General features: G+C 62.0%; 41 protein-coding genes, 3 pseudogenes and 1 riboswitch. Of the genes and pseudogenes, 23 read left to right on the top strand and 21 right to left on the bottom strand.

What is annotated here, in order from left to right; all coding sequences use genetic code 11:
- Nucleotides 1–178: 178 nt before the first annotated feature.
- Complete coding sequence (yjgA, locus tag HGO40_RS21815) at nucleotides 179–703, bottom strand: ribosome biogenesis factor YjgA (RefSeq protein ID WP_250964704.1); 525 nt, start codon at nucleotides 701–703, stop codon at nucleotides 179–181.
- Nucleotides 704–811: 108 nt separating this feature from the next.
- Here yjgA and pmbA point away from each other — a divergent pair, with 108 nt between their 5' ends.
- The 6 genes from pmbA (at nucleotide 812) to HGO40_RS21845 (ending at nucleotide 6,188) form a co-directional block, all read left to right on the top strand.
- On the top strand, nucleotides 812–2,158 hold the full coding sequence (gene pmbA / locus HGO40_RS21820) for a metalloprotease PmbA (protein WP_250964705.1): 1,347 nt from the start codon (nucleotides 812–814) through the stop codon (nucleotides 2,156–2,158).
- A 260-nt stretch (nucleotides 2,159–2,418) separates the two neighbouring features.
- Entirely contained in the window at nucleotides 2,419–2,814 is a 396-nt protein-coding gene (locus HGO40_RS21825) for a hypothetical protein (RefSeq protein ID WP_053118468.1), read from the top strand.
- The gene (locus HGO40_RS21830; RefSeq protein WP_250964706.1) at nucleotides 2,807–4,183 is read left to right on the top strand and encodes a class II fumarate hydratase; all 1,377 of its coding nucleotides are present in this window, start codon (nucleotides 2,807–2,809) and stop codon (nucleotides 4,181–4,183) included. Before HGO40_RS21825 ends, HGO40_RS21830 begins: the two co-directional genes overlap by 8 nt.
- 28 nt (nucleotides 4,184–4,211) lie before the next feature.
- Entirely contained in the window at nucleotides 4,212–4,652 is a 441-nt protein-coding gene (locus tag HGO40_RS21835) for a DUF2753 family protein (protein ID WP_250964707.1), read from the top strand.
- Between the two features lie 2 nt (nucleotides 4,653–4,654).
- Complete coding sequence (locus HGO40_RS21840) at nucleotides 4,655–5,278, top strand: superoxide dismutase (protein ID WP_250964708.1); 624 nt, start codon at nucleotides 4,655–4,657, stop codon at nucleotides 5,276–5,278.
- Between the two features lie 19 nt (nucleotides 5,279–5,297).
- The gene (locus tag HGO40_RS21845) at nucleotides 5,298–6,188 is read left to right on the top strand and encodes a ZIP family metal transporter (protein WP_250964709.1); all 891 of its coding nucleotides are present in this window, start codon (nucleotides 5,298–5,300) and stop codon (nucleotides 6,186–6,188) included.
- Between the two features lie 167 nt (nucleotides 6,189–6,355).
- On the opposite strand, the gene HGO40_RS21850 is transcribed toward HGO40_RS21845, so the two are convergent.
- The 10 genes and pseudogenes from HGO40_RS21850 to HGO40_RS21895 all read right to left on the bottom strand — a co-directional run bounded on the left by HGO40_RS21850 (nucleotide 6,356) and on the right by HGO40_RS21895 (nucleotide 13,360).
- The gene (locus HGO40_RS21850) at nucleotides 6,356–6,631 is read right to left on the bottom strand and encodes an HPr family phosphocarrier protein (RefSeq protein WP_053118478.1); all 276 of its coding nucleotides are present in this window, start codon (nucleotides 6,629–6,631) and stop codon (nucleotides 6,356–6,358) included.
- Between the two features lie 15 nt (nucleotides 6,632–6,646).
- Nucleotides 6,647–7,504, bottom strand: coding sequence for an RNase adapter RapZ (rapZ, locus tag HGO40_RS21855; protein ID WP_250964710.1), 858 nt, complete (start codon nucleotides 7,502–7,504; stop codon nucleotides 6,647–6,649).
- A 2-nt stretch (nucleotides 7,505–7,506) separates the two neighbouring features.
- Nucleotides 7,507–7,971 carry a PTS IIA-like nitrogen regulatory protein PtsN gene (ptsN, locus tag HGO40_RS21860; protein WP_186708763.1) on the bottom strand — a complete coding sequence of 155 codons (465 nt, stop codon included), beginning with the start codon at nucleotides 7,969–7,971 and terminating at the stop codon, nucleotides 7,507–7,509.
- Nucleotides 7,972–7,983: 12 nt separating this feature from the next.
- Nucleotides 7,984–8,292 (bottom strand): ribosome hibernation-promoting factor, HPF/YfiA family, encoded by a 309-nt coding sequence (gene hpf, locus HGO40_RS21865; RefSeq protein WP_250964711.1) that lies wholly within the window; start codon nucleotides 8,290–8,292, stop codon nucleotides 7,984–7,986.
- A 77-nt stretch (nucleotides 8,293–8,369) separates the two neighbouring features.
- On the bottom strand, nucleotides 8,370–9,863 hold the full coding sequence (locus tag HGO40_RS21870) for an RNA polymerase factor sigma-54 (protein WP_250964712.1): 1,494 nt from the start codon (nucleotides 9,861–9,863) through the stop codon (nucleotides 8,370–8,372).
- 164 nt (nucleotides 9,864–10,027) lie between these two features.
- Nucleotides 10,028–10,753 carry an LPS export ABC transporter ATP-binding protein gene (gene lptB, locus HGO40_RS21875; protein WP_018614004.1) on the bottom strand — a complete coding sequence of 242 codons (726 nt, stop codon included), beginning with the start codon at nucleotides 10,751–10,753 and terminating at the stop codon, nucleotides 10,028–10,030.
- Nucleotides 10,753–11,298: a lipopolysaccharide transport periplasmic protein LptA gene (gene lptA / locus HGO40_RS21880; RefSeq protein ID WP_186708793.1), complete on the bottom strand. Its 546-nt coding sequence runs from the start codon at nucleotides 11,296–11,298 to the stop codon at nucleotides 10,753–10,755. Before lptA ends, lptB begins: the two co-directional genes overlap by 1 nt.
- Entirely contained in the window at nucleotides 11,285–11,854 is a 570-nt protein-coding gene (lptC, locus tag HGO40_RS21885; RefSeq protein ID WP_250964713.1) for an LPS export ABC transporter periplasmic protein LptC, read from the bottom strand. Before lptC ends, lptA begins: the two co-directional genes overlap by 14 nt.
- 7 nt (nucleotides 11,855–11,861) lie before the next feature.
- Nucleotides 11,862–12,385 (bottom strand): annotated as a pseudogene (locus HGO40_RS21890) (KdsC family phosphatase).
- Entirely contained in the window at nucleotides 12,386–13,360 is a 975-nt protein-coding gene (locus tag HGO40_RS21895; protein ID WP_186708801.1) for a KpsF/GutQ family sugar-phosphate isomerase, read from the bottom strand.
- Between the two features lie 273 nt (nucleotides 13,361–13,633).
- Between HGO40_RS21895 and HGO40_RS21900 the strand changes: the two genes are divergently transcribed.
- The 10 genes from HGO40_RS21900 (at nucleotide 13,634) to hisC (ending at nucleotide 21,608) form a co-directional block, all read left to right on the top strand.
- The gene (locus tag HGO40_RS21900) at nucleotides 13,634–14,443 is read left to right on the top strand and encodes an ATP-binding cassette domain-containing protein (RefSeq protein ID WP_092205009.1); all 810 of its coding nucleotides are present in this window, start codon (nucleotides 13,634–13,636) and stop codon (nucleotides 14,441–14,443) included.
- On the top strand, nucleotides 14,443–15,240 hold the full coding sequence (gene mlaE / locus HGO40_RS21905; protein ID WP_250964714.1) for a lipid asymmetry maintenance ABC transporter permease subunit MlaE: 798 nt from the start codon (nucleotides 14,443–14,445) through the stop codon (nucleotides 15,238–15,240). The genes HGO40_RS21900 and mlaE overlap by 1 nt, the downstream gene beginning before the upstream one ends.
- Nucleotides 15,240–15,707: an outer membrane lipid asymmetry maintenance protein MlaD gene (gene mlaD, locus HGO40_RS21910; RefSeq protein ID WP_003178020.1), complete on the top strand. Its 468-nt coding sequence runs from the start codon at nucleotides 15,240–15,242 to the stop codon at nucleotides 15,705–15,707. Before mlaE ends, mlaD begins: the two co-directional genes overlap by 1 nt.
- A gap of 11 nt (nucleotides 15,708–15,718) precedes the next feature.
- Nucleotides 15,719–16,372, top strand: a complete 654-nt coding sequence (locus HGO40_RS21915; protein WP_092333293.1) for an MlaC/ttg2D family ABC transporter substrate-binding protein — start codon at nucleotides 15,719–15,721, stop codon at nucleotides 16,370–16,372.
- Between the two features lie 8 nt (nucleotides 16,373–16,380).
- A complete protein-coding gene (locus HGO40_RS21920; protein ID WP_250964732.1) occupies nucleotides 16,381–16,686 on the top strand; it encodes an STAS domain-containing protein in 306 nt (101 codons plus the stop codon).
- A 114-nt stretch (nucleotides 16,687–16,800) separates the two neighbouring features.
- Nucleotides 16,801–17,040, top strand: coding sequence for a BolA family protein (locus HGO40_RS21925; RefSeq protein ID WP_007953556.1), 240 nt, complete (start codon nucleotides 16,801–16,803; stop codon nucleotides 17,038–17,040).
- 22 nt (nucleotides 17,041–17,062) lie between these two features.
- Entirely contained in the window at nucleotides 17,063–18,328 is a 1,266-nt protein-coding gene (murA, locus tag HGO40_RS21930; RefSeq protein ID WP_250964715.1) for a UDP-N-acetylglucosamine 1-carboxyvinyltransferase, read from the top strand.
- Nucleotides 18,329–18,457: 129 nt separating this feature from the next.
- Nucleotides 18,458–19,093, top strand: a complete 636-nt coding sequence (gene hisG / locus HGO40_RS21935; protein WP_250964716.1) for an ATP phosphoribosyltransferase — start codon at nucleotides 18,458–18,460, stop codon at nucleotides 19,091–19,093.
- Nucleotides 19,094–19,216: 123 nt separating this feature from the next.
- Nucleotides 19,217–20,554, top strand: a complete 1,338-nt coding sequence (gene hisD / locus HGO40_RS21940; protein ID WP_092445446.1) for a histidinol dehydrogenase — start codon at nucleotides 19,217–19,219, stop codon at nucleotides 20,552–20,554.
- Between the two features lies 1 nt (nucleotide 20,555).
- Nucleotides 20,556–21,608, top strand: a complete 1,053-nt coding sequence (gene hisC / locus HGO40_RS21945; protein WP_250964717.1) for a histidinol-phosphate transaminase — start codon at nucleotides 20,556–20,558, stop codon at nucleotides 21,606–21,608.
- 344 nt (nucleotides 21,609–21,952) lie between these two features.
- On the opposite strand, the gene HGO40_RS30935 is transcribed toward hisC, so the two are convergent.
- Both HGO40_RS30935 and HGO40_RS30940 read right to left on the bottom strand, forming a co-directional pair.
- On the bottom strand, nucleotides 21,953–22,795 hold the full coding sequence (locus HGO40_RS30935; protein ID WP_411387464.1) for a methyl-accepting chemotaxis protein: 843 nt from the start codon (nucleotides 22,793–22,795) through the stop codon (nucleotides 21,953–21,955).
- Between the two features lie 15 nt (nucleotides 22,796–22,810).
- A pseudogene (locus tag HGO40_RS30940) lies at nucleotides 22,811–24,091 on the bottom strand (methyl-accepting chemotaxis protein); the annotation flags it as partial.
- 218 nt (nucleotides 24,092–24,309) lie between these two features.
- On the opposite strand from HGO40_RS30940, the gene HGO40_RS21955 reads away from it, so the two are divergent.
- Entirely contained in the window at nucleotides 24,310–25,125 is an 816-nt protein-coding gene (locus HGO40_RS21955) for a M48 family metallopeptidase (RefSeq protein WP_250964719.1), read from the top strand.
- A gap of 140 nt (nucleotides 25,126–25,265) precedes the next feature.
- On the opposite strand, the gene HGO40_RS21960 is transcribed toward HGO40_RS21955, so the two are convergent.
- The 3 genes from HGO40_RS21960 to HGO40_RS21970 all read right to left on the bottom strand — a co-directional run bounded on the left by HGO40_RS21960 (nucleotide 25,266) and on the right by HGO40_RS21970 (nucleotide 28,111).
- A complete protein-coding gene (locus HGO40_RS21960) occupies nucleotides 25,266–25,850 on the bottom strand; it encodes a TMEM165/GDT1 family protein (protein WP_250964720.1) in 585 nt (194 codons plus the stop codon).
- Between the two features lie 90 nt (nucleotides 25,851–25,940).
- A riboswitch (yybP-ykoY riboswitch) is annotated at nucleotides 25,941–26,063 on the bottom strand.
- Nucleotides 26,064–26,113: 50 nt separating this feature from the next.
- Nucleotides 26,114–27,112, bottom strand: a complete 999-nt coding sequence (locus HGO40_RS21965) for a methyltransferase (protein ID WP_250964721.1) — start codon at nucleotides 27,110–27,112, stop codon at nucleotides 26,114–26,116.
- 33 nt (nucleotides 27,113–27,145) lie between these two features.
- Complete coding sequence (locus tag HGO40_RS21970; RefSeq protein ID WP_250964722.1) at nucleotides 27,146–28,111, bottom strand: 2-hydroxyacid dehydrogenase; 966 nt, start codon at nucleotides 28,109–28,111, stop codon at nucleotides 27,146–27,148.
- A gap of 296 nt (nucleotides 28,112–28,407) precedes the next feature.
- Here HGO40_RS21970 and HGO40_RS21975 point away from each other — a divergent pair, with 296 nt between their 5' ends.
- The 6 genes from HGO40_RS21975 to HGO40_RS22000 all read left to right on the top strand — a co-directional run bounded on the left by HGO40_RS21975 (nucleotide 28,408) and on the right by HGO40_RS22000 (nucleotide 38,311).
- Entirely contained in the window at nucleotides 28,408–29,037 is a 630-nt protein-coding gene (locus tag HGO40_RS21975; RefSeq protein WP_207963216.1) for a LysE family translocator, read from the top strand.
- A gap of 255 nt (nucleotides 29,038–29,292) precedes the next feature.
- Entirely contained in the window at nucleotides 29,293–30,975 is a 1,683-nt protein-coding gene (locus tag HGO40_RS21980; RefSeq protein WP_250964723.1) for a fatty acid--CoA ligase, read from the top strand.
- Nucleotides 30,976–31,306: 331 nt separating this feature from the next.
- Nucleotides 31,307–33,163 (top strand): DUF1302 domain-containing protein, encoded by a 1,857-nt coding sequence (locus tag HGO40_RS21985; protein WP_250964724.1) that lies wholly within the window; start codon nucleotides 31,307–31,309, stop codon nucleotides 33,161–33,163.
- A gap of 25 nt (nucleotides 33,164–33,188) precedes the next feature.
- The gene (locus HGO40_RS21990) at nucleotides 33,189–34,553 is read left to right on the top strand and encodes a DUF1329 domain-containing protein (protein WP_250964725.1); all 1,365 of its coding nucleotides are present in this window, start codon (nucleotides 33,189–33,191) and stop codon (nucleotides 34,551–34,553) included.
- Nucleotides 34,554–34,906: 353 nt separating this feature from the next.
- On the top strand, nucleotides 34,907–37,639 hold the full coding sequence (locus HGO40_RS21995; RefSeq protein ID WP_250964726.1) for a winged helix-turn-helix domain-containing protein: 2,733 nt from the start codon (nucleotides 34,907–34,909) through the stop codon (nucleotides 37,637–37,639).
- Between the two features lie 171 nt (nucleotides 37,640–37,810).
- Entirely contained in the window at nucleotides 37,811–38,311 is a 501-nt protein-coding gene (locus HGO40_RS22000; RefSeq protein WP_250964727.1) for a methylated-DNA--[protein]-cysteine S-methyltransferase, read from the top strand.
- 186 nt (nucleotides 38,312–38,497) lie between these two features.
- On the opposite strand, the gene HGO40_RS22005 is transcribed toward HGO40_RS22000, so the two are convergent.
- From HGO40_RS22005 to HGO40_RS22025, 5 genes and pseudogenes are all read right to left on the bottom strand, one after another.
- The gene (locus HGO40_RS22005) at nucleotides 38,498–40,405 is read right to left on the bottom strand and encodes an alkaline phosphatase D family protein (protein ID WP_250964728.1); all 1,908 of its coding nucleotides are present in this window, start codon (nucleotides 40,403–40,405) and stop codon (nucleotides 38,498–38,500) included.
- A 266-nt stretch (nucleotides 40,406–40,671) separates the two neighbouring features.
- A complete protein-coding gene (locus HGO40_RS22010; protein WP_250964729.1) occupies nucleotides 40,672–41,667 on the bottom strand; it encodes a TRAP transporter substrate-binding protein in 996 nt (331 codons plus the stop codon).
- Nucleotides 41,668–41,773: 106 nt separating this feature from the next.
- Nucleotides 41,774–43,057 carry a C4-dicarboxylate TRAP transporter large permease protein DctM gene (dctM, locus tag HGO40_RS22015; protein ID WP_250964730.1) on the bottom strand — a complete coding sequence of 428 codons (1,284 nt, stop codon included), beginning with the start codon at nucleotides 43,055–43,057 and terminating at the stop codon, nucleotides 41,774–41,776.
- Nucleotides 43,054–43,686 (bottom strand): TRAP transporter small permease, encoded by a 633-nt coding sequence (locus HGO40_RS22020; RefSeq protein WP_250964731.1) that lies wholly within the window; start codon nucleotides 43,684–43,686, stop codon nucleotides 43,054–43,056. Before HGO40_RS22020 ends, dctM begins: the two co-directional genes overlap by 4 nt.
- Before the next feature lie 65 nt (nucleotides 43,687–43,751).
- A pseudogene (locus tag HGO40_RS22025) lies at nucleotides 43,752–43,888 on the bottom strand (C4-dicarboxylate ABC transporter); the annotation flags it as partial.

Consider the following 43,888-nt stretch of genomic DNA (forward strand, 5'->3'; position numbering starts at 1 on the left):
TCCCGGGGGCGCCCGGGGCGCGCGAACACATCGGCGCACGGCCGGGAGGCGGGCCGCGGGAGCTGCCTCCCGCGGGGCTACGCAGTAGCCCAAATGCGGTTGCTACGCAACCGAGCGGGAGCAAGCTCCCTCGCCACGGTAACAGTCACCCCGTGGAGGGGCGTGAAGCGGGTGAAACTCAACGCAGGCCGCGTTGAGTCTCGTCCAGCTCACGGATGTACTTGAAGATTTTACGGCTCGAGGCCGGTGGCTTGTTCTGCGCCAGTTCGGGCTGGGCCTGACGGCTCAGGGAGCGCAATAGCTGGCGATCGGCCTCCGGGTAGTCGATGACGAACTTTTCCAGGGTGCCGGCGGCGCCTGCGATCAAGCGATCGCGCCAGCGTTCCAGGTTGTGGAAGCGTTCGTTGTACTGCCGGGTGGAGGCATCGAGTTGATCGAGCAGCACCAGGATGGCGTCAGTGTCCTGGTCGCGCATCAGTTTGCCGATGAATTGCAGGTGCCGTTTACGCGCGATATTCGCGGTGTGCTTGGGCGCATCGGCCAGGGCCCGGCGCAAGGCGTCGGTCAAAGGCAGTTTGGCCAGCAAGTCAGGCTTGAGTGTTGTCAGGCGCTCGCCGAGGTCAACCAGAGCATGCAGCTCGCGTTTGACCTGGGATTTGCTTTTTTCACCCTCGTAGAGGGAGTCGTCGTAAGAATCAACCATGGTGGCAGTCCGCAAAGAAACGCCGCCATGATAACCAGTCGGGGGCCGCTTGTCCGGCCCGGTCGCTCGATGGCCATCACCGAAAACAGAATTTGAGTGGAGAACACCATGAGTGCAGTTCAAAGCGTCGGCCCGCAAGCATTGCCGGCACTGCAGGAACAGGTCGAGCAGATCCTCGCCGAGGCCAAGCGCCAGGGTGCCAGTGCGTGCGAAGTGGCGGTGTCCCTGGAGCAGGGCCTGTCGACGTCGGTGCGCCAGCGCGAGGTGGAAACCGTCGAGTTCAATCGCGACCAGGGGTTTGGCATCACCTTGTACGTGGGCCAGCGCAAGGGCTCGGCCAGCACCTCGGCCAGCGGCCCGGACGCCATCCGCGAAACCGTCGCCGCCGCGCTGGCGATTGCCCAGCACACCTCCGAAGACGAAGCTTCGGGCCTGGCCGATGCTGCGCTGATGTGCAAGGAACTGAAGGATTTCGACCTGTTCCATGCCTGGGACATCACCCCAGAGCAGGCCATCGAGCAGGCACTGCGTTGCGACGCGGCGGCGTTCGAGACCGACAGCCGGATCAAGAACGCCGACGGCACGACGCTCAATACCCACCAGGGCTGCCGGGTCTACGGCAACAGCCACGGTTTCATCGGCGGTTATGCATCGACCCGCCACAGCCTCAGTTGCGTGATGATCGCCGAAGCCGACGGCCAGATGCAGCGCGACTACTGGTACGACGTGAGCCGCCAGGGCACCTTGCTGGCGGACCCGGTGAGCATCGGCCGCAAAGCCGCGCAACGGGCGGCCAGCCGCCTGGGCGCGCGGCCGGTGCCGACCTGCGAAGTGCCGGTGCTGTTTTCGGCCGAGTTGGCCGGTGGCCTGTTCGGCAGCTTCCTGTCGGCGGTGTCCGGCGGCAACTTGTACCGCAAGTCGTCGTTCCTCGAGGGCGCGCTGGGCCAGAAGCTGTTCCCGGAATGGATGACCATCGACGAGCGTCCGCACCTGATGCAGGCCATGGGTAGCTCGGCGTTCGATGGCGATGGCCTGGCCACCTATGCCAAGCCATTCGTGGAAAACGGCGAGCTGGTGTCCTATATCCTCGGCACCTATTCGGGCCGTAAGCTCGGCATGCCGAGCACCGCCAATGCCGGTGGCGTGCATAACCTGTTCGTGACCCATGGCGAAGAAGACCAGGCTGCCTTGCTGCGCCGCATGGGCCGGGGCCTGCTGGTGACGGAACTGATGGGCCACGGCCTGAACATGGTCACCGGGGATTATTCCCGTGGCGCGGCGGGTTTCTGGGTCGAGAACGGCGAGATCCAGTTCCCGGTCCAGGAAGTCACCATCGCCGGCAACATGCGCGACATGTTCAAACAGATCGTGGCCGTGGGCAACGACCTGGAATTGCGCAGCAACATTCGCACCGGCTCGGTGCTGATCGAGCGGATGATGGTGGCGGGGAGCTAACGCCTCACCGTGTAAAAAAGGCGCGTCATCCACAGGGGTGACGCGCCTTTTTTGTGCCCGAAGATCCTGTGGCGAGAGCGCTTTTGTGGCGAGGGAGCTTGCTCCCGCTGGACTGCGCAGCAGGCCCCAAGATCTTGCGGTCGCTACGCAACCGAGTGGGAGCAAGCTCCCTCGCCACATTGTTTTTTGTGTCGTTCGTGGTTGTGTTGCTTCTTATTATCATCTAATAATGAATCTCATTCGCCGAGTGAGCCCCGGTCATGAGTTCTGCCCTGCACGAACAACCCTACCTTGAAAGCTGGCGCTGGATGAGTCGCCAGATCCGTTGCGCGATGAACCCGGACGAGCCGCGGCTGATCGAGCACTACCTGGCCGAGGGCCGCTACCTGGCGTGTTGTACCGCCACCTCGCCGTGGATGATTTCCGAAACTGCCTTCCGTTTGCTGCTCGACACCGCCTCGGACGTCGCGCTGCCCTGGCATTGGCGCAGCCTCTGCCTCGACCAGGCCTGGCGACCATTGCGTGACCTCGAACGACAATCACTGTGCCGCTGCCGCCTCAAGCGTTGGCAGAGTCACGCCTGGGCGCTGGCCACCTGTGCCCTGGCGCCGTCGATTCCCCTTATTGAACTGGTGCAAGGATCTCCCGATGAGTAATACCCGTATCGAACGCGACAGCATGGGCGAGTTGCACGTCCCGGTGGACGCTCTCTATGGCGCCCAGACCCAGCGTGCCGTGGAAACCTTCCCGGTCAGCGGCCAGCGGATGCCGGCGCAATTCATCCGGGCCCTGATCCTGGCCAAGGCCGCGGCTGCACGGGCCAACGTAGAGCTGGAGCAGATCAGCGCGGCCCAGGGCAAGGCTATCGTCGATGCCGCCCTGGGACTGCTCGAAGGTCGTTACATGGACCATTTCCCGGTGGATATCTTCCAGACCGGCTCCGGCACCAGTTCCAACATGAACGCCAACGAAGTGATCGCCACCCTCGCCAGCGGCCTGCTGGGAGAGACGGTCAACCCGAACGACCACGTCAACTGCGGCCAGAGCAGCAACGACATCATTCCCACCAGCATTCATGTCAGCGCCGCGCTGGCCTTGCATGAGCAACTGCTACCGGCGCTGTCGCACCTGGTGCAGGTGATCGAGCGCAAGGCGAAAGAAGTCCATCCGTTCATCAAGACCGGCCGCACCCACCTGATGGACGCGATGCCGGTGCGCCTGAGCCAGGTGCTCGACGGTTGGGCCCAGCAACTCAAGGCCAATATCGGCCACTTGCAAGACCTGCTGCCGAGCCTGCAGTCCCTGGCCCAGGGGGGGACAGCGGTGGGCACTGGGGTCAATGCCCATCCGCGCTTCGCCGAGTTGTTCAGCCAGCAACTGACGCAATTGACCCAGGTGCAATTCACCCCAGGCAAGAACCTGTTCGCCCTGATCGGCTCCCAAGACACCGCCGTGGCGGTTTCCGGGCAGCTCAAGACCACGGCCGTGTCGCTGATGAAAATCGCCAATGACCTGCGCTGGATGAATTCCGGGCCGCTGGCAGGCCTGGGCGAGATAGAACTCGAGGGCTTGCAGCCGGGTTCCTCGATCATGCCCGGCAAGGTCAATCCGGTCATTCCTGAAGCCACCGCGATGGTGGCGGCCCAGGTGATCGGCAACGACACGGTGATCACCATCGCCGGTCAATCGGGCAATTTCGAATTGAACGTGATGCTGCCGATCATTGCCCAGAACCTGCTGAGCAGCATCACCCTGATGTCCAGCACCAGCCGCTTGCTGGCGGACAAGGCCATCGCCACGTTCAAGGTCAACGAAGCCAGGCTCAAGGAAGCGTTGTCGCGCAACCCGATCCTGGTGACCGCGCTGAACCCGATCATCGGTTACCAGAAGGCCGCTGAAATCGCCAAGAAGGCTTACCAGCAAGGCCGGCCGGTCATCGACGTCGCCCTAGAACACACCGACCTGACGCGCAGCGAACTCGAAGTCCTGCTGGACCCGGAGAAGCTCACCGCTGGCGGCGTGTAACCCCCGACACCTGTGTGGAGGACTCATCATGGAACACTGGAAACGTACGATCGAACGGGCCAATCGCTGTTTCATCCAAGGCGAGCTGGTGGATGCCCGCGAAGCCTACCTGCAAGCCCTGGCGCTGGCCCAAGTGTTGTTTGAGCGCTGGGCGGACGCCGACGAAGCCGTGGCCGCCTGCGTCGTCTCCCACCACAACCTGGCGGACCTTCACCTGCGCTTGAACCAGCCGGAGGAGAGCGCCGAATACTTGTGCGCGATCCACCAGCGGTTGTTGCAGACAATGCAGGACGAACGGCTGGCACCGGCTTTGCGCGCCGCTGCACAACGCCAGAGCCACAAGACCTATGTCGAACTGCTGAATTTCATCAGCGAGCACGGTGAGTACCCGCGCACCCAACGCCTGCTGCACTGCAATGCCACCACGCCCCGGCAGCGCTATGCCCCTCTTCATCATGGAGTTCATTGAACATGGCTTTTACCTTGCCTGCATTGCCTTACGCCTACGACGCCCTGGAACCGCACATCGATGCGCAAACCATGGAAATCCACTACACCAAGCACCACCAGACCTACATCAATAACCTCAACGCGGCGGTGGATGGCACCGAATACGCCGAATGGCCCGTCGAAAAACTGGTGGCCAGCGTGGAACAGTTGCCACAAAACCTGAAGGCTGCGGTGATCAACCAGGGCGGTGGCCACGCCAACCATTCGTTGTTCTGGGAGGTGATGACGCCCCAGGGCGGCGGCCAGCCCGAGGGCGCCCTGGCGGCGGCGATTGACGCGCAGCTGGGCGGCATCGAGCGTTTCAAGGAAGCTTTCACCAAAGCGGCGCTGACCCGTTTCGGCAGCGGCTGGGCCTGGGTGAGCGTGCCCCCGCAAAAGACCCTGGTGGTGGAAAGCAGCGGCAACCAGGTCAGCCCGTTGATGAATGGCAACGCGCCGATTCTTGGCCTGGACGTCTGGGAGCATGCCTATTACTTGCGTTACCAGAACCGTCGACCGGAATACATCACCGCCTTCTACAACGTGATCAATTGGCCTGAAGTTGCCCGACGCTATCAGGCAGCGCTGGCTTCGAGTCCTTCATGAACACAACCCAAGGCTGATCATGGACACTCAAACACTGGCGATTGGCGGCGGACGGATGTTCCGCTATGCCTTGGGGTCGCTGTTGCTGTTGGCCGGCATGACGTTGTTGGCGGCCCAGGGCCTGGCGTGGCTGGACCTGGAGCCCAAGCTGTTGCGGGCGCTTCAAGGCGGTGGGTTGTGCGCCTTGGGCACCGCGCTGGGGGCCGTGCCGGTGTTGGTCATTCGACGCATGCCCCAGGCCGTGAGCGATTCATTGCTAGGCTTCGGGGCCGGGGTGATGCTCGCCGCCACGGCGTTTTCGCTGATCGTGCCGGGCATTGCCGCGGCCGAGCAACTGGGGCTCACACCTTGGGCCGCCAGCGGTCTTATCTGTTTTGGCATCATGTCGGGGGCGTTCGGGCTGTACCTGGTGGACCGCAAGGTGTCGGCCAGTCCTGAGAGGCTGATCGCAGCGCCAGGACGTCCGGTCATTGCGCCGCGGATCTGGTTGTTCGTGTTCGCCATCATCGCCCACAACATTCCGGAAGGCATGGCGGTGGGCGTGTCAGCAGGCGGCGGCATGCCCGATGCCGACAGCCTGGCAATGGGTATCGCCTTGCAGGATGTCCCCGAAGGGCTGGTGATCGCGCTGGTGCTGGCCGCGGCGGGTATGTCGCGGGTGAAGGCGTTCCTGATTGGCGCCGCGTCCGGGCTGGTCGAGCCCGTGTTCGCGCTGTTGTGCGCCTGGTTGGTGAGCCTGGCCGAAATGCTCTTGCCCCTGGGGCTGGCGTTGGCGGCCGGGGCGATGCTGCTGGTGGTGACCCATGAGGTCATACCCGAATCCCGTCGCAATGGTTACGAGAAATTGGCGAGCCTGGGATTGCTGGTGGGGTTTTGTCTGATGATGGTGTTGGATACGGCGTTGGCCTGATCCAATCCAGGGGCCATGCGTTTGTGCTGTTGTGGCGAGGGAGCTTGCTCCCGCTGGCCTGCGAAGCGGGCCCCGTTGTGTTTTCCTGCTGTGGATTTACGGCTGCTTCGCAGCCGAGCGGGAGCAAGCTCCCTCGCCACAACAAGCTCGGCTCGAGTCCTGGGGGGTTACTCGCCTTCGTCGAAATAATTGTTGATCAGCGCCACCAGCGCATCCATCGCTTCCTGCGCCTGCTCCCCTTCAGTGCTCAGGTGAATCCTGGTGCCCTTGCCAGCGGCGAGCATCATCATCGCCATGATGCTTTTACCGTCGACGGTGCTCTCGGGCGTACGCCCGACCCTGATCGTGGTATCCGGAAACTTCCCCGCCACACCGACGAATTTTGCCGACGCCCGGGCATGCAAACCCAGCTTGTTGATGATTTCAATTTCCCGAGCAGGCATCGCGATGTGAATCCTTTAGCTGAGGTCGCGGTGGCGAACCTGGACATTCTTCAGGGATTGTTGCAGGAGCTGACCCAGGCGTTCGGTCAGGTAGACGGAGCGGTGATGACCGCCGGTACAGCCGATGGCGATCGTGACATAGGCGCGATTGCTCGCGGCAAAGCGGGGTAGCCATTTGAGCAGGTAGCTGGAGATGTCCTGGTACATTTCCTCGACGTCCGGCTGTGCGGCCAGGTAGTCGATCACTGGTTGGTCAAGTCCGGACTGCTCGCGCAATTCCGGCTTCCAGTAGGGGTTGGGCAGGCAGCGCACATCGAACACCAGGTCGGCGTCCACCGGCATGCCACGCTTGAAGCCGAACGACTCCACCAAAAACGCCGTGCCCGGCTCCGGTTGGTTCAGCAGGCGCAGCTTGATTGTGTCACGTAGCTGATACAGGTTCAGGTGCGTGGTGTTGACCTTCAGGTCGGCCAGGTCGGCAATCGGCCCCAGCAACTGGCTTTCATCGTCGATGGCTTCGGCCAGGGAGCGGTTGGCGTTGCTCAGGGGGTGGCGCCGGCGGGTTTCGGAAAAGCGCTTGAGCAGCGTCTCCTCATCGGCATCCAGGTACAACACATCGCACTGGATATGCCGGCTGCGCACTTCCTCGAGCAGTTCAGGGAAGCGCGACAGGTGGCTCGGCAGGTTGCGCGCATCGATGGACACCGCCACCAGCGGCTGCGCCAGTTCCGTGAGGATCAGGGCGCGCTCTGCCAGTTCCGGCAGCAGGCCGGCGGGCAGGTTGTCGATGCAATAGTAGCCGCTGTCCTCAAGCACGTTGAGGGCCGTGCTTTTACCGGAGCCGGAGCGGCCACTGACGATGATCATGCGCATGTTTAATGACCGTTCTGCTCGTCCAGGACCACCTGGTACAAAGCTTCGTTACTCGGTGCGCTGCGCAGTTTTTCGCGCACTTCCTTGCGGTCCAGCATGCTGGCAATCTGGCGCAGCAGCTCAAGGTGCGCATCGGTCGCCGCTTCCGGAACCAGCAATACAAACAGCAGGTCGACCGGGGCGCCGTCGATGGCGTCGAAATCTATGGGGGTATCAAGGTGCAACAATGCGCTGATCGGCGCGGCACACCCCTTGAGACGGCAGTGAGGAATGGCGATGCCGTTGCCAAAACCGGTGGAACCGAGTTTTTCACGGGCAACCAGGGCCTCGAAGACGTCCTGCATCACCAGATCAGGCACCTCGCGGTGGATCAGGTTGGCAATTTGTTCGAGGGCTTTCTTTTTACTGCCACCCGGCGCGTTCACCTGGGAACGGCCGGGGGTCAGGATGGTTTCTAGTCGGATCATGGATTGGGGGGGTTAACGACCGGTAGCGCCCTGGAGGAGGCTCTGGGTCTTTTCCTTATGCTTTTTGAGTTGGCGATCCAGCTTGTCGGTCAGCAGGTCAATCGCGGCATACATGTCTGTGTGCTCTGCGTTGGCAACCACTTCTCCGCCGGGAATATGCAGCGTGGCTTCGATTTTCTGCACCAGCTTCTCGACGTTCATCGTGACTTGCACGTTGGTGATCTTGTCGAAATGCCTCTCCAATCGGTCGAGTTTTTCGCCGATGTAGGTGCGCAGGGGTTCGGTCACTTCCAGTTGGTGTCCACTGATGTTGACTTGCATACAGCTTCTCCTTCGTTGCCAGTGCATAAAGCGGCAGGCAGAAATGCCTGCCACTGGAACGCTGTGGCGTGGCCTTGTTACATCAACCGCTTGCGTTCGCTCGAAGGCGCGATCCCGAGGGATTCACGGTACTTGGCGACGGTACGGCGGGCCACCTGAATGCCTTGTGCCTCCAGTAAACCAGCGATCTTGCTGTCACTCAACGGCTTTTTCTGATTTTCCGCAGCCACCAGTTTTTTGATGATCGCGCGGATGGCCGTGGACGAGCATTCGCCGCCTTCGGAGGTGCTGACGTGGCTGGAGAAAAAGTATTTCAATTCATAGATGCCCCGGGGGGTATGCATGAATTTCTGGGTGGTCACCCGGGAAATCGTCGACTCGTGCATGCCCACGGCCTCGGCAATGTCATGCAGGACCAAGGGTTTCATCGCTTCATCGCCGTACTCCAGGAAGCCGCGCTGATGCTCGACGATCTGGGTGGCAACTTTCATCAATGTTTCGTTGCGGCTTTGCAGGCTCTTGATGAACCAGCGGGCTTCCTGCAGCTGATTGCGCAGGAAGGTGTTGTCGGCGCTGGTGTCGGCACGCTTGACGAAGCCGGCGTACTGGGCGGTGACGCGCAGCTTGGGCACCGACTCCTGGTTGAGCTCCACCAGCCAGCGATCATTGTGCTTGCGCACGATCACGTCGGGCACCACGTACTCAGGCGCGGGGGATTCGATCTGCGCGCCGGGGCGCGGGTTGAGGCTCTGCACCAGCTCGATGACCTGGCGCAGCTCATCTTCCTTGAGCTTCATGCGGCGCATCAGTTGGCTGTAGTCGCGACCGCCCAGCAGGTCGATGTAATCGGTGACCAGTCGCTTGGCTTCGGCCAGCCACGGCGGCTTGGCGGCCAGCTGGCGCAATTGCAGCAACAGGCACTCGCCCAGGTTGCGGGCGCCGATGCCGGCCGGCTCGAACTGCTGGATGCGATGGAGGACGGCTTCGATCTCGTCCAGCTCGATGTCGAGCTCGGGGTCGAAGGCTTCGAGGATTTCCTCGAGGGTCTCGTCCAGGTAGCCCTGGTTGTTGATGCAATCGATCAGGGTCACGGCGATCAGGCGATCGGTGTCGGACAGCGGCGCCAGGTTCAGTTGCCACAGCAGATGGCTTTGCAGGCTCTCGCCGACAGAGGTGCGGGTGGTGAAGTCCCACTCGTCGTCATCGCTGCTTGGCAGGTTGCTGGCGCTGGTCTGGTAGACGTCTTCCCAGGCCGTGTCCACGGGCAGCTCGTTGGGAATGCGTTCGTTCCATTCGCCCTCCTCGAGGTTGTCCACCGTCGGGGCGGCTTCCTGGTAGGACGGTTCCGGGATCTCGGTGTTGGTCTTTTGCTCGACGTTGTCGGCCAGCGGATCGGTGTTATCGAAGTCGTCGCCTTCTTCCTGGCGTTCGAGCATCGGATTGGACTCCAGGGCCTCCTGGATTTCCTGTTGCAGGTCCAGGGTCGACAATTGGAGCAGGCGGATGGCCTGTTGCAGCTGCGGTGTCATCGTCAGCTGCTGGCCCATTCTCAAGACTAGCGATGGTTTCATGGCAGGGGCTTAACACCTTATTCGCCGGCGCACATGCGCCATCCACTACAGGGCGCCGGAGCGCCAAACTTAAGCAAATTATATGCCTGAAACTGAAGTGTTTGCCTAGAGCGTCGCCATAATAAAATCAAACGACGCCCGGGCAATTCGCCAGACACGTGTGCTTACAGGCGGAACTCATGGCCCAGGTACACTTCCTTGACCAGGTCGTTGGCCAGGATCGCAGCGGAGTCACCTTCGGCGATCAACTGGCCGTCATTGACAATGTAGGCGGTTTCGCAGATATCCAGCGTCTCGCGCACGTTGTGGTCGGTGATCAGCACGCCGATGCCCTTGGCCTTGAGGTGATGGATGATCTGCTTGATGTCCCCCACCGAGATCGGGTCCACGCCAGCGAACGGTTCGTCGAGCAGGATGAATTTCGGCGCGGTGGCCAGGGCGCGGGCGATTTCCACGCGACGCCGTTCACCACCGGACAGGCTCATGCCCAGGTTGTCGCGAATGTGGCTGATGTGGAATTCCTGCAACAGGCTTTCCAGCTCCTGGCGACGGCCGGCCTTGTCGAGTTCCTTGCGGGTCTCGAGGATTGCCATGATGTTGTCGGCCACCGACAGTTTGCGGAAGATCGACGCTTCTTGCGGCAAATAGCCGATACCGGCCTTCGCGCGGCCGTGCATCGGCTGGTGGCTGACATCCAGGTCGTCGATCAATACGCGACCCTGATCGGCCTGGACCAGGCCGACGATCATGTAGAAGCAAGTGGTCTTGCCCGCGCCATTGGGGCCGAGCAGGCCGACGATCTGGCCGCTGTCGATGGACAGGCTGACATCACGCACGACTTGACGGCTCTTGTAGCTCTTGGCCAAGTGCTGAGCTTTCAGAGTTGCCATTACTGGGCCTTCTGCTCGGTTTTCTTTTTAGGCTGGATCACCATGTCGATCCGCGGACGCTGCTCGGTCACCTTGCTGCCGGTGGCGCGACCGGCGCTGGCGAGTTTCTTGTTTGTGTCATAGACGATTTTCTCGCCTTGGGTGACGTTGTTGTCCTTGTCGACGACCTTGGCACGGTCGATCAGGACCACGCGATCCTGGGAGGCGTGGTACTGGATGGTCACCCCGTAGCCTTGTACCGGCTTGGTGTCGCCTGCGGTTTGCATCTGCTCGAAATAGGCCAGGTTGCCCACCGAGGTCACCACGTCGATATCGCCGGACTGGGTGCGGGTGATGGTCACGGTGTTGCCGGTGACCTTCATCGAGCCTTGGGTGATGATCACGTCGCCTTTATAGGTGGCGACGCCATTCTTGTCGTCGAGTTGCGCGTCGTCGGCCTGGATGCGGATTGGCTGGTCGCGGTCGGTGGGAAGAGCCCAGGCGCTCGCGCTTCCCAGTGCTGCGCCCAGACTGAGCAAAATAGGGAGGGTTTTAGCGAGCTTCATACTGTCCTCTTACGTTCGATAGCAGGTGTATCCTGCTTTCCTTCAAATACGCCTTCATTCCCGTGCCAGTCGATACACCCCCGGCGCCGTCGATTCTAACGGGTTGCTCGGTCTGCGCATATTCTTGCTGCGGGAATACCGTCATGCGTGTGCTGGTGATGATGGTCGTACGGTTTTTCTCGTCGGTCCGGGCGATGCGTACCGAGTCGATCAGTTCCACTTCGGTGCCACCGGAATTGACTTCGGCGTGCTCGCTCTGCACATGCCAGGGAAAATCGGTGCCGCGGAATATGTTCAAGTCCGGCTTGGTGACCAGCGTAATGTCAGTGGCCTTGACGTGGTCGACCTTGTCGGACGTCATCTCATATTGCACTTTGCCGTCGGGCAGGTACTGCAGGGTGTGGGTGTTGGTCGCGTACCAGTCGATCTTTTCCTCGACTTGGGCCGCAGGCTGGTCGAGAAACCGTTCAGGGCTGATGTTCCAATAGCCCACCGCGGCGAAAATCGCCGCGATACAGGCAAACACCACAACGGTGCGAATCTTTTTGCTCAGCATAAATGGCTCACAGGTACGCGGCGTTGGCCGCTTCGAGACGGCCCTGGGCGCGCAGGATCAGTTCACAGAATTCACGGGCGGCACCTTCGCCGCCTCGCGCCGTGGTGATTCCGTGGGCGTGCTCGCGCACGAAGCTGGCCGCGTTGGCGACGGCCATGCCCAGGCCGACCCGGCGAATCACCGGCAGGTCCGGCAGGTCGTCACCGAGATAGGCCACTTGTTCATAGCTTAGGTTGAGTTGGCCCAAGAGCTCGTCCAGCACCACCAGTTTGTCTTCGCGCCCCTGGTAAAGGTGCGGGATGCCGAGGTTCTTCGCGCGCCGCTCGACCACCGGGGTCTTCGGCCACTGATGATAGCGGTCTGCACGCCGGCGGCCATCAACATCTTGATGCCCTGGCCGTCGAGGGTGTTGAAGGTCTTGAACTCGCTGCCGTCTTCGAGGAAATACAGGCGACCGTCAGTCAGCACGCCGTCCACATCGAACACGGCCAGCTTGATGGCTTGGCCCCGTTGCAACAGGTCTGTGTTCATTTACATGACTCCCGCGCGCAGCAAATCGTGCATGTTCAGGGCGCCCACCGGACGGTCTTCGCCATCGACGACGACCAGGGCACTGATTTTGTGGTCTTCCATGATTTTCAAGGCCTCGGCGGCGAGCATCTCGGCACGGGCGGTCTTGCCGTGGGGCGTCATGACTTGCTCGATGGTCGCGCTGTGGATGTCGATGGCGCGGTCCAGGGTGCGGCGCAGGTCGCCGTCGGTAAAGATCCCGGCGAGCTTGCCGTCGGCTTCCAGCACTACCGTCATGCCCAGTCCCTTGCGGGTCATCTCCATGAGCGCGTCCTTGAGCAACGTGCCGCGCACAACCTGTGGCAATGCCTGGCCGGCGTGCATCACGTTTTCGACTTTCAGCAGCAGGCGACGGCCAAGGGCACCACCGGGATGGGAAAAGGCGAAGTCTTCCGCGGTGAAGCCCCGGGCCTCCAGCAGCGCCACGGCCAGGGCGTCGCCCATGACCAGGGCTGCGGTGGTGGAGGAGGTCGGCGCCAGGTTCAGCGGGCAGGCTTCGTGTTCGACATGGACGTTGAGGTTCACTTCGGCGGCCTTGGCCAGCGGCGAGTCCGGGTTGCCGGTCATGCTGATCAACTGGATGCCCAGGCGTTTGATCAACGGCAGCAACGTGATGATTTCATTGGTGGAGCCGGAGTTGGACAAGGCCAGGATGACGTCGTCCCGGGTGATCATGCCCATGTCGCCGTGGCTGGCCTCGGCCGGGTGGACAAAAAAGGCCGTGGTGCCGGTGCTGGCGAGGGTGGCGGCGATCTTGTTGCCGATGTGCCCGGACTTGCCCATGCCGACCACGACCACGCGGCCCTTGCTGGCCAGAATCATCTCGCAGGCGCGTACGAAATCAGCGTCGATATGGGCCAGCAAGCCTTGCACGGCTTCAAGCTCGAGGCGGATGGTACGTTGTGCCGATTGAATCAGGTCGCTGGATTGGTTCATGTCAGAAATCGTATAGCCCGATGAAAAGGCGGCGATTATAGCGGCAATGAACAATTCCCTCACGTAAGTTCGTCATGCTTTGTGCTAGCGGCTGCAAGGTTCGACGTAAAATCAGACTTTTTACCTTAAGCCAGGCTTAACGGCGGGGCCGTTGGCCTTGGGCGCTTCGCTGTTGCAGTGATATAGTTCGCCGCCGGTTCGCTGCCCGGCGGTAGCGACGCTTGTCGGCTGCCCAAGGCATTCGAATGTGAGGCTGCATCGCAAGGAGTTTAGATGAGTGCCGACAACGCCTACGCGGTCGAGCTGAAGGGACTGTCCTTCAAGCGAGGGACGCGCAGCATTTTCAATGACATCGATATTCGCATACCACGGGGCAAGGTCACCGGCATCATGGGGCCCTCCGGGTGTGGCAAGACCACGCTGCTGCGGCTGATGGGCGCGCAACTGCGTCCCAGCGCCGGCGAAGTCTGGGTCAATGGCCAGAATCTTCCCCAATTGTCTCGCAGCGACCTGTTCGATGCGCGCAAGCACATGGGGGTGCTGTTCCAGAGCGGCGCGCTGTTCACCGACCTCGATGTGTTCGAGAACGTGGCGTTCCCGCTGCGGGTCCATACCGATCTGCCGGAAGAAATGATCCGCGACATCGTCCTGCTCAAATTGCAGGCCGTCGGGCTGCGCGGCGCCATCGACCTGATGCCGGACGAGCTGTCCGGCGGCATGAAGCGTCGTGTCGCGCTGGCGCGGGCGATTGCCCTCGATCCGAAGATCCTCATGTACGACGAGCCCTTCGTCGGCCAGGATCCGATCGCCATGGGTGTGCTCGTGCGCCTGATCCGCCTGCTTAATGATGCGCTGGGCATCACCAGTATCGTGGTCTCCCACGATTTGGCCGAAACCGCGAGCATTGCCGACTACATCTATGTGGTCGGCGATGGGCAGGTGCTGGGGCAGGGCACGCCGCAGGAACTGGCGGATTCGGACAACCCGCGCATTCGCCAATTCATGAAGGGTGATCCGGACGGGCCGGTGGCGTTCCATTTCCCGGCCACGGATTACCGTACCGATCTGCTGGGGAAGCGCTGATGCGCAAGAAATCACTGTTGGAAAGAATTCGCCTGTTCGGTCGCTCCGGCATCGACGTGGTGGCGGTGCTGGGGCGTTCCTCGCTGTTTTTGATGCACGCCTTGCTCGGTCGCAACTCGACGGGCGGCGGCTTTGGCCTGCTGGTCAAGCAGTTGCACTCGGTGGGCGTGATGTCCCTGGTGATCATCGTCGTCTCCGGGATCTTCATCGGCATGGTGCTGGCGCTGCAAGGCTTCAGCATTTTGTCCAGCTACGGTTCGGAGCAGGCGGTCGGGCAGATGGTCGCCTTGACGCTGCTGCGCGAGCTGGGTCCCGTGGTGACCGCGCTGCTGTTCGCCGGGCGTGCCGGTTCGGCGCTGACGGCTGAAATCGGTAACATGAAGTCCACCGAGCAGCTGTCCAGCCTGGAAATGATCGGTGTCGCCCCGCTCAAGTACATTGTTGCCCCGCGCCTGTGGGCCGGCTTCATTTCCCTGCCGGTGCTGGCGATGATCTTCAGCGTCGTGGGGATCTGGGGCGGCTCCTGGGTGGCCGTCGACTGGCTGGGGGGCTATGAGGGTTCCTATTGGGCGAACATGCAGAACAGCGTCGATTTCCTCGACGATGTCCTCAATGGCGTGATCAAAAGTGCCGTGTTCGCGTTCGTCGTGACCTGGATCGCCGTGTTTCAAGGCTATGACTGTGAGCCCACTTCAGAGGGGATCAGCCGTGCCACAACCAAGACCGTGGTGTACGCCTCGCTGGCGGTCCTGGGCCGTGACTTTATTCTGACCGCCTTGATGTTTGGAGATTTCTGATGCAAAACCGCACCCTGGAAATCGGTGTCGGCCTTTTCTTGCTGGCGGGCATCCTGGCTTTGCTGCTGCTGGCCCTGCGGGTCAGTGGACTGGCGCCGACGGCAAGCACCGATACTTATAAACTTTATGCCAACTTCGACAATATCGCCGGTTTGACGGTCAGAGCCAAGGTGACCATGGCCGGTGTGACCATCGGCAAGGTCACGGCAATCGATCTGAACCGCGAGGATTTCACCGGTCGGGTGACGCTGCAACTGGAAAAGCGCGTGGACAACCTGCCGACTGACTCCACTGCATCTATCCTCACGGCTGGGCTGCTGGGCGAGAAGTACATTGGCATCAGCGTGGGTGGGGAAGACACCGTGCTCAAGGACGGTGGCGTCATCCACGACACGCAGTCGTCCCTGGTGCTCGAGGACCTGATCGGTAAATTCCTGCTCAATACCGTTAGCAAAGACGCCAAATGAGGAGCTTTTGAATGATCTCTATCTTGCGACGTAGCCTGTTGGTGCTGCTCGCGGCGCTGCCGTTGATGGCCAACGCCGTGGCCGCGCCTTCGGCCCATGACATCATCCAGGACACGACCACCCGGTTGCTGGCGGACCTTGCCGCCAACAAAGAGAAATACAAACAGGACCCCAGCGCGTTCTATGACGCGCTGAACGGCATCGTCGGCCCTGTGGTGGACGCCGATGGCATCTCCAAGAGCATCATGACCGTCAAGTACTCGCGCAAGGCCACCCCGGCGCAGATGACCCGCTTCCAGGAGAACTTCAAGCGCAGCCTGATGCAGTTCTATGGCAACGCCTTGCTGGAGTACAACAACCAGGGCATCACCGTTTCCCCGGCCAAGGATGAAAGTGGCACCCGCACCAGCGTCGACATGCAAGTCAAGGGCAACAACGGCGCGGTCTACCCAGTGTCCTACACGCTCGAGAAAATCAACGGCGAGTGGAAGGTGCGCAACGTGATCATCAACGGCATCAACATCGGCAAGCTGTTCCGCGATCAGTTCGCCGACGCCATGCAGCGCAATGGCAACGACCTGGACAAGACCATCGACGGTTGGGCCGGTGAAGTCGCCAAGGCCAAGGAAGTGACCGAAGAAGCCAAAGAGAAGCAGGAACAATGATCGAGTCGGTGAGTGAGTCGGCCGTTCGTCTGGGCGGGGCCGGTGAGCTGCTGCTCAGCGGCGTGCTGGATTACCGCACTGGGCCGACCCTGCGCAAGCAGGGCCAGGCGCTGATCAAGTCCATTGGCGGCGCCGAGGTGGTCATTGACTGCTCGGCGGTGCAGAAGTCCAGCAGTGTCGGCTTGTCGCTGCTGCTGTGTTTCATGCGGGACGCCAAGGCGGCCGGCAAAACGTGGAGCATCCGTGGGATGCCCGAAGACATGCGCGAAATAGCCCAGGTCAGCGAGCTGACCGAGCTGTTGGCGCACCCCTGACCCACATTGTTGGAAAGCCCCTCTGTCAGAGTCCTGCTTCGCGGGGTTCGCAGGCGCGGGGCTTTTTTGTATGATGTGCGACCCGCGCGCACAGGGCGCCGATTGAGGTTGAGCATGCAGGCTGTAGAAGTGAAGAGCTTCCTTGAAGGAAAGCTGCCTGGTACGCAGGTGGAGGTTGAAGGCGAAGGCTGCAATTTCCAGCTGAACGTAATCAGCGATGAACTGGCGGCGTTGAGTCCAGTGAAGCGTCAGCAGAGCATCTATGCCCATTTGAACCCATGGATCGCCGATGGCAGCATCCACGCGGTCACGATGAAATTTTTCAGCAGCGCGGCCTGGGCCGAGCGCACCTGAGCCCAAGGGCCTCGAGATTCTTATGGATAAACTGATTATTACCGGCGGCGCTCGTCTTGATGGCGAAATCCGTATTTCCGGGGCAAAGAACTCCGCCCTGCCAATCCTGGCCGCGACCCTGCTGTGCGACGGTCCTGTGACTGTAGCCAACCTGCCGCACCTGCACGACATCCCCCCGATGATCGAGCTGTTCGGCCGCATGGGCATCGAGCCGGTGATCGACGAGAAGCTCAGCGTCGAGATCGACCCGCGCACCATCAAGACCCTGATCGCCCCGTACGAGCTGGTGAAAACCATGCGCGCATCGATCCTGGTATTGGGGCCGATGGTCGCCCGTTTCGGTGAAGCCGAAGTCGCCTTGCCTGGCGGTTGCGCCATCGGCTCGCGTCCGGTGGACCTGCACATCCGTGGCCTGGAAGCCATGGGCGCGGTGATCGACGTCGAAGGCGGCTACATCAAGGCCAAGGCGCCGGAAGGTGGCTTGCGCGGTGCACACTTCTTCTTCGACACCGTCAGCGTGACCGGTACCGAGAACATCATGATGGCTGCCGCACTGGCCAAGGGCCGCAGCGTGCTGCAGAACGCCGCCCGCGAGCCTGAAGTGGTCGACCTGGCGAACTTCCTGATCGCCATGGGCGCCAAGATCAGCGGCGCCGGCACCGACACCATCACCATCGATGGCGTCGAGCGCCTGCATTCGGCCACCTACAAGGTGATGCCGGACCGGATCGAAACCGGCACTTACCTGGTGGCCGCCGCCGTCACCGGTGGCCGCGTCAAGGTCAAGGACACCGATCCGACCATCCTCGAAGCCGTCCTGGAAAAACTCAAGGAAGCCGGTGCCGAAGTCACCTGCGGCGAAGACTGGATCGAAGTGAACATGCACGGCAAGCGGCCCAAGGCCGTCAACGTGCGGACCGCGCCGTACCCGGCGTTCCCCACCGACATGCAGGCGCAGTTCATCTCCCTCAACGCCATTGCCGAAGGCACCGGCGCGGTGATCGAGACGATCTTCGAAAACCGCTTCATGCACGTCTACGAACTGCACCGCATGGGCGCCAAGATCCAGGTCGAAGGCAACACCGCCATCGTCACGGGCACCGAGAAGCTCAAGGGTGCGCCAGTCATGGCCACCGACCTGCGGGCTTCGGCCAGCCTGGTCATCTCGGCCCTGGTTGCCGAAGGCGATACCCTGATCGATCGCATCTACCACATTGACCGTGGCTACGAGTGCATCGAAGAAAAACTGCAGATGCTCGGCGCCAAGATCCGCCGCGTGCCGGGCTAGTTCCGGCTGCATGGGCATAGGGATGTGCCCGTTGAATTCGTTTCAGGTCGAGGGTGGTTGCACCCTCGATGTGTGTCCGGCGCCGCTTGCGACCGGGCATGAGTACCTTGATAAGGACTGACGTTTCCCATGTTGACCATCGCACTGTCCAAGGGCCGCATCCTTGACGACACCCTGCCGCTTCTGGCTGAAGCGGGCATCGTGCCGACCGAGAATCCGGACAAGAGCCGCAAGCTGATCATCCCCACGACCCAGGCCGACGTGCGCTTGCTGATCGTGCGTGCCACCGACGTGCCGACCTACGTGGAGCATGGCGCAGCCGACCTGGGCGTCGCCGGCAAGGACGTGCTGATGGAGTATGGCGGCCAGGGCCTGTACGAGCCCCTGGACCTGCGGATCGCCCGCTGCAAGCTGATGACCGCCGGTAAAGTCGGCGCGCCGGAGCCCAAGGGGCGTTTGCGGGTGGCGACCAAGTTCGTCAACATTGCCAAGCGTTATTACGCCGAGCAGGGCCGTCAGGTCGATATCATCAAGCTGTACGGTTCGATGGAGCTGGCGCCGCTGATCGGCCTGGCGGACAAGATCATCGACGTGGTCGACACCGGCAACACCCTGCGAGCCAACGGCCTGGAACCCCAGGACTTCATCGCTGACATCACCTCCCGGCTGGTCGTCAACAAGGCGTCGATGAAAATGCAACATGCTCGTATCCAGGCTCTGATCGATACCCTGCGCAAGGCAGTGGAAGCGCGACACCGCGGCTGATTCACCTGCGCGACCTTGAGTCGCGCCCGTCTATCCGTGTCATAGCCAATTTTCTCAGGTGCCCACGCGAATGGACTGGTAGCTTAGGGCGCCTGAGCATTTGCCATTAATGAGGCCCTCGCTATGACCGCTCCCACTTCGATTCGCCGACTCAACGCTGCCGACCCGGATTTCGCACATCATCTGGATCATCTGCTGAGCTGGGAAAGCGTGTCTGACGACTCGGTCAATCAGCGGGTGCTGGACATCATCAAGGCCGTGCGCGAACGTGGCGATGCCGCCCTGGTGGAATTCACCCAGAAATTCGACGGCCTGCAAGTGGCGTCCATGGCCGACCTGATCCTGCCGCGCGAGCGCCTGGAACTGGCCCTGACCCGAATCACCGTGCCCCAGCGCGAAGCCTTGGAAAAGGCCGCGTCCCGGGTCCGTGACTATCACGAAAGGCAGAAACAGGACTCCTGGAGCTACACCGAAGCCGATGGCACGGTGCTGGGCCAGAAGGTCACCCCGCTGGACCGCGCCGGCCTGTATGTGCCGGGGGGCAAGGCGTCCTATCCGTCCTCGGTGCTGATGAACGCCATCCCGGCCAAGGTCGCCGGCGTGACCGAAGTGGTCATGGTCGTCCCGACCCCGCGGGGTGAGATCAACGAGTTGGTGCTGGCCGCCGCTTGCATCGCTGGCGTGGACCGGGTGTTCACCATCGGCGGTGCCCAGGCCGTGGCGGCGCTGGCCTATGGCACCGAAAGCGTGCCGCGGGTGGACAAGGTGGTCGGCCCGGGCAACATCTATGTCGCCACCGCCAAGCGCCACGTGTTTGGCCAGGTTGGCATCGACATGATCGCCGGCCCTTCGGAAATCCTCGTCGTGTGCGACGGCCAGACCGATCCGGACTGGATCGCCATGGATCTGTTTTCCCAGGCCGAGCACGACGAAGACGCCCAGGCGATCCTGGTCAGCCCGGACGCCGAGTTCCTCGACAAGGTGGCCGCGAGCATCGACAAGCTGTTGCCGACCATGGACCGCGCCGAGATCATCAACACGTCGATCAATGGCCGTGGGGCGCTGATCAAAGTCGATGACATGGCGCAGGCCATCGAAGTCGCCAACCGCATCGCGCCGGAACACCTGGAATTGTCGGTCGCCGACCCGCAGGCCTGGTTGCCGCAGATCCGCCACGCCGGTGCGATCTTCATGGGCCGCCACACCAGCGAGGCCCTGGGTGACTATTGCGCAGGCCCTAACCACGTATTGCCGACGTCCGGCACCGCGCGCTTCTCGTCGCCTCTGGGGGTGTATGACTTCCAGAAGCGTTCGTCGATCATCTTCTGCTCCGAGCAGGGTGCCTCCGAACTGGGCAAGACCGCTTCGGTGCTGGCCCGTGGCGAATCGCTGAGCGCCCACGCCCGCAGCGCCGAGTACCGCATTCTTGACGAGCCATCCGTTGAACGGCAGGGGAACTGAAATGAGTAAATTCTGGAGCCCGTTCGTCAAGAACCTGGTGCCCTACGTGCCGGGTGAACAGCCGAAGCTGACCCGATTGGTCAAGCTCAACACCAACGAGAACCCCTACGGCCCATCGCCCAAGGCCCTCGCGGCGATGCAGGCCGAGCTGAACGACAATCTGCGCCTGTATCCGGATCCCAACAGCGACCTGCTGAAAGGCGCCGTGGCCCGCTATTACGGCGTGCAGGGCAACCAGGTGTTCCTGGGTAACGGTTCGGATGAAGTGCTGGCGCACATTTTTCACGGCCTGTTGCAGCACGACCAGCCGCTGTTGTTCCCGGACATCAGCTACAGCTTCTATCCGGTGTATTGCGGCCTGTACGGTATTCAGTTCGAGGCGGTGTCGCTGGATGAGCAATTCCAGATCGACCCGGCCGACTACGCCAAACCCAACGGCGGGATCATTTTCCCCAACCCGAACGCGCCGACCGGCTGCCTGCTGGCGCTGGAGGCGGTCGAGCGGATCCTCAAGGCCAGCCCGAATTCGGTGGTCGTGGTGGACGAGGCCTATATCGACTTCGGCGGCGAGACGGCCATCAGCCTGGTGGATCGTTATCCGAACCTGCTGGTGACCCAGACCCTGTCCAAGTCCCGCTCGCTGGCGGGGCTGCGCGTGGGCCTGGCGGTGGGGCATCCGGACCTGATCGAAGCGCTGGAGCGGATCAAGAACAGCTTCAACTCCTACCCGTTGGATCGCCTGGCGAATGTCGGCGGCGCGGCGGCGTTCGATGATCGCGAGCATTTCGACCGGACCTGCCGATTGGTCATCGAACACCGTGAGTGGGTGGTGGATCAGTTGGAAGCGAAGGGCTTCGAAGTATTGCCCTCGGCGGCCAACTTCATCTTCGCCCGCCACCCCCGGCACGACGCGGCAGGGCTGGCGGCGAAACTGCGGGAGCAGGGCGTGATCGTGCGGCACTTCAAGCAGGAGCGGATTGCCCAATTCCTGCGGATCAGCATCGGCACGCCGGAGCAGAACCAGGCCCTGATCGAAGCACTCGGCGAACTCTGAAACCCTGCATTGAGCCTGTGGAATCCTGTGGAGTCTGTGGGAGCAAAGCTTGCTCGCGAGGGCGGTGTGTCAGTCGCTTCAATGTTGGCTGACCCGAAGCCATCGCGAGCAAGCTTTGCTCCCACAGTCGTTTTGTGGTGTACACAAGATCTGCATACCGCCGCAAATCCCCCTGTGGGAGCGAGCTTGCTCGCGAAAGCGGTGTGTCAGTCACTGTAATGTTGGCTGAACTGACGCCATCGCGAGCAAGCTCGCTCCCACAGTTGTTTTGTGGTGTACGCAAGATCGGCATTCCCCGCAAATCCCCCTGTGGGAGCGAGCTTGCTCGCGATGGGGCCTTTGGATCAGACCCTGAACTGGTTGATCAGCCGCCGCTGCTGCTCTGCCAGTTTGGTCAGCCCGGCGCTGGCCGCGCTGGATTCGTCGGCACCGCTGGCCACTTCGTTCGCCACTTGCCCGATGTTGATCACGTTGCGGTTGATGTCGTCGGCCACGGCGCTCTGTTCCTCGGCAGCGCTGGCGATCTGGGTATTCATGTCGTTGATCACCGACACCGCCTGGGTAATCGTTTCCAAGGCCTGGGCCGCTTTCGCCGCATGCTGCACGCTTTCATCGGTACGATGCTGGCTGTCTTCCATCACCCGAACCACATCCCGGGTGCCTTGTTGCAGTTGCTGGATCATTGCCTGGATTTCTTCAGTCGCCTGCTGGGTCTTCTGCGCCAGGTTGCGCACTTCATCGGCGACCACCGCGAAACCACGGCCCTGTTCACCGGCCCGGGCGGCTTCGATGGCTGCGTTGAGGGCCAACAGGTTGGTCTGCTCGGCGATCCCGCGGATGGCGGTGAGGATCGCATTGATGTTCTCGCTGTCCTTGGCCAGGGTCTGCACCACACCCACCGCCTTGCCGATTTCCACGGCCAGGGCGCCAATGGAGGTGGAAGTGTCCCGCACGATCTGCATGCCCTGGCTGGCGGCCTGGTCCGCATGACTGGCAGCCTGGGCCGCCTGGGTCGCGTTGCGGGCCACGTCCTGGGCGGTGGCGGTCATTTCGTGCACGGCCGTGGCGACCTGATCGATCTCCGTCATCTGCTTGTGCACGCCCTGGTTGGTGCGGATCGCGATATCGGCGGTGTGCTCCGATGAATCGCTGACACTCTGCACCGAGGTCACCACCTGGGTGATCATGCCCTGCAACTTGCTCAGGAAGGTGTTGAAGCCCCTGGCGATCGCGCCCAGTTCGTCGGCGCGGTCGCTCACCAGGCGACGGGTCAGGTCGCCTTCGCCCTGGGCGATGTCATCGAGCATCGCCACCATCTGCTTGAGTGGCCGGGCGATGCCGTGGCCCACCAGCCAGATCACCAGCAGACCGATCCCGGCAATCACCAGGCCCACCATCGCCATGCCGAAGATATCGGTCTGGCGCCGATGGTCGAGGTCTTGCTGCAAGGCTTGCAGGTCGGCCATGACCGCGTTCAGCGGCAGTTGCAGCATCAGTGTCCAGCGGGCGTTGGTCTCGCCGATGCCGAACGGCATGTACACCTCGATATGCCCGTGGGCTTCGTCGATGTCGTAACGCACTTCGCCGACGCCCAGTTTGGTCAGGTTATCCAGTTCATTGGCGTCCAGCAGGTCGCTGGCCTTTTCCCCGAGTTTGCTCGGGTCCTTGGTGAAGGCCACCAGCCGGTTGTTGCTTGAGAGCAAGGCCATTTCCCCGGCGCCGTCGTACAGCTTGCCGTCGGCGGCCACGAGCATGTCCTGGATGAAGTTCACCGACAGGTCGGCACCGACGATGCCCTGGAACTTGCCCTCGATCATGATCGGTTCGATGAACGAAGCGAGCATGGTCATCGTGCTGCCGACGCGGTAGGGCGCCGGATCGATCACGCAGGCTTTCTTGCTGTCCTGGGAGCACTGGTAGTACTCACTGGCGCGAATGCCGGTGGAGAGCAGTTTTTGATCGGTCACATCGGCGAGCTTTTCCAGGCCCAGGGAGCCGTCCTGGTTGCGAAACCACCAGGGCAGGAAACGCCCGTTGGTTTCCATGCCCAGCACCGGGCTGTCCACGTAATTGGCGTCGTCGCGGTCGATGGCATTCGGCTCCCAGGCGATGTAGGCGCCGAGGATTTTCGGGTTGCGTACGACGGTTTCGCGCAACAGGCTGATCATCTGCTCCCGGGGCACCTTCAGTTGCGGGTTGCCGTCCGCGCCGTTCATGCCCATCAAGGCATTCGTGGTGGCCAGGCCGCGGGCGAGCAACAGCGGGGCTTCCAGTTCCCGCTGGATCAGGCTGGCCTGGGTACGTGCCAAGGCACTGAGGCGTTGTTCGATGAGTTGCTCGAACTGCGCCTTGGTTCGCTGTTGCACCATCTCCTGGGTGCGGGCGCCGGCAAACAGCGCGTACAACACAAGGGCGCCGCCCACGCTGAGCACGATGGCACCGGCCAGGGCGGCCACGGAAAACTGGATCGATCTGAATTTCATAAAGACTCCGGACGCGGAAATGACGTCTGGGATCTTTATCGGCGTTTCTGTGGCGCGGCATGAGGCGCTGTTCGTCGGGTGACTGTTTTGGCTAGGTGGGTGTCGCAAATGGGCGCAGTGGTTCTGTCCAAAAAAACCGCAATCCCCTCGTTGTGTATCTGGCGCCGATACAAATCAAGGCCTAGGATACGCCCACGTTTCCAGGGAGCTTCTTTTACATGAACAAGACATTGATGGTGAGTGCTCTGAGCGCGGCGCTGCTGCTCGCCGGTTGCCAGTCGGTCAATACCACCAGCGGCGGAGCCGTGGGTGTGGAACGCAAGCAGTACATGTTCAGCATGCTGTCGACCGACCAGGTCAACCAGATGTATGCCCAGTCCTATCAAAAGACGATGGGCGAGGCGAGTGCCCAGGGCGTCTTGGACAAGACCAGCAGCGATGCCAAGCGCGTCCAGGCCATCTCCAGTCGACTGATCGCCCAGGCGCCGGTGTTCCGTCCGGATTCGGCGCAATGGAACTGGGAAGTGAACCTGATCAAGAGCGACGAGCTCAACGCCAGCTGCGGCCCTGGTGGGAAAATCATTTTCTACACCGGCTTGATCAATAAGCTGAAGCTCACCGACGATGAAATCGCCGCGATCATCGGCCATGAAATCGCCCACGCCCTGCGCGAGCACGGGCGCGAGGCGATGTCCAAGGCCTACGGCATCGAAATGGCCAAGCAGGGCGCCGGTGCCTTGTTCGGCCTCGGCCAGGACAGCCTGGCGTTGGCCGACACCGTCGCCAACTACGGCATGACCTTGCCCAACAGCCGTGGCAACGAGAACGAAGCCGACCTGATCGGCCTCGAACTGGCCGCCCGCGCCGGCTATAACCCGAACGCCGCGATCACCTTGTGGAACAAGATGGCCAAGGCGTCGGAAGGCGCGCCACCGGAGTTCATGAGCACCCACCCATCGTCGAGCAGCCGTATTGCTTCGTTGCAGGCGGCGATTCCGAAGGTGATGCCGCTGTATCAGCAGGCCAAGAAGTAACCATCGTCATGTGGTGAAACTTTTTTGTGGCGAGGGGGCTTGCTCCCGCTGGGCCGGTCCGACGCCACGGGCGAAGCGGCCCCAAAAGCTTGCGGTCGCTGCGCACCCGAGCGGGAGCAAGCTCCCTCGCCACAACAGCCTCAAACCCACCCACTGCTCTGCATCGCCTTGTACACCGCCACGATCGCCAGGACGAAGAACGCCGAGGCGGCCAGGCGGCGGATCAGGGTCAGGGGCAGCTTCTCGGCGGCGAAATTGCCCGCCAGGACCACCGGCACGTTGGCAATCAACATGCCCACGGTGGTGCCGATGATCACCAACCACAGCTCCGGGTATTGCGCGGCGAGCATCACCGTGGCGATCTGGGTCTTGTCGCCGATTTCCGCCAGGAAAAACGCAATCAGCGGGGTCAGGAACGGTCCGAACTTGCGGGCCGTGTTGGCTTCTTCATCGTCCAGTTTGTCCGGGACCAAGGTCCACAGTGCCGTGGCCGCGAAGCTGGCCGCCAGTATCCAGTGCAGGACCGCGTCGGAGAAAAAACCGCTGACCCAGGCGCCGACCGCGCCGGCCGCCGCATGGTTGGCCAGGGTCGCGGCCACGATGCCAGCGATGATCGGCCAGGGTTTGCGAAAGCGTGCCGCCAGGATGAGCGCGAGCAATTGCGTCTTGTCGCCGATTTCGGCCAGCGCAACGATCGCCGTGGGTACCAGGAGTGAGTCCAGCATCAGGGAATTTCCTAAAGGGGCGGGTCGACACGGCTATGACACGTACAGCCTTCCCGCCCCGGGTAAGGTGTGCGTGTCATAGGTCTTGTCAAACCCAGCGACCATCTGCGTGGACGCTTGGGCCGCATACGCCATGGTCTGCTGACCAAGTATGTTGACGTATGCCGGGCGAGCATGGCGCTCGCGGGAGACTACTCCCCTAGGACGGAGCGGATTCTGCCTAGGCAAATCCGATTGGGCAAGTGCTGTTTTGTAAAAACGCCTCAGCCACGCTTGGCCCGGTAGATGCGAAAACCCTGGCCTTCGGCCTTGATCGCGCAGACGCCCAGATGCTCTTCGATCAAGGGTTGGTACTTGAGGAAACTATTGGCCACCAGGCGAAGTTCGCCGCCGTTTTTCAGATGTTTGGCCGCTTTTCGCAGCAGGTTCTCCGTGGCGTGGTAATCGGTGTGCACGCCCACATGGAACGGTGGGTTGCTCAGGATCGCGCTCAAACCCATCGGCGCGGCGTCAATGCCATCACCGGTCAGCACGTCGGCTTCCAGGCCAGTGGCGGCCAAAGTCAGGCGGCTGCTGGCGGCGGCGAAAGCGTCCACGTCCAGCAGGGTGACGGTATTGTGCGGGTAGCGTCGCTTGACCGCCGCCCCCATCACCCCGGCACCGCAGCCGAAGTCCAGCAGATGGCCGCTAGGCAGTTTATCCAAGTGTTCCAACAGCAGCGCACTGCCGCGATCCAGGCGGCCATGGCTGAACACCCCGGGCAGGCTGATGACTTTCAGCGGGCCGTCGGCCAGGGGCAGTTCGTAGGTCTGGGCCAGGCTTTCCAGCGGCTTGGCCTCGGGCGCATTCGCGACCGTGACCTGCCACAGCTGGCAGTGCCGTGCGCTATCGAGCTTGCGCGGCTTGCCGAACGGGTTGAGCTGCTTGGACGCCCCTTCGATGCCGCTGCGTTTTTCCCCCACCAGGTACACCTCACGACCAGCCAGGCGCGCCGCCACGGCATTGAGGATGTAATCGGTCAGGTCCTTGGCCTTGGGCAGGAATACCACGGCGGTGTCGAACCCATGCTCCGGGACGTTCACGCCAAAGTGGCTGCGCTCGGGGAAACGAGCATCCAGCGCGGCCTGATCGCCGGCATGCCAGCACCAGCCATGGGCCTCGGGCAAACGGCCGAGCAGGTCGTCGGCGGGCAGGCCGGCCAACAACACCGAACCCTGGAATAACTCGGCCTGACGAAGCAGTACTTCACTGCGCGGATCCATGGTCTGCTCCTTGAAAAAAAGTGCGGCAGTTTATCAACTGACGACACGCCGCGCTGTACCGCTGAAAAAGCCTTGGGCGTTTTCGCTCATTTGGCCGACGATCCGTTGCCGAGCCTCGCGGCTGCCCCAGGCGTTGTGGGGGGTGACGATCAAGCGTGGAATATCGCCGGCCAGCAGCGGATTGCCTTGGACCGGCGGCTCCACGCTCAGCACGTCGGTGGCCGCGCCACCCAAGTGACCGCGGCGCAGGGCCTCGGCCAGCGCCTGTTCGTCGATCAGGCCGCCACGGGCGGTGTTGACCACGAACGCACGGGGCTTGAGCAATGCCAGTTCGCGGGCGCCGATGAAGTGGCGGGTGTGCTCATTGAGCGGGCAGTGCAGGGTCAGGGCATCGACGTGTGGCAGCAATTGCTCCAGCGGCAAGCGGTCGGGGCGGGCCGGACGGCCGGGGATCTGCCCCAGCAGCACACGCATGCCAAAGGCTTCGGCCAGCCGCCCGACGGCGCTGCCCAACTCGCCATGGCCGAGCAGGCCCAGGGTCTTGCCTTCCAGTTCGACAATCGGATAGTCCAGCAGGCAGAACTGCGAAGCCTGCTGCCAGCGACCTTCACCCACCGCCTTTTGATAATCGGCCAGGCGCGTCGCCAGGTTCAGCAACAGCATGATCGTGTGTTGGGCCACCGATGGCGTGCCGTAGCCTTGGCAATTGCACACGGTGATGCCGTGGCTGCGGGCCGCCGCCAGGTCGACATTGTTGGTGCCGGTGGCACTGATCAAAATCAGCTTCAGGTCCGGGCTGGCCGCCATCGCTTGGGCATCGATCACGATTTTGTTGGTGATTGCCACGGTGGCGCCCATGAGCCGCTCGGTCACCTGGTCTGGCGTGGTCCGGGCGAACAGTTGCAGTTCGCTGAAGCAGCCGCGCAGCGGGCCCAGGTCCAGGTCGCCGAGGTCCAGGGAAGGGTGGTCGAGGAAAACGGCGCGAGCGGTGTTCGTCATCAGCTGTACCTTTTATGTCAAGAACCGAAGGCGTAATGTGGCGAGCCTATCAGATGGAATGTGGCTTTGGCCTAGCTCGATATTGGGGCTAATGAAGATCCTTGTGGCGAGGGGATTTATCCCCGTTGGGCTGCGAAGCAGCCCTGAAACCTGAACACTGGATGTGCCAGGCAAAAAATGTCCGAAGCTTCTTGGGGCTGCTTCGCAGCCCAACGGGGATAAATCCCCTCGCCACAGATTCATTTGCCACACAATGATGTTTGTTTTGAGATTTGAGTTAGCCAAGGAGCCCCACCATGTACCTCGCCGAATTCCTCACCGTCGCCCTGATTCACCTGCTGGCCGTTGCCAGCCCCGGGCCGGATTTTGCCGTGGTGGTGCGCGAAAGCGTGACCCATGGCCGGCGCGCCGGGACCTGGACGGCGCTGGGCGTCGGCACGGCGATTTTCCTGCATGTGGGCTATTCGTTGCTGGGCATCGGCCTGATCGTGTCGCAATCGATCGTGCTGTTCAACGCGCTGAAGTGGGCCGCCGCCGCGTACTTGCTGTACATCGGTTTCAAGGCACTGCGGGCGCAACCGGCCAAGCCGGCCGAGGAAAACCTGCACCAGGAGATCGGTGAGCGTACCGCCCGCGGCGCGTTCATCTCCGGTTTTGTCACCAATGGCCTGAACCCCAAGGCGACGCTGTTTTTCCTGTCGCTGTTCACCGTGGTGATCAACCCGCATACACCGCTGGCGATCCAGGCCGGTTATGGCGTGTACCTGGCGGTGGCGACGGCCGTCTGGTTCTGCCTGGTAGCGCTGCTGTTCAGCCAGCAACGGGTACGCGCCGGTTTCGCGCGCATGGGCCACTGGTTCGACCGGACCATGGGCGCGGTGCTCGTCGCCATTGGCGTGAAGCTGGCGTTTACCGAGTCGCACTGATCCACCCCGTCTTGCTTTGCGTAGGAGCTGCCGAAGGCTGCGATCTTTTGATCTTTTGATCTTTCGCTCTGGATTCAATTGGCAGGGGAAAGATCGCAGCCTCGTTGCACTCGGCAGCTCCTACAGTCCCAGGCATGGCTCAAGGCTAGTATCTGCGCGCTGATCAAATCATTCCTTTGGCTGATTTGATCCGTGTATAAGCGCTCTAGAGTGCTTACTTCCAGCCAAGACCGTGCAGTCAGAAAAGGGACTCTTATGTTGCAGACTCGCGTTATTCCTCCCGCCGAAGGCGCCTATCAATACCCGCTGCTGATCAAGCGGCTGCTGATGTCCGGCACGCGTTACGAGAAAACCCGCGAGATCATCTACCGTGACCAGTTGCGCTACAGCTATCCGACGCTGATCGAGCGGGTCGCGCGCCTGGCCAACGTGTTGACCGAGGCGGGGGTCAAGGCCGGCGATACCGTGGCGGTGATGGACTGGGACAGCCATCGCTACCTGGAATGCATGTTCGCGATCCCGATGATCGGCGCGGTGATCCACACCATCAACGTGCGCCTGTCACCGGAGCAGATCGCCTACACCATGAACCACGCCGAGGACCGCTTCGTGCTGGTCAACAGCGAGTTCGTCGGCTTGTACCAGGCGATAGCCGGGCCCCTCACCACGGTGGACAAGACCCTGCTGCTGACCGACCTGCCGGAAAAAACCGCCGACCTGCCGAACCTGGTGGGCGAGTACGAACAATTGCTGGCCGCCGCCGACCCCACCTACGATTTCCAGGATTTCGACGAAAACTCCGTCGCCACCACGTTCTATACCACCGGCACCACCGGCAATCCCAAGGGCGTGTACTTCACCCATCGGCAACTGGTGCTGCACACCATGGGCGTGGCGACCATCATGGGCTCCATCGACAGCGTGCGGCTGCTGGGCACCAACGACGTGTACATGCCCATCACGCCGATGTTCCATGTCCACGCCTGGGGCCTGCCCTACGTGGCGACCATGCTCGGGCTCAAGCAGGTCTACCCGGGCCGCTACGACCCGGAATTCCTGGTCCAGTTGTGGCGCAAGGAAAAAGTCACCTTTTCCCATTGCGTGCCGACCATCCTGCAAATGGTCCTCAATGCCAAGGGCGCCCAGGACACCGACTTCGGCGGCTGGAAAATCGTCATCGGCGGCAGCGCCCTGAACCGCAGCTTGTACGAAGCGGCCAAGGCCCGGGGCATCCAGCTCACGGCGGCCTACGGCATGTCGGAAACCGGCCCGCTGGTGTCCTGCGCCCACCTCAACGCGGAACTGATGGCCGGCAGCGAAGACGAACGCACCACCTACCGGATCAAGGCCGGGGTGCCAGGGCCACTGGTGGAAGCGGCGATCGTCGACACCGAGGGCAATTTCCTGCCGGCCGACGGCGAGACCCAGGGCGAACTGGTGCTGCGTGCGCCGTGGCTCACCGAAGGCTATTTCAACGAGCCGCAGAAGGGCGCCGAGCTCTGGGCCGGCGGCTGGCTGCACACCGGTGATGTCGCCACGCTCGACAACATGGGCTTCATCGACATCCGCGACCGCATCAAGGACGTGATCAAGACCGGTGGCGAATGGATCTCCTCCCTGGACCTGGAAGACCTCATCAGCCGTCACGCGGCGGTACGCGAAGTAGCAGTGGTCGGCATTCCCGATCCGCAGTGGGGCGAGCGGCCGTTTGCCTTGCTGGTGATTCGCGAAGGGCATGAGATCGGGGCTCGCGAGCTCAAGGACCACCTCAAGCCGTTCGTCGAGCTGGGGCACCTGAGCAAGTGGGCGATCCCGAGCCAGATCGCCCTTGTTACGGAAATTCCCAAGACCAGCGTCGGCAAGCTCGACAAGAAGCGCATCCGCGTCGACATCACCGAATGGCAGAGCAACAACAGCACCTTCCTGTCCACGCTTTAGGCCTTTTTGCCGTGCCCGAAAGGGCACGGCAGCCCCACCAAGCAAGCGCTTGCCTTGTCAAACCGAAAATTTCAGCCATCCTTGCCGTGCCGGCATCTGTCGGCCTGGCGAAAGGACTGTTCCAGAGTGGTTGAGGGCTGCAAATCACACTTTAGAGGGATCAAGCCGTACTACCTGCTGGCTATAGTCCGCTCACGGATTCTCAAGAACGGGGCGCACGCACGAAAGGGCGATGCGACTTCGACGGATGTCGGGACGCTGCTGCTCCCTGCCGCCGAGGTGTTCTTGAAATGTCCATTGCCATAACAATAATGCACATGGAGTAGCGTCGATGACCTCAGCAACCACGTTCTGGCGCCGGGCAAAACTGCCTCTGGCGGTCAGTCTCGCCTCTTCGCTCGCCGGGCCTGCATTCGGCGTCAGTTTCAACATCGGTGAAATCGAAGGCCAGTTCGACTCGTCCCTGTCCGTCGGCGCGAGCTGGTCCACGGCCAACGCCAACAAGGACCTGATCGGCGTCAACAATGGCGGCAAGGGTTTGTCGCAGACCTCCGATGACGGCCACCTGAATTTCAAGCGCGGGGAAACCTTCTCGAAGATCTTCAAGGGCATCCATGACCTGGAACTGAAGTACGGCGATACCGGCATATTCGTGCGCGGCAAGTACTGGTACGACTTCGAACTCAAGGACGAACATCGCCTGTACAAGGACATCAGCGACAGCAACCGCAAGGAAGGCGCCAAGTCCTCCGGCGGGCAGATCCTCGACGCATTCATCTACCACAACTACGCCATTGCCGATCAGCCGGGCTCGGTCCGCCTGGGCAAGCAGGTGGTCAGCTGGGGTGAAAGTACCTTCATCCAGGGCGGCATCAACTCCATCAACCCGGTCGACGTGTCCGCGTTCCGTCGTCCTGGCGCCGAGGTCAAGGAAGGCCTGATCCCGGTGAACATGTTCTACGTCTCCCAGAGCCTGACCGACAACCTGTCGGCCGAGGCGTTCTACCAGTTGGAGTGGGACCAGACCGTGGTGGATAACTGCGGCACGTTCTTCTCCCAGCCGGATGTGATTGCGGATGGGTGTACCGACAATCTGCGGGTGCTGAATAAACGTTCGTCCGTTCCGCTGCCGGGCGTCATTCTTCCGATATTGGAAGGCCAGGGTGTCGATATCAACGAAGAAGGCGTGCTGGTACGTCGAGGCCCGGACCGCGATGCTCGCGACAGCGGCCAGTGGGGCGCGTCGTTGAAGTACATGTTCGAACCGCTGGACACCGAGTTCGGTGCCTACTTCATGAACTACCACAGCCGTGCGCCGATTTTCAGTGCCCAGGGGGCTGCGCAGCAGTTCTACACCGCGGGGCCAATCGCGGCACTGCGCCCTCTGATCGTGGCAGGTAACTCCAATTACTTTGTTGAGTACCCAGAAGATATCCGTCTCTATGGCCTGAGTTTCTCCACGACACTGCCTACCGGCACGGCGTGGAGCGGTGAGATCAGCTATCGTCCGAATGCACCGGTACAACTGAGCACCACTGACATTCTCTTCGCTGGCGTGACGCCGCTTCCCGGCTTTGGCGATGCATCGGTGCTCCAGGGCACGCCGGGCCAAGACCTGCATGGCTATCGCCGTAAAGAGGTCACTCAGTTCCAGACTACATTCACGCACTTCCTGGATCAGGTCATGGGCGCCAGCCGCCTGACGCTGGTCGGTGAAATCGGGGTGACCCATGTTGGTGGCCTGGAAAGCAAATCCGACGCGCGTTATGGTCGCGATCCGGTGTTCGGGCCGGGCAAACTGCCCAACGATTTCTGTGAGTCGCTCAACGGCTCTACTGCGGGGGGAGGCGGCCAGACGATCAACGACGTGAACAGCAATTGCAACAACGACGGCTTCACCACCTCCACCTCCTGGGGCTACCGCGCGCGCGCCATCTGGGAATACCCGGACGTGTTCGCCGGCGTGAACCTCAAGCCCAACGTGGCCTGGTCCCATGACGTCAAGGGCTACTCGCCAGGCCCTGGCGGCAACTTCGAAGAAGGCCGCAAGGCCGTCAGCCTCGGGCTGGATGCCGAGTACCAGAACACCTACAACGCCAGCCTGGCCTACACCAACTTCTTTGGTGGCGACTTCAGCACCGTGGACGATCGCGACTTCCTGGCGCTCAGCGTCGGCGTGACCTTCTAAGCACCGTATTTCAGGACGACACACTATGAAAATAACAAAGAATCTGATGCAGGCCGGTGTTCTGGGGCTATCCCTGCTGGCCGCCAGCGTCATGGCGGCGGTACCCGCGGCCGAGGCCGACAAACTGGGCAAGAGCCTGACGCCGATGGGCGCCGAGATGGCCGGCAATGCCGATGGCTCGATCTCGGCCTGGAAGCCCATGGCCAAGAACGCCGGTGCCGTGGACAGCAAGGGCTTCCTTGCCGACCCGTTCCCGACTGAGAAACCGCTGTTCACCATCACCGCGCAGAACGTCGAGCAGTACAAGGCCAAACTCGCCCCGGGCCAGTACGCGATGTTCAAGCGCTACCCGGAAACCTTCAAGATGCCGGTCTACCCGACCCATCGCGGCGCCACCGTGCCGGACGAGGTGTTCGCCTCCATCAAGAAGAATGCGGTCAACACCAAGCTGGTGTCCGGCGGCAACGGCCTGGAGAACTTCGAGACGGCCGTGCCGTTCCCGATTCCCCAGAGCGGCGTGGAAGTGATCTGGAACCACATCACCCGCTATCGCGGCGGCAGCGTGACGCGCCTGGTCACCCAGGCCACCCCGCAGCCCAACGGCTCCTACAGCCTGGTGTACTTCCGCGACCAGTTCGTCTTCCGCGACAAGATGAAGGATTTCGATCCGGCCAACCCAGGCAACATCCTGTTCTACTTCAAGCAACAAGTGACCGCGCCGGCGCGCCTGGCCGGTGGCGTGCTGCTGGTGCACGAAACCCTCGACCAAGTGAAGGAACCGCGTTCGGCATGGGTCTACAACGCTGGCCAGCGCCGTGTGCGCCGTGCCCCGCAAGTGTCCTATGACGGCCCGGGTACCGCAGCCGACGGCCTGCGTACTTCCGACAACCTGGACATGTACAACGGCGCGCCGGATCGCTACGACTGGAAGCTGGAAGGCAAGAAAGAGCTGTACATCGCCGCCAACAGCTACAAGATCGATTCGCCACAACTCAAGTACGCCGACATCATCAAGGCCGGCCACATCAACCAGGACCTGACTCGCTACGAGCTGCGTCGTGTCTGGCATGTGACCGCGACCCTGAAGGAAGGCCAGCGTCACATCTACGCCAAGCGTGACTTCTACATCGACGAAGACACCTGGCAAGCCGCGGTGATCGACCACTACGACGGTCGTGGCCAACTGTGGCGCGTGGCCGAGGCCCATGCCGAGAACTACTACGACAAGCAAGTGCCGTGGTACGCCCTGGAAACCCTCTACGACCTGCAGTCCGGCCGCTACCTGGCGCTGGGCATGAAGCACGAAGAGAAATCGGCCTACGACTTCGGCTTCACCGCCACCACCGCCGACTTCACTCCGAACGCATTGCGCCAGGACGGTATCCGCTAAACCGCTCCACCCGAGGCCGCATCCTCGAAACAACGCCCCGACTGGTTCGGGGCGTTTTTTTTGACCCACACAAAACCCCTGTGGCGAGGGAGCTTGCTCCCGCTGGACTGCGCAGCAGTCCCAAAGCGGAGTACTCGGGGTATCAGATCAAACGGGGCGGCCTTGGGGCTGCTGCGCACCCCAGCGGGAGCAAGCTCCCTCGCCACAAGAGCGGCGGCTGCCTGGATTTTTCACGGCCATCAACGTGTAGTCTTTTTGTAGCCATTTGTAGCACTCCCTTCAATACCTCCTCGTTTACCGCTAGTCTGCGGACATCTGCAACGCCGCGACCCGCATTCCAACAAGAGCCGGCCATGACTGATTTGTCTTCACTTCCGGATTCTGCCCGCGCAGCCATCGCGGTACAGGACGGGCGTTTCTACCGCCCGCCCTTGCCCGACGGCCACGTCGTGCGGCCGCGGTTGTGCCAGCGTTTGGCCGCTGGGCTCGGGGGCAGGTTGTTGTTGGTCAGTGCGCCGGCGGGGTTTGGTAAAAGCTCCCTGGCGGTGGAGTTCTGCCAGAGCCTGCCGGCCTATTGGCAAAGCCTCTGGTTGGGACTCAGTGCCCGGGACAACGATCCCGGGCGTTTCCTGGAACGTTTGCTCGAAGGGCTCCAGGCCTTTTTCCCGCAACTGGGTGGCCGGGCACTGGGGTTGCTGAAAATGCGCCAGCGCCACCAGCCCTTTGCCTTCGAAGAATGGCTCGATGGCTTGCTGGACGAACTGTCCACGCACTTGTCGCCGCGCAATCCCTTGTTGCTGGTCCTGGACGATTACCACCTGGCCCAAAGCCCGGTGCTGGATCGCTGCCTGCAATTTTTCCTCAATCACCTGCCCGACGGTCTGCTGGTCCTTGTCACCAGCCGCCAGCGTCCGGACTGGCACCTGGCGCGCCTGCGCCTGTCGCGGCAATTGCTCGAACTCAATGAACAAGACCTGCGCCTGACCCATGACGAAGCCTTGACCCTGCTCCAGCATCACAGCAGCTCGTTGCGCGGTGAGGCGTTGGAAAACCTCATCCAGCGCAGCGAAGGTTGGGTGGCGGGTCTGCGGTTCTGGTTGCTGGCGGCGTCTGAAGCCGGCACCGAAGGCCTGCTGCCCCAGGCCTTGAATGGCGGCGAAGGGTTGATTCGCGATTACCTGCTCGAAGAAGTCATCGATTGCCTGCCCGCCGAGGTGCAGGCGTTCCTGTATGACACGGCCCCTCAGGAACGCTTCTGCAGCGCGCTGTGCGACGCCGTGCGCGAAGCCCATGACAGCGCCGAGATCCTGCGCTACCTGGCGTCCCACCAAGTATTCCTGGTGCCTTTGGACGAGCACGGCCATTGGTACCGTTACCACCATCTGTTTTCCGATCTGCTGCGCAGTCGTCCCAGCGCGCCGGCCATGGTCCCGGCCGCGACCCTGCACCTGCGGGCCTGCCGCTGGTTCAACGCCCAGGGCCTGATCGACGAAGCCGTGGAACAGGCCCTGCGGGCCGGCCATCTGGATGTGGCGGCGAACCTGGTGCAGAACCTCTCGGAGGAACAACTGCTGGCCGAGCAGAACGTCGGCATGTTGCTGCGCTGGAAAATGGACCTGCCCGACAGCCTGCTCATCAGCACGCCGCGGCTGATCGTGCTCTACAGTTGGGCGCTGGGCTTGGCCTGCCAGCTGGATGCCGCCGAAGAGCTGGCCGCGCACTTGAGTCGTTTCCTGCCGGCCCCTTCGGCCACTGCACAAAAATCCATGCTCGCCCAATGGCTGGCCCTGAGCGGCATCGTCGCCCGGGGTCGTGGCGATCGCGAGGCCACCGTGCGTTATTGCAGCGAAGCCCTGGAGAGCCTGCCGCAAAAACGTTACGGCCAGCGGCTGATGTGCCTGTCCACCTTGTCGAACCTGGCCATTGCCGACGGGGACCTGTGGCGCGCGCGTAACCTGAACCGCGATTCCCTGGAGCTGGCGCAGCGGGTCGGCAATCCATTGTTCGAGGCCTTGGCCCATTACGATCGCGCCCGGGTCCTGCAGGCGCGGGGAGAGATCTTGCGGGCACTGGATGAAGTGCACCATGGCCTGCAACGTTTGCACAAGCTGTCGCCCCAGCGGCTTTATGCGGTGCGGGCACGACTGATCATGTACGAAGGTTTCCTGCTGACTTTGCGCATGCAGCCCCAGGCCGGCCTGGCGCGGTTGCAGGCGGGCCTCACCGAAGCCCGCGCCTGCCGCGACATCAGCGTGCTGATCGGTCATTGCGTGGTCGCGCGGATCGAAGGCTACAGCGGCGAGTTCGCCCGGGCTTTTGCCGAACTGGCTGAAGCCGAGCGGCTGATGCACATCTGGGATGTTCCGCCGATCTACTACCTGGCGATGATTACCCTGGTCAAATGCGAACTCTGGCTGGCCCAGGGCCGTACCGACCTGGCCGAAGCCTGGCTGGCCCGCCTGGGCCAGACCTACACGGGTGAGCGGGCCGCCGCGCCTCCGGAATTCCATCCGCAACTGCCGCTGCATGTCGAACTGCAACAGGCGGTGCTGGAATCCATCCGGGGTCACCCGATGCTCGCCGAAGGCCGGCTCAATGCCTTGTTGGAGCACGGCCAGCAAACCGGCCGGCAGATGCTCAGCGTGATGGCGCTCAACCAGAAAGTCGCCTTGCTGTTGAGCCTCGGCCGCGAACCCGAAGCCCGCCGCACCCTGGCCCAGGCTTTCGAGGCCGCCAGCGGTGGGGTGTTGCAGCCGTTCGAGTGGTTGCTGGGCAAGCACTGTGAATGGCTGCGCGAACAACTGCTGAACGCGCCGCCCAGCACCTTGCGCGAACATCTGCTCGAACGCCTGCCCTCGGTGGCCCAACTGGTCGACCCTGCGGCACCTGTCGAAACCCTGAGCAGTCGCGAACGGGCGGTGTTGCAGTTGATTGCCCAAGGCTGTTCGAACCAGGAGATTAGCGAGCAATTGTTTATCTCCCTGCACACCGTCAAGACCCACGCCAGCCACATCAACAGCAAACTCGGCGTCGAGCGCCGCACCCAGGCGGTGGCGCGGGCGAAAGCGTTGGGGTTGTTGGGCTGAGCAAGATATTGCGGCTGGTGAGATCCCCGTGGCGAGGGAGCTTGCTCCCGCTGGGCTGCGAAGCAGCCCCAACTGATAATCTGACACACCGCAGTGCCACGTGTAGGGTCGCTTCGCAACCCACCGGGAGCAAGCTCCCTCGCCACAAAGGCTTTGACAAGGAATCCCTCGATGTTGCCCCTCTACAAAACCATCCCATCCCCCGTCGGCCAACTGATCCTCGTCGCCCGGGAGACAAGGCTGGCGGCCATCCTGTGGGAAAACGAGCGGCTCAATCGGGTACGCCTGGGGCCTTTGGAAGAGGACACCCGGCATCCGCTCCTCAAGGAAACCGAACGTCAGTTGCTGGAATACTTCGCCGGCCAACGCCGCCGTTTCGAGCTGGAACTGGATTTTGCCGGCACTGACTTTCAGGTCCGGGTCTGGCAGGCCCTGTTGACCATCCCCTTTGGTGAAACCCGCAGCTACCGCGACATCGCCCTCCAGATCGGCCAACCCACAGCGGTCCGGGCGGTCGGCGCCGCCAATGGCCGCAACCCTATCTCGATCATCGCCCCGTGCCACCGCGTCATCGGCAGCTCCGGCAGTCTTACCGGCTTCGCTGGCGGCCTGGCAGCCAAACAGTTCCTGCTCAGCCTCGAAGGCCAGGAGAGCCTGCAACTACCGTTCTGACCTGATACAGGGATTGGGGGGATGCAAAATTTATAATCAGACCCAACCCACTGTGGGAGCGAGCTTGCTCGCGATGACCTCGGCACAGCCTGCATCACCGGCAACTGACCCACCGCTATCGCGAGCAAGCTCGCTCCCACAGTTGATGTGAGGTGACTGTAAATTTTGCATTTGCTCTCACGAGTCTCAGGCTGACGGCGATTTGGGAGGACGCATACGCGTCGGTGGCAGGCCGTTGGCGTTGTGCTGGTAGATCTGCGCGGGCTGGCCCTGTTCGTTGAAGAACACCTGGCCGATGCCTGCGCTGTTCCACAACCGCTCTCCGGCTTCAGCGTGTTCCGGCGTGTGGGGGACGATGCGCATGCTGCGGCGCTTGGTGAACCAGTTCAGGGGCGAGCGCGGCGAGTAGAGCCAGCGGTTCAGGCGGTCGAACCATTCCAGCAGCACCGGTGGGAATTCATTCTTGATGCCGCTGCTGGTGATCTGCCAAATGCGCGGGCCGCCCTTGCGGTGTGGGATCAGCACCTCGTAGACGAAGGAATAATGCACATCCCCTGACAGCACCACGTAGTTACCGGGTGTACGCGAGTGTCGGAAAATGTTCAGGATCACCTGGGCGGCGCCGCGATGGGCCATCCAGTTTTCCGCATCCACCAACAACGGATAACCGCACCAACTGAACACCCGCTGCACGGTCTCGATCAGCTTCACGCCGAAGATCGGTGCCGGCGAGACGATGATTGCCGAGGGGTGATCCAGCAGATCCTGTTGCAACTCGCTCAGGGCTTCCCAGTCCAGCAGGCCGGAAGGTTGCTTGAGGTTGTTCTCGCTGCGCCAGCGGCGGGTACGGGTATCGAGCACCACCAGGGCCGGGGTGCTTGGCAGCACGTAATGCCAGCGCTGGAAACCCAGCAGGGTGTCGATCAGTTGGTCCTGTGGCGCGCTGGCGAGGTAGCGGTCCCGGGCGGTGTCGCTCAGGGCCAGGGTTTGCGCTAGCACATCAGCAAAGGCATCCGGGTTGTTGCCCCAGCCCTGGCAGAGCATGTAGGCGATCAAGGCGTTGCCGATGATGCGTTTGGAGAACGGATGGCCGTAGGCGGTTTCTTCCCATTGCGCGGACAGGTTCCAGTCGTCGGTGATGTCGTGGTCATCGAAAATCATCAGGCACGACAAGTGCGCAAACACCCGGGCCACGCCGTCCAGCCCGGTCTTGAACGCATCGATGCGTTGCTGTTCCAGGTCGTAGCGCTGGCGCCGTTCGACGGTCAGTTCGGGCGGTTGGACAGTGATCAGTGTCCAGGGCACCGGCGACCACACCAGCAGGTACATCGCCATGACCTCGGCGAAGGTCACCAGGTGATTATCGGCGCTGCTGCTGGTGAAGATCGGCTTGCGCGCCCCGCCAAAAAAGCGCTCGCGCAGGGTTTCGTTGCTTTCCAAGGCCGGTAGCAAATCGGCCCGATGGTAATAGCTGGCCGGGTGTTGGTAGAGCTTGGCGCTGTCTTCCACCACGGCACCGTCCAGGCGCTCCTCGAACAGCCCCAGGCGTTCGATCAGCCCATGAATCGCCCGCAGCATGGGCCCGGCGACGTCGTCGGCATACACCTGGTCGCCGCTCATCATCAGCAGCGCCGGGCGTTGCGCCGGGTCTTGCGCCAACAATCGGTCAACACACAGCAGGCCGTCGTTGGCCGGGTAGTGGGGTTTGCGGCAGGAGCCGTGGACCAATTGCTCGATGCGCGAATGCAACATGAAGTTCGGGCACTGTGCCCCGTCATACAACAGGTGCGGCGCCCATTCGGCGATGGGCGCGCCCTCTACCAGCAGGTCGTAGTCAATCGCTACGTCCTGGGGCAGGGGCGTGTCGAGCGTCACGTCGATCAGGTGCACAAAAGCGTGTTGCCCCACCGGCACCACGGTGCAACGCGACGCATCCAGCGTCAGGTCGCCGACCCCGTCAATACGCAGGGTTAACGCTAGCGCTCGTGTGCCCACCAGCCACATCACCAGGCGCACAGGTTCCAGCCGCCGTAACAGCGCGCCGACCAGGACGGGTGGGAGGGTAGAGGTGATGTCTGGGGTGGACGACAGCATTAGCGAAAAAAGCTCTATTCAGGGAGAGGCGGGGATCATAGCGCAATGTGCTTTGCAACTGGGGAGGGTTGGATTGAAGTGGAGGAATTGCGCCCTTGTGGCGAGGGAGCTTGCTCCCGCTGGGGCGCGAAGCACCCCCAAAACCTGACACCTCGGTGTGTCAGGCAAACATTGGGGGCTGCTGCGCAGCCCAGCGGGAGCAAGCTCCCTCGCCACAGAGAGTGTTGAGCCAAGGGCATCAATTTATCCACAGTCCTGTCACGCGCTTATTGAGCGACGTTGGAAGCCTGCGCCGCCTTGATCAAGTCCGCCCCGATGTCCTTTTCAAACTTCGCCCACACCGGTTTCATCTTGTCGCGCCAGGCGCTGCGTTCCTGGGGCGTGAGGGCAATGATCTCGGTGGTCTTGGCGTCCAGGACTTTTTGTTTGTCCTGCTGGTTGAATCGTTCCGCTTCCTGGTTGGCATAGGCCGTGGATTCGACGACGATCTTCTCCAGTTCGCTGCGAATGTCCGGCGCCAGGCCGTTCCAGAAGTCCGACGTGGTGATCAGCATGTAGTCGAGGATGCCGTGGTTGGACTCGGTGACGTATTTCTGCACTTCATTGAGTTTCTGGTTGTAGAAGTTCGAATAGGTGTTTTCCGTGCCGTGGACCAAACCGGTGCGCAACCCCTGGTACACCACCGAGAAAATCATCGGCTGCGCTTTGGCGCCCACCGCCTTGAATTGTTCGTCCAGCACGGCGGAAGTCTGTATCCGGAACGTCAGGCCACGGGCATCCTCCGGGGTGCGTAATGGCTTGTTGGCCGACAGTTGCTTCATGCCGTTGTGCCAATAGGCCAGGCCGGTGATGTTCTTGCTTTCCATGGACTTGAGCAGCTTCTGCCCCTCGGGGCTCTGCTGGAAACGGTCCACTGCCGCGATGTCATCGAATAGAAATGGCAAGTCGAACAACTGCACGGTCCGCGTGTACTGATCGAACTTGGCCAGCGACCGCGCAATGATCTGCACTTCCCCCAGGAGCAAGGCTTCCATCTCCTTGTCATCGCCGTACAGCGTGGAGTTGGGGTACACCTCGACCTTCACTTTGCCCGGCAACCGCTCCTCCGCCAGCTTCTTGAACATCAACGCACCCTGGCCCTTGGGCGTTTGTTCGCCGACCACGTGGGAGAACTTGATGACGATCGGCTCGGTCGCCATGACCGTTCCCCATGCGCCGAAAGCCAGGGCGCAGGCGAGGGCTTTCCATACAGGTTTGAGCATTCAAGAGGTCCTTTTTTTGTCTGGAGGAATCGGGCCGACAGATCGGCCCGATACCTCCATGGCAAGGCAAAATCATCCTTTGCCCGCCACAGAGTGTTTGCCGGATTTAACTCATCCCCAACCAATTTGGCAGCGCCAGGGAAATCCACGGCACATAGGTAATCAGCACCAGGAACGCCAACAGGATCATCAACCACGGCATCGCCGCACGGATCGTGGCAGGCAAGGACATGCCGGTCACCGCCGAGGTGACGAACAGGTTCAGCCCCACCGGTGGCGTGATCAAGCCAATCTCCAGGTTCACCACCATGATGATGCCCAGGTGGATCGGGTCGATGCCCAGTTTCATGGCGATGGGGAACAGGATCGGCGCCAGGATCAGGATGATCGCCGAAGGCTCCATGAACGCGCCGGCGATCAGCAGCACGATGTTCACCACCAACAGGAAGGTCACCGGCGTCAACCCGGCATCGATCACCCAGGCGGTGATTTGCTGCGGCAGTTGTTCGGTGGTCAGCACGTGGGCGAAGAGCATGGCGTTGGCGATGATGAACATCAGCATGATGCTCAGCTTGGCCGACTCCAGCAGCACCTTGGGCGTCTCGCGGAAGGTGAGGTCCTTGTAGACGAACAACGCGATGAACGCCGAATACACCGCCGCCACTGCCGCGGCTTCGGTGGGGGTGAACATCCCGGAGTAGATCCCGCCGAGGATGATGAACATCAGCAACAGGCCCCAGATCGCCTTGCGCGCGGTGGTCAACCATTCGCGGAACGTGGCGCGGGGCAGGGCTGGCAGGTTTTTCTTCACGGCGACGATGTAGATCGCCACCATCAGGAACAAACCCAACAGCAAGCCCGGGATGACGCCGGCCATGAACAACTTGCCCACCGAGGTTTCGGTCGCCGCGGCATACACCACCATCACGATCGACGGCGGAATCAGGATGCCCAGGGTCCCGGCGTTACACACGATGCCAGCGCCAAACGCCTGTGGATAACCCGAGCGGACCATCCCGGCAATGGCAATGGAACCCACCGCTGCCACCGTCGCGGGGCTTGAACCCGATAGCGCCGCAAACAACATGCAGGCCAGCACTGCCGCAATCGCCAGGCCCCCGCGGATATGCCCGACGCAGGCATTGGCAAAGTCGATCAACCGTCGCGCCACGCCGCCCGTGGTCATGAACGCACCGGCCAGCAGGAAGAACGGAATCGCCAGCAACGTGTAGTGCTCGGAGGTTTCGAACAGCTTGATCGCCAGGGAGCGCACCGAGTCGGGGCTGAAGAAGATGATGGTCAGCGATCCCGCCAGTCCCAACGAAATGGCAATGGGCACGCCGATAAACATCAGTACGAACAGTGCAATGAACAGGAAGGCAATGGTCATGGCTTGTCTTCCTCGTGTTCGGTCAATTTGATGGCTTCGGCCGCTTCATCGGCCAGGCCCAGGCCGGTCTGGCGATTCATCAGGATGCGCACGAGAATTTCCGCGAAACGAATGAATACCAGCGCGAACCCCACCGGCACGATCAGCCCGATATGCCATTGCATGATGCCGAAATGACCAAGGTCCTCGGCACCGATCTCGGCAATCATCAAGGTGTTGATCCATTCGTAACTCGCCACCGCCAGCAGGCCGGCGTAGGCGAGGCAGCACAGGCAGGCGATGACGCCGATAAAACGCTGCACCGGTTTGCTCGCCAGCTTCACCAGCGCATCGACGCCGATGTGCCCGGCGGTGCGAACACCGTACGAAAGACCGAAGAAAATCAGCCAGCCAAACAGCGCCTTGGTCAGCGAGCTACTCCAGGTCATCGCCTGGGCCATGCCCATGACAGAGTCGCCGATGGCGAACATCGACTCGCTGGCGGCGGGCCAATGGTCGCCGAGGCTATAGAAAACCGCGTATAGATTATTGAGTACCACGTAGACGAACGTGACGATCGTCATGGCGGCCAGAAGGAAAGCGATGAAACCTTCCTCGAAGTGTTCCCAGGTGCGCCGGAGGGCGTTCATGGATGACATCTCCTGTGGGGGGACGACAGACCGGCACCGCCAGGGCGGCGGCACCGGCCAACCAATCACTGGGCTTTGTTGGAGGCTTCGGCGGCTTTGATCAGGTCAGCGCCGATATCGCCTTCGAACTTCTTCCACACCGGTTTCATCTTGTCGCGCCATGCGCCGCGTTCTTCTGGCGTCAGGGTGATGATCTCGGTGG

The organism is Pseudomonas sp. CG7 (assembly GCF_023701885.1).
Lineage (GTDB): Bacteria > Pseudomonadota > Gammaproteobacteria > Pseudomonadales > Pseudomonadaceae > Aquipseudomonas > Aquipseudomonas zanjanensis.

Coding starts and splice junctions, on each gene's coding strand:
- HGO40_RS21975 (WP_207963216.1), top strand. CDS start 28,408: ATGTACCTCGCCGAATTCCTCACCGTCGCCCTGATTCACCTGCTGGCC.
- HGO40_RS21985 (WP_250964724.1), top strand. CDS start 31,307: ATGACCTCAGCAACCACGTTCTGGCGCCGGGCAAAACTGCCTCTGGCG.
- HGO40_RS22020 (WP_250964731.1), bottom strand. CDS start 43,686: ATGAACGCCCTCCGGCGCACCTGGGAACACTTCGAGGAAGGTTTCATC.
- HGO40_RS22000 (WP_250964727.1), top strand. CDS start 37,811: ATGTTGCCCCTCTACAAAACCATCCCATCCCCCGTCGGCCAACTGATC.
- HGO40_RS21850 (WP_053118478.1), bottom strand. CDS start 6,631: ATGCCTGCTCGGGAAATTGAAATCATCAACAAGCTGGGTTTGCATGCC.
- rapZ (WP_250964710.1), bottom strand. CDS start 7,504: ATGCGCATGATCATCGTCAGTGGCCGCTCCGGCTCCGGTAAAAGCACG.
- hisG (WP_250964716.1), top strand. CDS start 18,458: ATGTTGACCATCGCACTGTCCAAGGGCCGCATCCTTGACGACACCCTG.
- HGO40_RS21955 (WP_250964719.1), top strand. CDS start 24,310: ATGAACAAGACATTGATGGTGAGTGCTCTGAGCGCGGCGCTGCTGCTC.
- lptC (WP_250964713.1), bottom strand. CDS start 11,854: ATGCTGAGCAAAAAGATTCGCACCGTTGTGGTGTTTGCCTGTATCGCG.
- HGO40_RS21825 (WP_053118468.1), top strand. CDS start 2,419: ATGAGTTCTGCCCTGCACGAACAACCCTACCTTGAAAGCTGGCGCTGG.
- HGO40_RS21900 (WP_092205009.1), top strand. CDS start 13,634: ATGAGTGCCGACAACGCCTACGCGGTCGAGCTGAAGGGACTGTCCTTC.
- HGO40_RS21915 (WP_092333293.1), top strand. CDS start 15,719: ATGATCTCTATCTTGCGACGTAGCCTGTTGGTGCTGCTCGCGGCGCTG.
- hisC (WP_250964717.1), top strand. CDS start 20,556: ATGAGTAAATTCTGGAGCCCGTTCGTCAAGAACCTGGTGCCCTACGTG.
- ptsN (WP_186708763.1), bottom strand. CDS start 7,971: ATGATCCGACTAGAAACCATCCTGACCCCCGGCCGTTCCCAGGTGAAC.
- hpf (WP_250964711.1), bottom strand. CDS start 8,292: ATGCAAGTCAACATCAGTGGACACCAACTGGAAGTGACCGAACCCCTG.
- HGO40_RS21840 (WP_250964708.1), top strand. CDS start 4,655: ATGGCTTTTACCTTGCCTGCATTGCCTTACGCCTACGACGCCCTGGAA.
- HGO40_RS22010 (WP_250964729.1), bottom strand. CDS start 41,667: ATGCTCAAACCTGTATGGAAAGCCCTCGCCTGCGCCCTGGCTTTCGGC.
- HGO40_RS21960 (WP_250964720.1), bottom strand. CDS start 25,850: ATGCTGGACTCACTCCTGGTACCCACGGCGATCGTTGCGCTGGCCGAA.
- HGO40_RS21925 (WP_007953556.1), top strand. CDS start 16,801: ATGCAGGCTGTAGAAGTGAAGAGCTTCCTTGAAGGAAAGCTGCCTGGT.
- yjgA (WP_250964704.1), bottom strand. CDS start 703: ATGGTTGATTCTTACGACGACTCCCTCTACGAGGGTGAAAAAAGCAAA.
- HGO40_RS21995 (WP_250964726.1), top strand. CDS start 34,907: ATGACTGATTTGTCTTCACTTCCGGATTCTGCCCGCGCAGCCATCGCG.
- HGO40_RS21970 (WP_250964722.1), bottom strand. CDS start 28,111: ATGACGAACACCGCTCGCGCCGTTTTCCTCGACCACCCTTCCCTGGAC.
- HGO40_RS22005 (WP_250964728.1), bottom strand. CDS start 40,405: ATGCTGTCGTCCACCCCAGACATCACCTCTACCCTCCCACCCGTCCTG.
- pmbA (WP_250964705.1), top strand. CDS start 812: ATGAGTGCAGTTCAAAGCGTCGGCCCGCAAGCATTGCCGGCACTGCAG.
- HGO40_RS21895 (WP_186708801.1), bottom strand. CDS start 13,360: ATGAACCAATCCAGCGACCTGATTCAATCGGCACAACGTACCATCCGC.
- HGO40_RS21835 (WP_250964707.1), top strand. CDS start 4,212: ATGGAACACTGGAAACGTACGATCGAACGGGCCAATCGCTGTTTCATC.
- HGO40_RS21965 (WP_250964721.1), bottom strand. CDS start 27,112: ATGGATCCGCGCAGTGAAGTACTGCTTCGTCAGGCCGAGTTATTCCAG.
- hisD (WP_092445446.1), top strand. CDS start 19,217: ATGACCGCTCCCACTTCGATTCGCCGACTCAACGCTGCCGACCCGGAT.
- HGO40_RS21830 (WP_250964706.1), top strand. CDS start 2,807: ATGAGTAATACCCGTATCGAACGCGACAGCATGGGCGAGTTGCACGTC.
- HGO40_RS21870 (WP_250964712.1), bottom strand. CDS start 9,863: ATGAAACCATCGCTAGTCTTGAGAATGGGCCAGCAGCTGACGATGACA.
- HGO40_RS21980 (WP_250964723.1), top strand. CDS start 29,293: ATGTTGCAGACTCGCGTTATTCCTCCCGCCGAAGGCGCCTATCAATAC.
- mlaE (WP_250964714.1), top strand. CDS start 14,443: ATGCGCAAGAAATCACTGTTGGAAAGAATTCGCCTGTTCGGTCGCTCC.
- HGO40_RS21845 (WP_250964709.1), top strand. CDS start 5,298: ATGGACACTCAAACACTGGCGATTGGCGGCGGACGGATGTTCCGCTAT.
- dctM (WP_250964730.1), bottom strand. CDS start 43,057: ATGACCATTGCCTTCCTGTTCATTGCACTGTTCGTACTGATGTTTATC.
- murA (WP_250964715.1), top strand. CDS start 17,063: ATGGATAAACTGATTATTACCGGCGGCGCTCGTCTTGATGGCGAAATC.
- HGO40_RS21990 (WP_250964725.1), top strand. CDS start 33,189: ATGAAAATAACAAAGAATCTGATGCAGGCCGGTGTTCTGGGGCTATCC.
- lptA (WP_186708793.1), bottom strand. CDS start 11,298: ATGAAGCTCGCTAAAACCCTCCCTATTTTGCTCAGTCTGGGCGCAGCA.
- HGO40_RS30935 (WP_411387464.1), bottom strand. CDS start 22,795: ATGATCACCCAGGTGGTGACCTCGGTGCAGAGTGTCAGCGATTCATCG.
- lptB (WP_018614004.1), bottom strand. CDS start 10,753: ATGGCAACTCTGAAAGCTCAGCACTTGGCCAAGAGCTACAAGAGCCGT.
- mlaD (WP_003178020.1), top strand. CDS start 15,240: ATGCAAAACCGCACCCTGGAAATCGGTGTCGGCCTTTTCTTGCTGGCG.